The organism is Acinetobacter terrae, from assembly GCF_002135195.1.
Classification (GTDB): domain Bacteria; phylum Pseudomonadota; class Gammaproteobacteria; order Pseudomonadales; family Moraxellaceae; genus Acinetobacter; species Acinetobacter terrae.
Genome location: NZ_NEGF01000013.1, coordinates 1 through 57,671 on the forward strand (window position 1 = coordinate 1; position 57,671 = coordinate 57,671).

Annotated in this window: 52 protein-coding genes (1 of these 52 running past the window's edge); 33 read left to right on the forward strand and 19 right to left on the reverse strand. The window is 40.6% G+C overall.

Features of this window, described 5'->3' with window-relative positions; genetic code table 11:
• Positions 1-320 precede the first annotated feature (320 nt).
• On the forward strand, positions 321-1,073 hold the full coding sequence (gene carO, locus B9T23_RS13195) for an ornithine uptake porin CarO (protein WP_086194442.1): 753 nt from the start codon (positions 321-323) through the stop codon (positions 1,071-1,073).
• 83 nt (positions 1,074-1,156) lie between these two features.
• On the opposite strand, the gene B9T23_RS13200 is transcribed toward carO, so the two are convergent.
• From B9T23_RS13200 to B9T23_RS13235, 8 genes are all read right to left on the reverse strand, one after another.
• Positions 1,157-2,353, reverse strand: a complete 1,197-nt coding sequence (locus B9T23_RS13200) for an outer membrane protein transport protein (RefSeq protein WP_086194443.1) — start codon at positions 2,351-2,353, stop codon at positions 1,157-1,159.
• Positions 2,354-2,622: 269 nt separating this feature from the next.
• Positions 2,623-3,546, reverse strand: a complete 924-nt coding sequence (locus tag B9T23_RS13205) for a CysB family HTH-type transcriptional regulator (RefSeq protein ID WP_086194444.1) — start codon at positions 3,544-3,546, stop codon at positions 2,623-2,625.
• Between the two features lie 60 nt (positions 3,547-3,606).
• Complete coding sequence (locus tag B9T23_RS13210; protein ID WP_086194445.1) at positions 3,607-4,668, reverse strand: sulfate/molybdate ABC transporter ATP-binding protein; 1,062 nt, start codon at positions 4,666-4,668, stop codon at positions 3,607-3,609.
• Positions 4,669-4,679: 11 nt separating this feature from the next.
• A complete protein-coding gene (gene cysW, locus B9T23_RS13215) occupies positions 4,680-5,573 on the reverse strand; it encodes a sulfate ABC transporter permease subunit CysW (protein ID WP_067724987.1) in 894 nt (297 codons plus the stop codon).
• Positions 5,570-6,403, reverse strand: a complete 834-nt coding sequence (gene cysT, locus B9T23_RS13220) for a sulfate ABC transporter permease subunit CysT (protein WP_067724989.1) — start codon at positions 6,401-6,403, stop codon at positions 5,570-5,572. The genes cysW and cysT overlap by 4 nt, the downstream gene beginning before the upstream one ends.
• An 84-nt stretch (positions 6,404-6,487) precedes the next feature.
• Positions 6,488-7,093, reverse strand: a complete 606-nt coding sequence (locus B9T23_RS13225; protein ID WP_086194446.1) for an alpha/beta hydrolase — start codon at positions 7,091-7,093, stop codon at positions 6,488-6,490.
• 27 nt (positions 7,094-7,120) lie between these two features.
• Positions 7,121-8,134 (reverse strand): sulfate ABC transporter substrate-binding protein, encoded by a 1,014-nt coding sequence (locus tag B9T23_RS13230; RefSeq protein ID WP_086194447.1) that lies wholly within the window; start codon positions 8,132-8,134, stop codon positions 7,121-7,123.
• A 177-nt stretch (positions 8,135-8,311) separates the two neighbouring features.
• Positions 8,312-9,316, reverse strand: a complete 1,005-nt coding sequence (locus tag B9T23_RS13235) for a sulfate ABC transporter substrate-binding protein (RefSeq protein WP_086194448.1) — start codon at positions 9,314-9,316, stop codon at positions 8,312-8,314.
• Positions 9,317-9,484: 168 nt separating this feature from the next.
• Between B9T23_RS13235 and pabC the strand changes: the two genes are divergently transcribed.
• The 4 genes from pabC to B9T23_RS13255 all read left to right on the forward strand — a co-directional run bounded on the left by pabC (position 9,485) and on the right by B9T23_RS13255 (position 12,462).
• Complete coding sequence (gene pabC, locus B9T23_RS13240; RefSeq protein WP_086194449.1) at positions 9,485-10,297, forward strand: aminodeoxychorismate lyase; 813 nt, start codon at positions 9,485-9,487, stop codon at positions 10,295-10,297.
• A 1-nt stretch (position 10,298) separates the two neighbouring features.
• Positions 10,299-11,348 (forward strand): endolytic transglycosylase MltG, encoded by a 1,050-nt coding sequence (mltG, locus tag B9T23_RS13245; RefSeq protein ID WP_086194450.1) that lies wholly within the window; start codon positions 10,299-10,301, stop codon positions 11,346-11,348.
• 3 nt (positions 11,349-11,351) lie between these two features.
• Positions 11,352-11,951 (forward strand): dTMP kinase, encoded by a 600-nt coding sequence (tmk, locus tag B9T23_RS13250; protein WP_086194451.1) that lies wholly within the window; start codon positions 11,352-11,354, stop codon positions 11,949-11,951.
• Positions 11,952-12,045: 94 nt separating this feature from the next.
• A complete protein-coding gene (locus tag B9T23_RS13255; RefSeq protein ID WP_086194452.1) occupies positions 12,046-12,462 on the forward strand; it encodes a PaaI family thioesterase in 417 nt (138 codons plus the stop codon).
• A gap of 73 nt (positions 12,463-12,535) precedes the next feature.
• Here B9T23_RS13255 and nadB read toward each other — a convergent pair whose 3' ends face one another.
• Complete coding sequence (nadB, locus tag B9T23_RS13260) at positions 12,536-14,179, reverse strand: L-aspartate oxidase (RefSeq protein ID WP_171263108.1); 1,644 nt, start codon at positions 14,177-14,179, stop codon at positions 12,536-12,538.
• 228 nt (positions 14,180-14,407) lie between these two features.
• On the opposite strand from nadB, the gene B9T23_RS13265 reads away from it, so the two are divergent.
• The 11 genes from B9T23_RS13265 (at position 14,408) to miaE (ending at position 23,773) form a co-directional block, all read left to right on the forward strand.
• A complete protein-coding gene (locus B9T23_RS13265; RefSeq protein WP_086194551.1) occupies positions 14,408-15,790 on the forward strand; it encodes a Do family serine endopeptidase in 1,383 nt (460 codons plus the stop codon).
• A gap of 136 nt (positions 15,791-15,926) precedes the next feature.
• Positions 15,927-16,382 carry an acyl-CoA thioesterase gene (locus tag B9T23_RS13270; protein ID WP_086194454.1) on the forward strand — a complete coding sequence of 152 codons (456 nt, stop codon included), beginning with the start codon at positions 15,927-15,929 and terminating at the stop codon, positions 16,380-16,382.
• A 259-nt stretch (positions 16,383-16,641) separates the two neighbouring features.
• Positions 16,642-18,459 (forward strand): translation elongation factor 4, encoded by a 1,818-nt coding sequence (gene lepA / locus B9T23_RS13275; protein ID WP_067725007.1) that lies wholly within the window; start codon positions 16,642-16,644, stop codon positions 18,457-18,459.
• Between the two features lie 21 nt (positions 18,460-18,480).
• On the forward strand, positions 18,481-19,308 hold the full coding sequence (gene lepB / locus B9T23_RS13280) for a signal peptidase I (RefSeq protein ID WP_086194455.1): 828 nt from the start codon (positions 18,481-18,483) through the stop codon (positions 19,306-19,308).
• A gap of 23 nt (positions 19,309-19,331) precedes the next feature.
• Entirely contained in the window at positions 19,332-19,706 is a 375-nt protein-coding gene (locus B9T23_RS13285) for a DUF4845 domain-containing protein (protein ID WP_086194456.1), read from the forward strand.
• Positions 19,678-20,370, forward strand: a complete 693-nt coding sequence (gene rnc / locus B9T23_RS13290; RefSeq protein ID WP_067725013.1) for a ribonuclease III — start codon at positions 19,678-19,680, stop codon at positions 20,368-20,370. Before B9T23_RS13285 ends, rnc begins: the two co-directional genes overlap by 29 nt.
• Positions 20,371-20,375: 5 nt before the next feature.
• Positions 20,376-21,404, forward strand: coding sequence for a GTPase Era (gene era / locus B9T23_RS13295; protein ID WP_086194457.1), 1,029 nt, complete (start codon positions 20,376-20,378; stop codon positions 21,402-21,404).
• A 37-nt stretch (positions 21,405-21,441) separates the two neighbouring features.
• On the forward strand, positions 21,442-21,633 hold the full coding sequence (locus B9T23_RS13300; RefSeq protein ID WP_086194458.1) for an NF038104 family lipoprotein: 192 nt from the start codon (positions 21,442-21,444) through the stop codon (positions 21,631-21,633).
• Between the two features lie 11 nt (positions 21,634-21,644).
• On the forward strand, positions 21,645-22,355 hold the full coding sequence (gene recO, locus B9T23_RS13305; RefSeq protein ID WP_086194459.1) for a DNA repair protein RecO: 711 nt from the start codon (positions 21,645-21,647) through the stop codon (positions 22,353-22,355).
• A gap of 26 nt (positions 22,356-22,381) precedes the next feature.
• A complete protein-coding gene (pdxJ, locus tag B9T23_RS13310) occupies positions 22,382-23,107 on the forward strand; it encodes a pyridoxine 5'-phosphate synthase (protein WP_086194460.1) in 726 nt (241 codons plus the stop codon).
• Between the two features lie 12 nt (positions 23,108-23,119).
• Positions 23,120-23,773, forward strand: coding sequence for a tRNA-(ms[2]io[6]A)-hydroxylase (miaE, locus tag B9T23_RS13315; protein WP_086194461.1), 654 nt, complete (start codon positions 23,120-23,122; stop codon positions 23,771-23,773).
• A 155-nt stretch (positions 23,774-23,928) separates the two neighbouring features.
• Here miaE and lipA read toward each other — a convergent pair whose 3' ends face one another.
• Complete coding sequence (lipA, locus tag B9T23_RS13320) at positions 23,929-24,942, reverse strand: lipoyl synthase (RefSeq protein ID WP_067725025.1); 1,014 nt, start codon at positions 24,940-24,942, stop codon at positions 23,929-23,931.
• Between the two features lie 215 nt (positions 24,943-25,157).
• Here lipA and sthA point away from each other — a divergent pair, with 215 nt between their 5' ends.
• Complete coding sequence (sthA, locus tag B9T23_RS13325; protein WP_067725027.1) at positions 25,158-26,570, forward strand: Si-specific NAD(P)(+) transhydrogenase; 1,413 nt, start codon at positions 25,158-25,160, stop codon at positions 26,568-26,570.
• A gap of 227 nt (positions 26,571-26,797) precedes the next feature.
• Here the strand turns inward: sthA and B9T23_RS13330 are convergent, their stop codons facing one another.
• From B9T23_RS13330 to B9T23_RS13345, 4 genes are all read right to left on the reverse strand, one after another.
• Complete coding sequence (locus B9T23_RS13330) at positions 26,798-27,499, reverse strand: DUF1003 domain-containing protein (protein ID WP_067725029.1); 702 nt, start codon at positions 27,497-27,499, stop codon at positions 26,798-26,800.
• A 565-nt stretch (positions 27,500-28,064) separates the two neighbouring features.
• Positions 28,065-29,027 (reverse strand): TauD/TfdA dioxygenase family protein, encoded by a 963-nt coding sequence (locus B9T23_RS13335; protein WP_067725031.1) that lies wholly within the window; start codon positions 29,025-29,027, stop codon positions 28,065-28,067.
• 311 nt (positions 29,028-29,338) lie between these two features.
• Positions 29,339-30,553, reverse strand: coding sequence for an MFS transporter (locus B9T23_RS13340; protein WP_086194462.1), 1,215 nt, complete (start codon positions 30,551-30,553; stop codon positions 29,339-29,341).
• A gap of 158 nt (positions 30,554-30,711) precedes the next feature.
• Positions 30,712-31,794, reverse strand: a complete 1,083-nt coding sequence (locus B9T23_RS13345) for an OmpW/AlkL family protein (RefSeq protein WP_086194463.1) — start codon at positions 31,792-31,794, stop codon at positions 30,712-30,714.
• A 418-nt stretch (positions 31,795-32,212) separates the two neighbouring features.
• On the opposite strand from B9T23_RS13345, the gene B9T23_RS13350 reads away from it, so the two are divergent.
• A complete protein-coding gene (locus B9T23_RS13350) occupies positions 32,213-32,392 on the forward strand; it encodes a hypothetical protein (RefSeq protein ID WP_067725036.1) in 180 nt (59 codons plus the stop codon).
• A 70-nt stretch (positions 32,393-32,462) separates the two neighbouring features.
• Here the strand turns inward: B9T23_RS13350 and B9T23_RS13355 are convergent, their stop codons facing one another.
• Both B9T23_RS13355 and B9T23_RS13360 read right to left on the reverse strand, forming a co-directional pair.
• Positions 32,463-33,920, reverse strand: coding sequence for a sensor domain-containing diguanylate cyclase (locus tag B9T23_RS13355; RefSeq protein WP_086194464.1), 1,458 nt, complete (start codon positions 33,918-33,920; stop codon positions 32,463-32,465).
• Positions 33,921-34,103: 183 nt separating this feature from the next.
• Positions 34,104-34,892 carry an A1S_2505 family phage non-structural protein gene (locus B9T23_RS13360; RefSeq protein WP_086194465.1) on the reverse strand — a complete coding sequence of 263 codons (789 nt, stop codon included), beginning with the start codon at positions 34,890-34,892 and terminating at the stop codon, positions 34,104-34,106.
• Between the two features lie 313 nt (positions 34,893-35,205).
• Between B9T23_RS13360 and uvrB the strand changes: the two genes are divergently transcribed.
• The 4 genes from uvrB (at position 35,206) to B9T23_RS13380 (ending at position 40,723) form a co-directional block, all read left to right on the forward strand.
• Positions 35,206-37,230, forward strand: a complete 2,025-nt coding sequence (uvrB, locus tag B9T23_RS13365) for an excinuclease ABC subunit UvrB (RefSeq protein WP_086194466.1) — start codon at positions 35,206-35,208, stop codon at positions 37,228-37,230.
• 125 nt (positions 37,231-37,355) lie between these two features.
• On the forward strand, positions 37,356-37,943 hold the full coding sequence (locus B9T23_RS13370; protein ID WP_086194467.1) for a lipocalin family protein: 588 nt from the start codon (positions 37,356-37,358) through the stop codon (positions 37,941-37,943).
• 134 nt (positions 37,944-38,077) lie between these two features.
• The gene (gene rarD / locus B9T23_RS13375) at positions 38,078-39,007 is read left to right on the forward strand and encodes an EamA family transporter RarD (RefSeq protein WP_086194468.1); all 930 of its coding nucleotides are present in this window, start codon (positions 38,078-38,080) and stop codon (positions 39,005-39,007) included.
• 258 nt (positions 39,008-39,265) lie between these two features.
• On the forward strand, positions 39,266-40,723 hold the full coding sequence (locus B9T23_RS13380) for a glyceraldehyde-3-phosphate dehydrogenase (RefSeq protein ID WP_067725048.1): 1,458 nt from the start codon (positions 39,266-39,268) through the stop codon (positions 40,721-40,723).
• A gap of 127 nt (positions 40,724-40,850) precedes the next feature.
• Here the strand turns inward: B9T23_RS13380 and B9T23_RS13385 are convergent, their stop codons facing one another.
• Positions 40,851-41,693 carry an SDR family oxidoreductase gene (locus B9T23_RS13385; RefSeq protein ID WP_086194469.1) on the reverse strand — a complete coding sequence of 281 codons (843 nt, stop codon included), beginning with the start codon at positions 41,691-41,693 and terminating at the stop codon, positions 40,851-40,853.
• 116 nt (positions 41,694-41,809) lie between these two features.
• On the opposite strand from B9T23_RS13385, the gene B9T23_RS13390 reads away from it, so the two are divergent.
• The 3 genes from B9T23_RS13390 (at position 41,810) to proB (ending at position 45,107) form a co-directional block, all read left to right on the forward strand.
• The gene (locus B9T23_RS13390; RefSeq protein ID WP_086194470.1) at positions 41,810-42,184 is read left to right on the forward strand and encodes a winged helix-turn-helix transcriptional regulator; all 375 of its coding nucleotides are present in this window, start codon (positions 41,810-41,812) and stop codon (positions 42,182-42,184) included.
• Positions 42,185-42,724: 540 nt separating this feature from the next.
• A complete protein-coding gene (gene cgtA, locus B9T23_RS13395; protein WP_086194471.1) occupies positions 42,725-43,945 on the forward strand; it encodes an Obg family GTPase CgtA in 1,221 nt (406 codons plus the stop codon).
• A 28-nt stretch (positions 43,946-43,973) separates the two neighbouring features.
• A complete protein-coding gene (proB, locus tag B9T23_RS13400; RefSeq protein ID WP_086194472.1) occupies positions 43,974-45,107 on the forward strand; it encodes a glutamate 5-kinase in 1,134 nt (377 codons plus the stop codon).
• Positions 45,108-45,357: 250 nt separating this feature from the next.
• Here proB and B9T23_RS13405 read toward each other — a convergent pair whose 3' ends face one another.
• Positions 45,358-46,062, reverse strand: coding sequence for an SIMPL domain-containing protein (locus B9T23_RS13405; protein ID WP_086194473.1), 705 nt, complete (start codon positions 46,060-46,062; stop codon positions 45,358-45,360).
• A 472-nt stretch (positions 46,063-46,534) separates the two neighbouring features.
• On the opposite strand from B9T23_RS13405, the gene B9T23_RS13410 reads away from it, so the two are divergent.
• The gene (locus tag B9T23_RS13410; RefSeq protein ID WP_086194474.1) at positions 46,535-47,908 is read left to right on the forward strand and encodes a diaminobutyrate--2-oxoglutarate transaminase; all 1,374 of its coding nucleotides are present in this window, start codon (positions 46,535-46,537) and stop codon (positions 47,906-47,908) included.
• A 3-nt stretch (positions 47,909-47,911) separates the two neighbouring features.
• On the forward strand, positions 47,912-49,444 hold the full coding sequence (locus B9T23_RS13415; protein ID WP_086194475.1) for a pyridoxal phosphate-dependent decarboxylase family protein: 1,533 nt from the start codon (positions 47,912-47,914) through the stop codon (positions 49,442-49,444).
• A 318-nt stretch (positions 49,445-49,762) separates the two neighbouring features.
• Here the strand turns inward: B9T23_RS13415 and B9T23_RS13420 are convergent, their stop codons facing one another.
• Positions 49,763-50,815: an aromatic ring-hydroxylating oxygenase subunit alpha gene (locus B9T23_RS13420; RefSeq protein WP_086194476.1), complete on the reverse strand. Its 1,053-nt coding sequence runs from the start codon at positions 50,813-50,815 to the stop codon at positions 49,763-49,765.
• Between the two features lie 606 nt (positions 50,816-51,421).
• Between B9T23_RS13420 and B9T23_RS13425 the strand changes: the two genes are divergently transcribed.
• The 6 genes from B9T23_RS13425 to B9T23_RS13450 all read left to right on the forward strand — a co-directional run.
• The gene (locus B9T23_RS13425) at positions 51,422-52,447 is read left to right on the forward strand and encodes a substrate-binding domain-containing protein (RefSeq protein WP_086194477.1); all 1,026 of its coding nucleotides are present in this window, start codon (positions 51,422-51,424) and stop codon (positions 52,445-52,447) included.
• Between the two features lie 101 nt (positions 52,448-52,548).
• Positions 52,549-53,928: a phosphate ABC transporter permease subunit PstC gene (gene pstC / locus B9T23_RS13430; protein ID WP_086194478.1), complete on the forward strand. Its 1,380-nt coding sequence runs from the start codon at positions 52,549-52,551 to the stop codon at positions 53,926-53,928.
• Positions 53,925-55,316: a phosphate ABC transporter permease PstA gene (pstA, locus tag B9T23_RS13435; protein WP_086194479.1), complete on the forward strand. Its 1,392-nt coding sequence runs from the start codon at positions 53,925-53,927 to the stop codon at positions 55,314-55,316. The genes pstC and pstA overlap by 4 nt, the downstream gene beginning before the upstream one ends.
• Before the next feature lie 13 nt (positions 55,317-55,329).
• On the forward strand, positions 55,330-56,256 hold the full coding sequence (gene pstB, locus B9T23_RS13440) for a phosphate ABC transporter ATP-binding protein PstB (RefSeq protein ID WP_067725073.1): 927 nt from the start codon (positions 55,330-55,332) through the stop codon (positions 56,254-56,256).
• 305 nt (positions 56,257-56,561) lie between these two features.
• Positions 56,562-57,524: a protease SohB gene (sohB, locus tag B9T23_RS13445; protein WP_067725075.1), complete on the forward strand. Its 963-nt coding sequence runs from the start codon at positions 56,562-56,564 to the stop codon at positions 57,522-57,524.
• Between the two features lie 125 nt (positions 57,525-57,649).
• On the forward strand, positions 57,650-57,671 hold the beginning of the coding sequence (locus B9T23_RS13450; protein ID WP_086194480.1) for a cytochrome b/b6 domain-containing protein. The gene runs 596 nt beyond the window's last position; only the first 22 of its 618 coding nucleotides appear in the window; it begins with the start codon at positions 57,650-57,652; its stop codon lies off the right edge, out of view.

Sequence of the window (57,671 nt, forward strand, 5' to 3'; positions counted from 1 at the left end):
TTCAATTGCTCAACCATTAAATAGAAGGTTGACCATGAGATGCCGGTGTATCGCTTGAACTGAGGATCAGAAAGCTTGTTTGAATCGATGTATTTCATCCGCAGATTATGCACGACTGTTAAAAAATCTGGGGTACAAATATTAATCAAAAAGAAGGTCATTTTTTGATTTATGAAAGAGATCTAATGTTAAAAAGCATTTGTATCAAAATTTAACAAAAAGTAAGCAAATTTTGAATAAAACAAATGCTACTAATATTTTATAGTTTAAATACGAAAAAAACATTAATGATGAAATAAGCCCTTTTGAGGAGAGACACGATGAAAACTTTAAGTACGATTTTAGCAGCAACTGTATTGACAGCTATTGCCGGTACAGCAATGGCTGACGATGCAGTAGTACAAGATGGTTATGCATTTGATCGCAATCAACTTATCCCAACAGGCGTTCGTGCTGAAGTAGGTACAACTGGTTATGGTGGTGCATTACTTTGGACTGCAAACCCATACGTGGGATTAGCATTGGGTTATAATGGTGGTGAAATTTCATGGACTGATGATGTATCAGTAAATGGTACGAAATATGACTTAGATATGGACAATAAGCTAGCTTATTTAAATGCTGAGATTCGTCCTTGGGGTGCCAGTGAAAATCGTTGGGCACAAGCTTTATATATGGCGGCTGGTGTAGGTTATCTTGACAATCAATATGATTTACAAAAACGTATTGGAAATGGTGAAACCTTAAGTATTGACGGTAAAAACTATCAATTAGCTGTCCCTGGTCAAGAAGGAAATGTACGTGGGCAAATGTCTTACGAAAATGATATTGCTCCTTACCTAGGATTGGGTTTTGCACCAAAAATTAATAAGAACTGGGGCGTATTTGGTGAAGTCGGTGCTTATTATACAGGCAATCCAGATGTGAAATTAACACAAAATAATTTAGTTCCAGTAGCAGGTAATACTGTATCAGCTCAGGATGCGGTAGATAAAGAAGCGTATGAAATAGCGAATGATGATAAATTCGCGTGGTTACCAGTAGCTAAAGTAGGTGTTAGCTACCACTGGTAATTTAAAAATTATCATTCTTTAAAAAACGAGCTCCGGCTCGTTTTTTTTTTGAAGATTGAGTTTTGAAAATTAAACACTTTTAGTTAAAAACGATAACCTACTTTGCCCCCATAAGCGACAGCATTATTATTGTTTACCGAAGATAAAGGTCCAAATAAACTGCCTGGACCATTTTGTTCTTGCTGAATTTTTGCTTTATTAAACTTTAAGTATTTTATGCCACCGGCAATAAATAAATCAGAGTGAATATTATAAAAACCACCTACACCAAAACTATAAAAACCATCTGAAGGACTTAAGGTAGAAGCCGGATTACCACTACCCGAATCTAGTCCTATATCCACCGTAGAGGTGAATTTGTCATTAAATACATGAGCGAGACCTAAAGTTGTACTCCACTGATCTGTTTGATAATCCACTAAAGCGATTGGTGTATCACTATCTGAACTGATCAAGGGGGAAGTAATTTTAAAACTCTGCCAATTGACCCAACGCACTGATCCATAAATTAAATGATTGGCTGTTATGCCTGTTTGAAACTCAAGGTTGACTGATTGGGGCGTTTCTATCGTCGTGTTTTGGTCGGATGCTAAATTGAGTAAAGGGATGGCGGGAACTGTGCTTACTTGTTCATTAAATTGTTGCTTATGTCGAATTTTAGAACGATAAGTCAGTGAGCTTTGAAGGGCATATTCAGGCCGTTGATAGCTGACACCTGTAAGCCAACCACTCGCGGAATCTTTCTTTATATCCCCGATATAATCGACCAGTAAGCCCATCGATTGTCCTGAAATTTTCAAATGCGTTTTTAAGCTTTGATAACTTAAACCTGTATATATGTTCCAAGATTGATTCGGCTGGTAGCCGACTAGAGCCGTGAGATTGTTGCTATCCACTTTAAAGCGTACAGCATTGACTAAATCATCGGGACTCGTGGCAACGGGAGCTAAAGCGTAACTGACATCTGTACCAAAAGGTTGGTCATAAATCAGAGCTACAGACCAATTGGAATCGAGTTGTAATTTTAAGGCCGCATTGGACAGATAAAAGTGATTAACGAAATCTTGTGTAGAGGTTTCTTTATATACCGATGGATTACTAGCTTCAGGGCGGTAAGTATTCCCAGAAATATTCGCATCAACAAATGCGATTGAAAATCCAGCGTAATTCTTTGGTTCTAAAAATATAGCAATACTTTGGTTTGAAGTTTCAAGTGCTGCGGAAAATACTTGGGTAGGTAAAAAAATGCACATACTTATGCCAAATGCCGTAGCTTTCATAAATAACCTCAAATTAAATAATGATTTCGCTTATATATTTTGTGCGTAAAACTTGATAACACACCATGTAATTGAATTTTTTTTATGCAGCGTGTGTACTTTATGTCGTTTTATTTAGAATGAGCAAGCCTAATTTTAAGATTATTTATATTTTGATTTTTGAATGGATAATTTTTTTTATATTGCTGATAAGTAAAACAATAGAAACGGTTAGTTAAAATTAAAAAAGGGATATTCGGATATCCCTAATTTAAATAATTATGTGATTTTTAATCTTCTGGGTAAGCCACTCGTTTCAGTGCTTTGATGTCAGCTTCTGGAGAGCATAGTGAAATAAACTCATAACCATAGCCGCGTAGTAAATGACCTTTACGTACCGCAATCCAGGTGGTATTCACACCAAAAATATCGGTTGGGATCTGCTTTAAACGGTAGTCACGTTCTGCGTCATAAGCGACATTATTGACAATACCGACACCCATATTCAGTTCAACATAGGTCTTGATGACATCGGCATCAAGTGCTGACATTACAATATCCACATCAAGTCCTGCCTCATCAAAGGCTTTGTCAATTTTTGAACGGCCGGTGAAACCGCCATGATAAGTAATCAGCGGATATTGCGCCAAGTCTTCTAAAGTAATATCGGTTTTGCTGGCTAGTGGATGATTTTGTGGGGTGATAATACTGTGTTGCCAAGTATAAAAAGGCACACTTGCAAGGTTGTCTTCAGTGGTTAAAGATTCGGTTGCAATACCGATATCGGCTTCACCTTGAAGCAACATTTCAGTAATTTCAACCGGACTTGCCTGTTGCAAAATCAAATGTACTTTTGGAAATTCTTTTTTAAATTGATTCACAATCGGCGGTAACACATAGCGTGCTTGCGTATGTGTGGTTGCAATCGTGAGCGTGCCTTCATCGACGCGATTAAAGTCATCTGCAAGACGTTTAATATTGTCTGCATCGACCAGCATGCGTTCAACAATACCCAGCAAAGACTGACCCGGCTCAGTTAAACCCAATAAACGTTTACCTTTACGGATAAACAGTTGCACACCCAGTTCATCTTCTAAATCTTTAATGTGTTTACTCACACCCGATTGGGATGTGTAAAGTGCGGCTGAAGCTTCAGTTAAATTAAAGTTTTGTCTAACGGTTTCTCGAATAATTCTTAATTGTTGAAAATTCATAATTCTTTGTACCTTAACCCTAAAAGAGGATGGGGCTTTTTTTGCCCCATCTATTTGTTATTAAGCGACGTCATTGGCAAATAAATGCAATGCAGTTGGGCTTAACCACACAGTTTGATTCGGTTTGAATTGATGTAATTTCGCTTCTTCAGAGTTAAGCGAAATTTCAATTAAATTACCTTGGCGATCCTGAAGTTCTGCAAGCACTTTACCGGCAATCCAGATTTCACGTAAGAAAGTGGCTTGAATGGCATTTTCTTGCGGAGCAGCATGAATGCTGAGTTCATTTGGACGCGCAAATGCAATAATTTCACCTTGTGGAGCATCATTCACCTGTGGCAATTGAATGCGGTCTTCACCAAGATGAATGATGCCTTGCTGATTTTGACCTTCGAAACGATTTGCCTGACCAAGGAAATCGAAAACAAACGGCGTTGCCGGTTTTTCATAAACTTCACGCGGTGAGCCAATCTGCTCTACATTACCTTTGTTCATCACGACAATTTGATCCGCCACTTCCAATGCTTCTTCTTGATCGTGCGTTACAAAAATAGAAGTGATATGCAATTCATCATGCAAGGTACGTAACCAGCGACGCAGTTCTTTACGTACCTTGGCATCGAGTGCACCAAACGGTTCATCCAGTAACAGTACACGAGGTTCAACAGCGAGTGCACGCGCCAAGGCAATACGTTGACGTTGACCACCCGATAACTGAGCCGGAAAACGATCCGCCAAGAAGCCGAGTTGAACCAAATCAAGTAAACGGGTAACACGTTTTTTGATTTCCGCTTCAGAAGGGCGTGTCGAGCGCGGACGAACACGCAAACCAAAAGCAATGTTTTCAAATACAGTCATATGACGGAACAAAGCATAGTGCTGGAAAACGAAGCCCACTTGACGTTCACGAACGTGAACATCGGTGGCATCTTCACCTTCAAGAATCACTTGACCACCATCAGCCGATTCTAAGCCTGCAATGATGCGGAGCAGAGTGGTTTTACCGCAGCCAGATGGACCCAGTAATGCCACCAACTGACCATCTGGAAAATCCAGTGAAATGTTTTTAAGTGCATGGAATGCACCAAAGTTTTTTTCAATATTTTTAACTTGAATACTCATGATGTCATTCCTTAAGAAACTTGTGAATCTTCATTACGTTTGTTTTGCTTTTCTTGGCGAATCTCAACCCATGTTTTTAAAATCAGGGTCACAATGGCAAGTAAAGCCAACAGCGAGGACACCGCAAACGCAGCACTAAAGGTATATTCGTTGTATAGAATTTCTACGTGTAACGGCAAGGTATTGGTTTCACCACGAATGTGACCAGACACCACCGATACCGCTCCGAATTCACCCATCGCACGGGCATTACACAGAATCACACCGTAAATCAGACCCCATTTAATATTCGGTAAGGTCACTTTACAGAAGGTTTGCCAGCCAGAAGCACCGAGTACAATCGCAGCTTCTTCTTCTTCAGTTCCTTGCGCTTCCATTAAAGGAATCAATTCACGCGCAACAAAAGGAACGGTAATAAAGATGGTGGCAAGCACAATGGCAGGCACGGCATATAACACTTTGATGTCGTGATCCATCAGCCAGCTGCCCATCCAGCCTTGAGTACCAAAAATCAGTACTAACATCATACCTGCGATGACAGGCGATACAGAGAAAGGGATGTCAATAATGGTGGTTAAAATGGATTTACCACGGAAGTTGAATTTCGCAACAGACCAGGCCGCAGCGACACCAAACACCACGTTTAACGGCACGGCAATGGCAGCTGTCAATAAAGTCAGTTTTACTGCAGATAAAGTATCTGGATTGATCAAGGCTTGGAAATAAACCGCAACACCTTGTTTAAAGGCTTCAACAAAGACCAGAATTAAAGGCAGAATCAGGCAGCTTAAGAAAAAGATCAGCGCAATGGTAATCAGCAGATTACGTACCCATGTCGGTTCACGGGTGGCATCGCGAGATTGCAGTTTTTCTGCTAAAGCATTGCTATTGGTGATTAAGCTCATGGTGCAGTTCTCCCTGTACGGCGGCTTGCCCACGCTTGTAGCAAGTTAATCAGGAATAAAATCGCAAATGACAGCACCAACATCACCACCGCAATCGTCGTTGCACCTGCATAATCATATTCTTCTAAACGAGAAATAATCATCAGTGGCGCAATTTCAGTTTCATAGGGCTGGTTACCTGCAATAAAGATCACTGAACCGTATTCACCTACACCACGTGCAAATGCCAATGCAAAACCCGTCAGTAATGCAGGGAACAGAATCGGCATAATGATTTTGGTAATAACCTGAAAACGGTTGGCACCGAGTGCAGATGCAGCTTCTTCCAGTTCGGTTTCCAGGTCACTTAAAACAGGTTGTACTGTACGAACCACGAAAGGTAAGCCAATAAAAATCAGCGCAAGCGTGATCCCGATCGGAGTGTAGGCCACTTTAATGCCAATCGGTTCCAGGTACTGACCAATCCAGCCTGTAGGTGCGTATAAAGAAGTCAGTGCAATACCGGCAACTGCAGTTGGCAGGGCAAAGGGTAAATCAACCAAAGCATCAATAATTCGTTTGCCAGGAAAGCTGTAACGAACCAAGCACCATGCCAGTAATAAGCCAAATACCACATTGACTAAGGCTGCAATGAGTGCAGCACTAAAACTTAACTGCAAAGATTTTAGAATACGTTCTGAACTTAAAATTTCCCATAAACCGTCCCAGCCAATGCCCAGTGATTTAATAAACACCGCAGAGAGTGGAATAAGAACAATTAATGACAAATACGCTAGGGTAAAGCCTAGAGAAAGACCAAATCCTGGCAGCACTCGGGATCGCTGCGACATGATTACTCCTCAAAAGAGAAAATGCTGACCAATAAAGTCAGCAAAAATAAAAATTTAATTCGGCACAAGCATAATTTGCAGACTTCAAATTGCAAATTTAAAATAACACTTGCTCTCATCAGAAAAATTGATATGTTGCAGTACATTTTCTGAAATCAAATAATCATAAATTTCAGGAAATGGACCAAAACCAGAAGCAACATTAATATGTCCGACTTGACCCAGATTAATAGGATTGAGCTTCCATGCTTTGGCTAAGCATTTGGCATCTTCAAAATTTAACCAAGGGTCGTTTTCACTAATCAGTAAAGTGGTCGGAACGGCAATTTTAAGTTGGTGAAAATAGCGTTGATAATCTTGCTGGCTATTACGTGCAAAGCCAGATTCACCAAAACGTGCAGGATTCGCTGGAGCAACCAAAATCAAATTTTTAATTTTTTGATTTAATTCCGGGTGCTGAGCCAATGCTGCAACAGTGGTTAGGCAACCAAAACTATGCGCAACAATTTGAATATGACCTTGAATCGGACGAACTGTATTTACAAATTCTGCAATCCAATCTTGTAAGACAGGTTTGTTCCAATCTTTTTGTTGCACACGAGAGCATGACATGAGTTGTCGTTGTAACCAGGATTGCCAGTGAGCAGGTTCACTGCCACCTACGCCTGGAACAATTACGGTATGAATCATGTCGATGCTCCTCTATCTTTCTAGCACTTATTTCGCGCTATTGGCTTTTACGATTTGGTCAAAGATGCCACCACTTTCAAAGTGGGCTTTTTGAACTTTATCCCAGCCACCAAATTCCTGGTCAATGGTGACAAGTTTAAGTGGCTTGAATACATTGCTGTATTTTGCTAACACTTTTGCGTTACGTGGACGGTAGAAGTTACGTGCTGAAATTTCTTGACCCAATGGAGAGTACAAGAAGTTCAAGTAACCTTGCGCTAAGTATTTATTGCCTTTTTTCTCAGCATTTTTTTCTACGATCGCAACGGGTGGCTCAGCAAGAATTGACAAGCTTGGCGTTACGATTTCGAATTTACCGGGTTGTTCACGAATCGCTAAGTGCGCTTCATTTTCCCAAGCCAGTAATACGTCACCAATACCACGCTCAGCATATGTTGTAGTTGCGCCACGTGCGCCAGAATCGAGTACTTTGGTGTTTTTATAAATTTTACGAACGAATTCTTGAGCCGTTTTGTCGTTACCGCCGGCTTGGTGTTTCGCCCATGCCCAAGCAGCTAAATAGTTCCAGCGTGCACCGCCAGAAGTTTTAGGGTTTGGAGTGATAATGCCTACCCCTGGTTTAACCAAGTCGCCCCAGTCTTTTAGACCTTTCGGGTTGCCTTTACGTACCAAGAACACAATTGTAGATGTATAGGGTGTTGAGTTGTGAGGAAGTTTCTTTTGCCAATCAGCAGGAAGCAGTTTTGTTTTTTGTTCAATGACGTCAATATCAGCAGCAAGCGCAAGCGTCACGACATCAGCATCTAAACCATCAATCACCGCACGCGCTTGTTTACCAGAACCACCGTGAGATTGCTTGAAGTTGATTTTTTGACCGGTACGGCTTTCCCAGTATTTACCGAACTGTTTATTGACATCTTCATAAAGTTCACGGGTTGGGTCATAAGAGACATTTAGAAAGTCTTTTGCCAGAGCGCCAAAAGATGTTGCAGAGATAACTGCTGCTAAAACCCCTAACTTTAATTTTGCTGAAATGCTCATGCCAACCTCAATATTCTTAACTGTTTTGTAACATGAATGCAGAATAGCGCCATTCTTTATGCATAAAAAATAATAAAAAATGAATTTTATATGAATAAAAAAGATAAATAAAACCTGTTCTGTATCCAAAGCATTGGCCTTATCATTAAAGCCAATGCTGCTTTTGATCTTCCAAGATTATTTGGTGCTATTTGCTTTCACGATCTGGTCAAAAATGCCGCCATTATCGAAGTGAGCTTTTTGTACTTTAGTCCAGCCACCAAATTCCTTGTCAATTGTTACCAGTTTCAAAGGTTTGAATACTGATTTGTATTTTGCCAATACAGCGGCATTGCGCGGACGATAGAAGTTATTGGCAGCAACGGTTTGACCTGCAGGTGAATACAGGTAGTTTAAGTAAGCTTTAGCGACCGTGAGATTGCCATCTTTCTGTGCATTCTTTTCAACAATCGCCACTGGCGGTTCTGCCAAAATAGACAATGATGGTGTGATAATTTCAAACTTGCCCGGCTGTTCACGAATCGCTAGGTGTGCTTCGTTTTCCCACGCCAGTAATACGTCACCGATACCACGCTCGGCAAATGTTGTTGTTGCACCCCGTGCGCCTGAGTCAAGAACTTTGGTGTTTTTATAGATTTTACGTACAAATTCTTGCGCTTTGGCATCGTTACCACCTGCCTGGTGTTTCGCCCAAGCCCATGCTGCTAAATAGTTCCAGCGGGCACCGCCAGACGTTTTAGGGTTTGGGGTAATGATGCCGACATCTGGTTTAACCAAATCGCCCCAGTCTTTAATGCCTTTCGGGTTGCCTTTATGTACGAGGAATACGATAGTTGATGTATAAGGTGTAGAGTTATTTGGAAACTTTTTCTGCCAGTCTTTTGGAAGAAGATTGGTATTTTCTGCAATGGCATCAATATCTGCTGCTAGTGCTAATGTCACGACGTCTGCATCAAGGCCATCAATGACTGAGCGTGCTTGTTTTCCAGAACCGCCGTGTGATTGTTTGAAAGTGAGATCTTGGCCTGTACTTTTTTTCCAATACGCACCAAACTCTTTATTATAGTTTTCATACAATTCACGGGTTGGATCGTAAGAAACGTTTAAGAAGTCTTTTGCTAAAGCGCCAAAAGACGTTGCCGAAATAAGTGCTGCTAAAACCCCGATTTTTAATGAGCGCATTTTTTACTATCCTTTACATTTAAATTATTTATGTTCTGTACAAGGCGGAGAATAGCGTCATCTTTTTTATTAAAAAAATAATAAGAAACGAATTTGATATGAATAAAACAGCTATCAATTCAGCGTCGCTATTTTTAAACTAAGTCATCATTCACAGGATGTTTGCATATGCCATGTTTTAAAAATGCACAGGAAATAAACGAAATTTCATTATTGGATCGTGCTTTCCATTATGGTGATGGCTGTTTTACGACTGCGCGTGTTCGGCATGGCAAAATTGAGCTTGAAGCATTACATACGGCACGTCTGCATTTAAGTTGTGAACGACTGCTGTTAAAAGCAGATTTGAGTTTGATTCAAAAAAGCTTAGGTTTATTGCGACAGCAATTTCTGGAAGTGAATGGCACACTTAAAGTCATCATTAGTCGTGGTGAAGGGCAGCGCGGATACAGTTTGCCTGATCATCCAGCGGATGTATGGGTATTTTTTTATCCTAAAGTGGTGGAAGATTTTCAAATTGAAAAAATTAAATCGGGTGTGCTGCAACAAGCATTGGGACTGACCATGCCCAGTTTGGTCGGTTTAAAAAGCCTGAATCGTTTGGAACAGGTATTATTAAAAAATGAGGCTGATCAACATGGATGGGCGGAAGCACTAGTGACCGATGTGCAAGGCACTGTTGTTGAAGGAGTAAGCAGTAATTGTTTCATTCGTTTAAACAATGCATGGATTACCCCGGAACTTCGTTATAATGGCATCCATGGCGTGATGCGGGCAGAGATTTTGGCGCGTATGCAGCAGCAAGGTATTCATTGCGAACAGCGTTTTATTGATATGGAAGAAATTTCAAAATTTGAAAGTCTGTTTTTCTGTAATGCCTTAAGTCCAATGAAAGTTGTGACTGAACTTAATCAGCAAGCTTTGAATGTTCAAGCGTGTATTGAACTGTTTAATATCCTTCAATTGACTCAGATTCGTTAATATGTCCAGCACAAACAAAAACTCAAAAAAGAAAGCCACAAAAGTATTTCCATTGAAAGGTTTCGTCGTTCTATTCATAGGTTTCGTGGTCATGGCTTCAGTCATCTTATGGTCAAGCTTGTTTAAGGCTTATCCTGTCGAAGGTGAAAAGCAGCTGCTGGCCATCGGCACAGGTGATACCTATTCAGGCTTTATTAATCGTTTAGCCAAAGAAGATAAAGTCAGTTTCCCGATTATATTAAAGCTTTATCAAAAGTTTATCATTCATGACAGCATGAAAGCCGGTGTGTATGAAGTGCGTCAGGGCATGACGATTCGTCAAGTGATGGATATGGTCGCGAATTCTGAAAATGCACAAATGAATCGCATTCTGGTGATTGAAGGCACGACCTTTAAGCAGTTAATTGAACTTCTAAAGAAAGATAATTTAGTCACCAAAGAAGTGCTGAATCTTCCTCAAGATCAAATGCTGCAAGCGTTGGATATTCCGTTTAATCATCCTGAAGGTCTATTTGCACCGGATACGTATTTCTTTGCCAAAGGCGAAACAGATAAAAAGATTCTGACAGATTTATATAACCGCCAAATGAAATCTTTAGATGCTGCATGGGCAAATCGCGCCTCTGACCTACCTTATAAAGATAAATATGAAGCTTTGATTATGGCTTCAATTGTGGAAAAAGAAACCAGTCTCGATCGTGAATTGGAACAAGTTTCTGGGGTCTTTGTACGCCGTTTAAAAATGGGGATGCGTCTGCAAACTGACCCAACTGTGATTTATGGTATGGGAGATAACTATAAAGGCAATATCACCCGTACAGATTTGCGTACACCGACTGCCTATAATACCTATACTAACAATGGCTTACCGCCAACACCAATTGCCTTGCCAAGTCAAAAAGCGATTGAGGCAGCGATGCATCCGGATGCATCAAACAATATTTATTTTGTCGCAACCGGCAATGGTGGACATAAATTTACCGCAAGTTTAGATGAGCATAATCGTGCAGTGCAGGATTACTTGTCAGTTTTAAAATCGAAGAAGGAGTGATGGATGTTTATTAGTTTTGAAGGCACTGAAGGTGTCGGGAAAACCACACTCATTCGTAAAATTTATGACTATTTAGAACAGCAAGGTCAGCAAGTGGTGCTTACTCGTGAGCCGGGCGGTACACCGATGGCAGAACAAATCCGTTCGCTACTGTTGTCGGTCAATCATGAAGAAAGCATGTCCAATGATACTGAGTTGCTTTTAATGTACGCTGCACGTGCGCAACATTTGCAGCAAGTGATTGTGCCGGCATTGGCTACAAGTAAAACTGTACTCTGTGATCGTTTTACCGATGCCAGTTTTGCCTATCAATGTGCGGGGCGTGGATTAAGTAAAGAAAAATTGCAATTATTGAATGCAAATTTTGTCTCGCATATGCCGAATATCACTTTTTGGCTGGATGCACCGACGGAACTGGGCATGTTACGCGCACGTGAACGTGGAGCACTCGATCGCTTTGAACAGGAGAAAGCCACTTTTTTTGAGAAAGTTCGATCAGGTTATCAAGAGCTGTGGGAACAACAAGGTGAACGGATTAAGCGTTTAGATGCTACTCAAAGTCCTGAACAGGTGTTTGAACAGGCAGTGGCTTATCTGAAATAACTTTTTCAGATTGAAACAAAGATCAAAAAGATCAGTGCTTAAGGTGAGTTATTCTTTTATATTCAGTATCATCAGGGATGAAGATGAAATATAAATGAAAAGTACTAAGGCAGAGATTATTTCTTTTTTACAGGCTGAATTTCCACAAAGTCTGGAAAAATGCGAAATAGAAGCAGTGACTGAAAAAGCTGCATCCATTATTTATCATGTGGCTGCTGCTGATTTAAGACCCGGCGGAACGGTATCAGGACCAACCATGATGACTGCTGCCGATTATGCACTTTATATTGCGATACTAGGCGAGATCGGCATTGTTGCTTTGGCAGTGACCACCAATCTATCCACTAATTTTTTAAGAAGGCCATCCGCAGAACAGGATATTCGTGCAGTTTGCCGATTGATGAAAGTGGGCAAGGCACTGATTGTCGGTGATGTTTGGTTATATTCCCTTGATTCGGATGAACCGATCGCCCATGTTGTGGGTACTTATTCTATTCCACCTCAGCGATAATTCTAGTCTATGGTCGAGTTAAAAAGCCGAACATTTCTGTTCGGCTTTTTACGGGTTTTGCCTGTGCTTAAATTTAACTTTCTGCATTAACCAACGGTGTTTCCACTTTAAAGTTGGGTGGAGTCAGTACAGTTTTACGTAATTCATCCGCCAATTCAGGATAGTCCAAGGTGAAGTGCAGACCGCGTGATTCTTTACGCTCCATGGCACAGCGCACAATCATCTCGGACACGAGCACTAAATTACGCAGTTCAATCAGATTCTTGCTGACTTGATAATCTTGATAATACTCAGTGATTTCCCGTTTCAGCATTTCAATCCGGTGTAGCGCACGTTCTAAACGTTTCGTGGTCCGTACAATGCCGACATAGTTCCACATGGTCTGACGCAGTTCATCCCAGTTTTGCAAAATCACCACATCTTCATCAGGGTTCATGACCTGAGAGTCATCCCAGGCCGGTACATCTGGGGAGATGTAATCGGTATTGAACTGACTTTCGATATGTTTTGCAGCACTCATTCCATAGACAAAACATTCTAAAAGGGAATTACTTGCCATTCGGTTAGCACCATGCAAACCAGTATAAGAGGTTTCACCAATGGCATAGAGTCCTTCAATGTCGGTCTGGCTATTTTCATCGACCATCACTCCGCCACAGGTATAGTGCGCAGCAGGAACCACCGGAATCATTTCTGTAGTGATATCGATGCCCAGTTCTAACAAACGGGCATACAGGGTAGGGAAATGTTCCTTCACAAATTCAGCAGGTTTATGGCTAATGTCGAGCCAGACATGACGAATACCCAAACGCTTAATTTCATAGTCAATGGCACGCGCCACAATATCACGTGGTGCAAGTTCAGCACGTTCGTCAAAACGCAGCATGAAGCGTTCACCATCGGGCAGACGTAAATAAGCGCCTTCACCACGCATGGCTTCAGTAATTAAAAATGAACGCGCTTGAGGATGATAAAGACAAGTTGGATGGAACTGGTTGAATTCCATATTGGCAACGCGGCAACCGGCACGATAAGCCATGGCAATACCATCACCGGTGGCAATATCAGGATTGGATGTATACAGATAGGCTTTCATTGCCCCGCCACATGCCAGAGCAGTAGAAGGTGCTAAGAAGGTATGTACTTTTTCAGTTTTTTCATCGAGCGCGTATAAGCCAAGAGCACGATTGCCTTGATCTTTCAGCCCTAATTTTTGCGAAGTAATTAAATCAATGGCAATATAATTTTCAAAAATAGTGATGTTTTGTTTTTCTTGGGCACGTTCAACCAAAGTAGTTGAAATGGCGCGACCGGTTGCATCTGCGGCATGGATAATTCGTCGCTGTGAATGCCCACCTTCACGGGTTAAATGGAGTTGTTCTTGTTCATCTAAGGTGAATTGCACACCATGCTTTAAAAGAAAATCAACCGAAGGTTTACCACCTTCAACCGTCTGTTTTACCGCCTCAATCTCACATAGCTGTGCACCTGCAATCATGGTGTCATCAATATGCTGTTCAATTGAATCGGTTTCATCTAAAACAGCCGCGACACCGCCTTGCGCATAAAAAGTACTGGCATCAGTTAAAGTCGATTTTGCCAAAACTGCAATATTGAAATGATCGGGTAGCGATAAAGCCAGACTTAGGCCAGCACCGCCACTTCCCACAATGATCACATCAAAATGATGCGTAGTGTTTAAATTAGACATGTCCATCAGCTAATTTGAAAAAAAGTTCGCTAATAACAACGCTTTTTTGATCAAAAAACAAGAGTAAATATGCTAATGTATGATGAGAAAAAGTAATAAACCAACAAACTTTTAAGAAAACTTTAAGCTGTTGTTTATACAAATATAATCAAACATATTATTACCCAAGATAGACAAAGTTTATGCTAGAAACTGTCTACACATATTTATAACGAAATGGAGCGAATGCTTGATATGAAAAATCGCTATGTACAAAAAGGAATTTATGCTGCGGTATTTACGATAGCTGCAGCGCAAACACAAGCAGCATCGTCAGTAGACTTTTCCAATCTGGTAGAACAAGTCAGTCCGGCAGTGGTCAGCGTAAATGTCGTTAAAAAAATGACAGAACAAGAATTGCTGCAGCAGCAAGTTCCTGAAATATTAAAACGTTTCTTTGGTAATCGGGTGATTATTCCCCAGCAACAAGCCCCACAAGAAAAAACCGGTTATGGCAGCGCATTCTTTATCAGTAAAGATGGTTACCTTTTAACGAATCATCATGTGGTAGAAGATGCTTCTAAAGTTACGATCATGCTGAATGATCGCCGTGAAATTGATGCGACTGTTGTTGGAAGTGATGAGCGTACCGATGTTGCGCTTCTAAAAGTCAACGGCTCGAATTTCCCTGAATTACGTACCGGTAATGTCGATCGACTCAGAGTGGGAGAGCCGGTACTGGCGATTGGTTCTCCGTTTGGCTTTGATTATTCTGCATCAGCGGGCATTGTCAGCGCAAAAATGCGCAACATGATGGGCGAAACCTCAGTTCCATTTATTCAAACCGATGTGGCTTTGAATCCCGGGAATTCAGGTGGTCCACTGTTTAACCAAAACGGTGAAGTGGTTGGGGTGAACTCACGAATCTTTAGTGGTACTGGCGGATATATGGGCTTGTCATTCTCTATTCCGATTGATGTGGCCATGGATGTGGCAGAGCAGTTGAAAAAGAATGGCAAGGTGACGCGTTCATACTTAGGCATAATGCTGCAAGATATTGATCGTACCCTTGCAGAATCTTATCACCTGTCTAAACCTGAAGGTGCACTGGTGACACAGGTGGCGCCAAATTCACCTGCAGCCAAAGCCGGCTTTAAGTCGGGCGATGTAATCCTGAAATATAATGGCTCACCCATTTCAAGAACTTCTGATTTGTTGAATTATTTAAACCGGACTACGCCTAATCAAGTGATTCAGTTGCAAGTTTTACGCGATGATAAAACCCGTAATATCTCAGCGACAGTGACGACTGCTCCAGATGACACCCCGGCAAAAGTGGAACAAACTGCTGAGCAAAAAGGTCCTGTTATAGGCGTTAGCATTCGTAACCTAACCGCTGCTGAACAAGCACAGCTGGATATTAAAGGCGGTATTTTGGTAGAGGAAGTGAAGCGAGGCGGTATTGCTGCACAGGCACGTATGGCTGCAGGGGATATCATTACTCAAATCAATAATAAAACCATTTTGAATAGTAATGATTTTATTAAATCTGTGTCTGAGTTGAAAAAAGGTTCAATTGCTCGGGTTTCGGTTATTCGTCAAGATCAACGCGCAATTTTGGGAATGCGTATTGAATAGTCTCAATAAATGAACAGCCAAACCACTCTGAAAATGAGTGGTTTTTTATATTTTGCAATTCTACTCGATCTTAAAATTACGTAGACTGTGTTTCCTTGAACGAAATTTTTGCAACGAGTAAGGATTTAAAGAATATATGAGCACAGTTTTTGATTTAGAAATGACCGTTCAAGCAGATCATATTGACAGTTTGGGACATGTGAATAATGTGGTGTATATGCAATGGATACAGGAAGTTGCTACTGCACATATTGAGGCCTTGGGTTTGGGACTTAAGGAGTATCTTGAACTGAAACATGCGATGGTAGCGATTGAGCATCATGTGCAATATCGTAAAGCTGCATTTGAAGGCGAAAAAATTATCTTGCGTACTTGGTTGAGCGAGATCAATGCACTCTATTCTTTCCGTCAATACGTTTTCTATCGTCCTCAGGACCACAGTGTTTTATTCACGGGAAATACCAAATGGGCGTGTATCGAAATTGCAACAGGTCGACCAAAACGCATGTCACCGACATTTACCCAAGCCTATCAACCCATAGCAGCAGATATTAATCCGCTGGATTTCACCAATATTAGTTTGAAAGATTAATATTGATCGCTACATTCCTGTCAATTAAAGCTTAAAAGACCTGATTTAATTGCTGTCATTACATTCATATATCAATACTTGGGCGAGGATGGTTTATAGCAAAGTTTTGCAGAAGAAACGGACTATTTTTAAAAGCTCTCTGTATTTTTAACTATCTACTGCTTATACTGTGCAACATCTTCGGAATATCCTTTTTTGCACGTCATAAATACTTTGTTTGTTCGAGTATGTGATTGTGTGTTTTGATTTAGAGTAGTTTATGGCAGTTGCTAAAAAGTCAGTTAATATCAATAATATACGAAATTTTTCGATTATTGCACATATCGATCATGGTAAGTCGACGCTTGCCGATCGATTCATTCAAACCTGTGGTGGTCTGCAAGCTCGCGAAATGCAAGCACAAGTCCTTGATTCAATGGACATTGAGCGCGAACGCGGAATTACCATTAAAGCTACGTCAGTAACCTTGTATTACACCCATCCAAATGGTCAAGAATATCAACTTAACTTTATTGATACTCCAGGACACGTTGACTTTTCCTATGAAGTATCACGCTCGCTAGCAGCCTGTGAAGGAGCTTTATTGGTTGTGGATGCGGCACAAGGTGTAGAAGCTCAATCGGTAGCGAACTGTTATACCGCCCTTGAACAAGGTCTTGAAGTTCTTCCTGTTTTAAACAAGATTGATTTACCTCAAGCTGAACCTGAGCGTGTCGTTCAAGAAATTGAAGATATTATCGGAATTGAGGCGACAGAAGCACCCACATGTTCTGCAAAAACTGGCTTAGGCGTTGAAGGTGTTTTAGAAACACTGGTCAATGTGATTCCACCGCCAGTGGGTGATCGGGATGCTGCTTTACAAGCCTTGATTGTCGATTCTTGGTTCGATAACTATTTAGGCGTTGTCTCGCTGGTTCGTATCAAACATGGTCGTATCCGTAAGGGCGATAAAATGCTGGTCAAATCGACTGGTCAAACCCACATCGTGACCTCAGTGGGTATTTTTAACCCTAAACACACTGAAACAGGTGAGTTAGAAGCCGGTGAAGTGGGTTTTGTGATTGCCGGGATTAAGGATATTTTTGGTGCGCCAGTGGGCGATACCATTACTTTAGCGGCTACACCAGATGTTGCTGTATTGCCGGGCTTTAAAAAGGTTAAACCGCAGGTCTATGCAGGTCTGTTCCCAATTGATGCCAGCGATTTTGAACCGTTCCGTGAAGCGCTACATAAATTACAAATTAATGATTCAGCATTGTTCTTTGAACCAGAAAGCTCCGATGCCTTAGGTTTTGGTTTCCGTTGTGGCTTCTTAGGTATGCTGCACATGGAAATTGTGCAAGAGCGTTTAGAGCGTGAATATGATTTAGACCTCATCAGCTCCGCACCAACGGTAGTTTATGAATCACTAATGAAAAATGGCGAAACCATTTACATCGACAGTCCATCGAAAATGCCCGATGGTTCAACAGTTGAAGATTTACGTGAACCAATTGCTGAATGTCATATCTTGGTTCCTCAAGAATACTTGGGTAACGTCATGACATTATGTGTAGAACGCCGTGGTGTTCAAAAAGAAATGAAGTTCTTGGGTAAGCAAGTCTCATTGACTTTTGAAATTCCTCTAGCTGAAGTGGTGATGGACTTCTTTGATAAATTGAAATCATGTTCACGTGGTTTTGCCTCACTGGATTACAACTTTGTACGTTTTGAAAGCTCATCACTGGTGAAAGTGGATGTGTTGATTAATGGTGAAAAAGTTGATGCTTTGGCGATGATTGTTCATCGTAATGATGCGCGTCACCGTGGTATTGCATTGGTTGAGAAAATGAAAGAGTTGATTCCACGTCAGATGTTTGATGTGGCCATTCAAGCTGCGATTGGTGCACAAATTATTGCGCGCTCAACTGTAAAAGCAATGCGTAAAAACGTATTGGCTAAATGTTATGGTGGTGACGTTTCACGTAAGAAGAAACTTCTATCCAAGCAAAAAGAAGGTAAGAAACGCATGAAGCAAGTGGGTAGTGTTGAAATCCCGCAAGAAGCGTTCCTGGCTGTATTGAAAGTAGAAAGATAATAAGATTGAGGATATAAGCCCATGGATTTTGATTTTAATTTAATCCTTGTACCAGCCACATTAATTTTCTTTTTGGTGTGGTTGTTGGATAAGTTTGTCTTTAAACAAAGACAAACTCTAGGCAAGGATAATGAAAATTTCATTATTACATGGGCTTATGACTTTTGGCCGGTGTTGGCAGTCGTCCTGATCCTGCGTTCATTTTTATATGAACCTTTTAATATTCCATCAGATTCGATGGTACCGACATTAGAAACCGGTGATTTTATTCTGGTGAATAAATTTAACTATGGTATCCGCTTACCTATTGTAAATACCAAAGTGATTGAGGTGGGTAAACCAGAACGTGGGGATGTGATTGTATTCCGTTATCCACCACAACCGACCATTAGCTATATTAAACGTGTTGTGGGTTTGCCAGGTGATCATATTGTTTATGATCACGGTCAGCTTTCAATTAACGGTAATAAGGTCGCTAAAGTTCCAGTTGAATTTAGCCGTGAAAAAGACATTTTAGATACACCAACGTCGATTTATCATCAAGAAACACTGGGTAAACATACTTTTAAAATGCGTGAGCTTGACGGTGTAAATGTTGCACGCCAAGCACCGTTTATTAATTATGTTGAAAATGGTAAATACTCGGCTGAAAATGGTTTATATTGGGAAGTCAAAGTTCCACAAGGTCATTACTTCGCGATGGGGGATAATCGTGATCAAAGTGCTGACAGTCGTTTTTGGGGCTTTGTACCAGAGGAAAACTTAACAGGTCGTGCATTCTATATCTGGATGCATAAAGAGCCTGGTTTTAAATTGCCGTCATTTAGTCGTAACGGTAAAATTGATTAAGCATGATTGTGGAAAAATAAAAAATGCGTAAAAATCAACAAGGAGCATCCTATATTGCAATTTTAATTGCAATTATTGGTTTTGCTTTTTTAGTGAAAATTGTTATTGCTGTTTGGGGACCGTATGTAGATGATCGACTGATCGATAATCAGATTACGGAGTTAATGCAAAGTAGTCCAAAAAACATTGCACCTTCTGAATTTGAGAAACAGATGGGGCAGCGTTTCGATATGAATGGCATTCGTGATATCAATTTTAAAGATGTTGCTCAAGTCATCAATACCGATGGTCTGCAAGTGAAAAAAGATTATGAGATAAGAAAGCCGTTCTTACTCAATATAGATTTAGTGTTAAAGTTCGAGAAAAGTTTTGATCAAAGGTCAGTCCAAACTAAGTGATATGCACTTAGTCAGCCGTATCGGTTATCAGTTCAAACAGCCTGAATTATTGCAGCTTGCACTGACACACCGCTCGGTAAGTCATAAATCTAACTATGAGCGTCTAGAGTTTTTAGGCGATTCATTGTTAGGGATGATCATTGCCCATTATTTGTATCAAGCCTACCCTCATGAAAATGAAGGGCGTTTAACGCGTATGCGTGCCACATTGGTTCGTCAAGAAGCATTAGGCAAAATTGCAAACGATTTGAAACTTGGTCCGTGTTTAATCTTAAGCACAGGTGAGTTGAAATCGGGTGGACATCATCGAGAATCTATTCTTGCTGATACTGTAGAAGCGATTATTGGTGCAATTTATGTCGACTGCAATGATTTAAAAGTCTTGCAAGAAATCGTACTGAAATGGTATTTACCATATTTAGACCATATTGAGCCTACAGACCAACTCAAAGATCCCAAATCACGTTTACAGGAATATTTACAAGCCCGTAAAAAGCCTCTTCCTATTTACGATGTTGTGGATATTCAAGGCGATGCCCCGAATCAGCATTTCAAAGTGGAATGTATTATCGAGGGTTTGCCTGTATTGTATGGTGAAGGATCCAGCCGTCGCTTTGCTGAGCAAGCAGTAGCGGCAGATATTTTAAAACAATTGGAGCAGTAATCTGCATGACTACACATTCTGATCACATCGATGCTGATCACGAGCCGAAAAGCAACGGCAACGACCTGATTAATGATTTTTTCAGTTCACAAGGCACAACTATTCCTGCAGATTTTAAAAGTGGATTTGTAGCCATTGTTGGACGTCCAAACGTGGGTAAATCTACGTTAATGAACCATATTTTAGGTCAAAAACTTTCCATTACTTCACGTAAGCCGCAAACGACTCGTCATAAGATTGTCGGTATTGATACGCGTGAAAAGTCTCAGGCGGTCTTTGTGGATACGCCAGGGATGCACAAAAAAGAAGTCCGTGCCATCAATAAAATGATGAACCGTGCGGCATCTTCTGCACTACGTGACGTGAACTTGGTGTTATTTGTGGTTGATGCTCAAAAGTGGACTCAAAACGATGAACTGGTTTTGGAAAAACTTAAAAATGCAGAAATGCCGGTTATTCTCGTGATCAATAAAATTGACACTTTTGAAAATAAAAACAGTGCCTTGCCATTGATTCAAGAACGAGCGAAGTTGATGAATTTCGCAGAAATTGTTCCTGTTTCAGCTTTGCGTGCTTCAAATCTTGATCATTTGCGTGACACGATTGAACACTATTTACCGTTTCAGCCACCCTTGTATGCATTGGATCAAATTACTGACCGTTCAGAGCGCTTCCTTGCGTCTGAAGTAATTCGTGAAAAGATCATGCGTCAGTTGGGTGAGGAACTGCCGTATGATTTAACGGTGCAGATTGAGTCGTTCAAGACTGAAGAAGCGACTGTTCATGAAAAAACCGGTCGTCCAAAACCAGCATGTACCTATATCGATGCGACTATTTTTGTTGATCGCCAAGGCCAAAAAGCCATTGTGATTGGTGAAAAAGGCGCGAAGCTGAAAAAAATCGGTATGGATGCGCGCGCTGATATGGAAAAAATGTTTGAACAAAAGATCATGCTGACACTTTGGGTTAAAGTGAAAGGCGGTTGGTCTGATGATGAACGTGCATTGAAAAGTTTGGGTTATAGCGATATCTAAACCGTTTTGATAAGTAACGCTTTTATAGGGAATAGTGATGATCAAGGTATTGGCAGTTGTAGCATGTGTTTTTTTTCTGCAAGGCTGTATTCATAAACTTGTTACTGTCCCTGTAAAAGTGGCTTATAAAACCACGAAGGGCGTGGTTAAAGGAACTGCTGCCGTTGTGGGTGCGGTCATTCCTGATGGGGATGATGAAGAAACAGACTCTAAAAAGAAAAAAGACTAGATTTATTATTCATGCGAAATGAAGAATTGCATGGCTATTTAATCCATCATCGTAAATACCGTGAGCGTAGTCATATCGTGCATCTGTTTACGCAGGAGCATGGTCGCGTTGATGGAATCTTAAGACAAACGCCGCCTCCGCAATATCAACCGATTTGCTTACAAGCTTCTGGAAAATCGGATCTTAAAAATTTTACTAAACTGGAAATTGTCAATCAGCCGGTTTTTTTCTTTGGCGATGCCTTCTTTTCCGGCTTTTATTTGAATGAACTTATTCTTCGTTTGTGTCCAGTTGAAGTCGAAATGCCACAGACCTTCGTGCAATATCATCAGACCTTGCAACAACTACAGCAATTGGCACAACACGAAAATCCTCATCTTTTTCTAAGACAAATTTTGCGTCAGTTTGAACATGCACTTTTAGAAGAGCTTGGCTATGCACTCGACTTTAGCACGGATGCTCAGCAGCACGAGATTCAAGCAACACAGCACTATTTTTTTCAGCTCAATGAAGGTTTTATTCCCACCGCTCAACAGTCACGTTCAACTTTATCGGGACAGCAAATTCTGTCGATGCGTGATTATGAAAAAGGTAGGGATTTCAACCCAGAGCAGTTACAATTGTTGGCGCAACTGTATCGGCAGATGATCACCTCTCTTTTGGGAGACCGACCGCTTAAAAGCCGTCAATTGTGGGTTCAAAATACTCAATTTAAATCTTAATTTTTAATCATGGTTAGGAAATTGTTATGGCTGCATTGCTTGGTGTAAATATTGACCATGTGGCGACTTTGCGACAGGCGCGCGGAACCACATATCCAGATCCAGTCAATGCTGCATTGATTTGTGAACAAGCCGGTGCAGAAGGGATTACCCTGCATTTACGTGAAGACCGTCGTCATATTCAGGATGATGATGTGCGTCGTATGCGTCCGTTATTGAAAACGCATATGAATCTTGAAATGGCTGTGACCGCTGAAATGGTTGAATTTGCCAAAGAAATCAAGCCGCATCATGTTTGCTTCGTTCCAGAAAAACGTCAGGAAGTCACCACTGAAGGTGGCTTGGATGTTTTAGGTCATTTTGAAGAGGTTAAAGCAGCCACCAAAGCCTTGACTGCTATTGGTTGTGAAGTGTCTTTGTTTATTGATGCCGATATCGCACAAATTGATGCCGCAATTGCCTGTGGTGCGCCGACCATTGAAATTCATACCGGTGCTTATGCAGATGCAAAAACAGCAGAAGCACAACAGCACGAACTTGAGCGTATTGTTCAAGGTGCAGAATATGCCGCCTCTAAAGGTTTATTGGTGAATGCAGGGCATGGTTTAAACCTTGAAAATGTCACGCCAATTGCTCAAATTCCGCAAATTCATGAACTCAATATTGGTCATTCCATTATTGCCGATGCTGTGTTTGTGGGTTTAGCCCAAGCCGTTCAACAAATGAAAGCTGTCATTAAATCAGCAAGATAAGTTTTTAGAATTATGTCATTAATAAATTATGATGATCTGATGAAGCCAGTTCTTGGCTTCTTGGGATGTGAAACGCCTAAAGCATGGTTAGATGAAGCAATGAATAACTTGGAGTTACTCATGCAAGACCATGCCAATTGTGAAAAGAAAGCAGCAGGTACGGCCATGAACCTGATGTTTCGCTACACGTTCTTTACCGATTTGCAGGTTAAGCTGGCACAGTTGGTGCGTGAAGAAATGTTGCACTACGAACAAGTGCTTGAACTAATGACCAAACGCGGGCAGGAATGGCAATCGATTAGTGCAGGTCGTTATGCAGGTGGATTGCGCAAAGAAGTGCGGACTTATGAGCCTGAAGCTTTAATTGACATTATGGTGATTGGTGCTTTTGTAGAAGCGCGTTCATGTGAGCGTTTCTATGCGCTAGCACCGCTTGTAGATGAAGACTTGGGTCGATACTACCGTTATCTTCTCAAGTCTGAATCTCGTCACTTTGAGGATTATTTGGCATTGGCATTGGATGTCGCTCAAACGTCAAAGTTAAAAAATCCTAAAGAAGATATTCAGCAGCGTATTGCCCATTTTCGTGAAGTTGAAAAAAACCTGATTTTAACTCCGGATGATTTATTCCGTTTCCATAGCGGTGTGCCGAGTAAAGTGGCTTAATCTATAGCTTTTTATCTATAATTCTTTAAAAAATCCTCTATTTGAATAGGGGATTTTTTATATCTCAATATTTTCAGAATCTTAAAAACAAAAATGCCAACCTAAATGGATTAGATTGGCATCATTAAATCAGGCTGATTTTTATTTAGAATAAATTAAGCTTCAATGGTTTGTACGGCAATTTTCTTGGCAGGATCGGCTTTACGACGTACTGCTGGAACAGGTTCGCCATAATATTGACGGTCAGCAAAGTAGCTTGAACGAACCATCGGTGCAGCCCAAATGTTTCTGAAACCGAGCTTTTGACCATGTGCAGTGTAGCGTTCAAATTCTTCCGGTGTTACGAAGCGGTCAATCGGTGCGTGCTGCTTAGAAGGCTGTAAATACTGACCGATGGTGATGTAATCCACGTCATGTGCGCGAAGATCATCAAGCAATGCCAGTACTTCTTCTTCAGTTTCACCCAAACCAACCATCAATCCACATTTGGTCGGAATGTCAGGGCAGTACTCTTTAAACATTTTAAGCAGGTCTAATGAGTGCTGATAATCAGAACCCGGACGCATTGCTTTATACAAGCGCGGCACTGTTTCAATGTTGTGGTTGAATACGTCTGGCGGGCATTCCGTCATAATACGTAAAGCCACATCCATACGACCACGGAAATCTGGAACTAGAATTTCAAGTAATGTTTTTGGACTTAAATCACGTGCTTCTTTAATACAGTCTACAAAGTGCTGCGCACCACCATCTCGAAGGTCATCACGGTCAACCGAGGTGATGACTGCATATTTCAAACCAAGATTGGCAATGGTTTCTGCCATATGACGGGGTTCATCTGGATCAAGTGCATTTGGGCGACCATGTGCAACATCACAGAATGGGCAGCGACGGGTACAGATATCGCCCATAATCATAAAGGTTGCTGTACCGCCACCGAAACATTCCGGCAGGTTAGGACAAGCTGCTTCTTCACAAACTGTATGTAATTTTTGTGCGCGTAATGTGGTTTTAATCCGTTGAACTTCATCAGGAGCCGCCATTTTGACGCGAATCCAATCCGGTTTGCGTGGCGTTTCAACCGTAGGTACAACTTTTACAGGAATACGAGCGACCTTCTCTGCGCCACGAAGTTTGACACCCTGTTCTGGTTTACGGTTTTCAGACATATTCAACTTTTCCACTGTTTTTGACGGGGGAGATGCGAGACATAATAGCCCCTGTATTATAGCGAACTTAGGCTCAAATAGGGCAAAAACGATATTCATTTAAAAAATGTTGTTATCACTCAATATATGTCAGCTAAATACACCAAATGCATGGGAATTACGTCATAATATAACTTAGATTGATTAAAGATAGATTTTGATTAAAGGAGCGTTGAATGCCACGTAAAAAAGAGGTCGTTAGTGGAACTTTCGTTAAATACGACGCGGTAGTTCTCGGTTCAGGCCCAGCTGGTGAAGGCGCAGCAATGAAACTTGCCAAATCAGGCAAGCGTGTTGCAATCATTGATATGCGTGAGCAGTTAGGCGGTAACTGTACTCATGTAGGTACTATTCCAAGTAAAGCATTACGTCAAACAGTATCGAGCATTTTACGTTACCAACGTGACCCAATGTTCCAGAAAGTGGGCGACTGGAAACAGTTCACCATGAAACAAGTATTGCGTAATGCACATAAAGTGATTCAGCAACAGGTTGAAACGCATTCGCGTTTTTACGATCGCAATAAAATTGATATTTATCATGGTCGTGCATACATCCAGGATAAAAATACAGTACTGATTTTCAGTGATGATGGTATTAAAGAAACTATTGTTTTCCAACAGTTGGTGATTGCGACAGGTTCGCGTCCGTACCGTCCAGCAGCGCTTGATTTTAATCATCCACGTGTATTTGATTCAGACAAAATTTTGGATCTTGATTTTTCAATCCAGAAAATCATCATTTATGGTGCAGGTGTCATTGGTTGTGAATATGCGTCAATCTTCATTGGTCTGGACCATAAAGTTGATTTGATCAATACACAGCACAAATTACTCAGCTATTTAGATGACGAAATTTCTGATGCCTTGTCTTACCGTTTGCGTGAACAGGGGGTATTGATCCGTCATAACGAACAACTGGATCATCTTGAAACCTTCGATGATCACGTGGTGATGCATTTACAAAGTGGTAAGAAAATTAAAGCGGATGCCATTTTATGGTGTAACGGCCGTTCGGGTAATACTGATGGTTTAGGCCTTGAGAATGTGGGTATTCAACCCAACAGTCGTGGTCAGTTAACCGTAAATGATCAATACCAGACTGAAGTAGAAAACATCTACGCTGCCGGTGACGTGATTGGCTGGCCATCACTTGCTTCTGCTGCTTATGACCAAGGTCGTTGTGCAGGTTCAAACATGAGCGGTGAACATGTTGCACCGGTTAAGGATATTCCGACAGGTATTTATACCATTCCGGAAATTTCATCGATTGGTAAGACTGAACAAGAATTGACTGAAGATAAAATTCCTTACGAAGTAGGGCAAGCATCTTTCCGTCATTTGGCGCGTGCACAAATTACCGGTGACACCGTGGGTGAATTGAAGATTCTATTCCATCGTGACACGCTGGAAATTTTGGGTGTCCATTGTTTCGGTAACAATGCTTCAGAAATTATTCACATTGGTCAAGCGGTGATGAATAGTGGTCACAACACGATTAAATACTTTGTTGAAACCACCTTTAACTATCCGACCATGGCGGAAGCGTACCGCGTAGCAACATTGAATGGTATGAACCGTTTATTCTAAGCTTGATTTAAGTCTTAGATTGAAAAACCCGTAAGCGAAGGCTTACGGGTTTTTTATGCACAGAATAATGTGAAATTTTGACAAGGATAAAATGAGCATTCTGAAGTAGAGTTCATCTTTAGATTTCATCAAATCTGTAGGCTGTATTTTTTGCGATAACCATTTGGGCAATTAACTCATTCCAGTTTTCTGAGTTGTTGAATGTGAATGAGAACATCCATAAATTTTTAATGTTTTTTACTCATTTCAGAGAGTAACTCGAGTTGTATTTCTTGTATTTCAGCCAGTCTATCCCACTGATGCATTAAAAGATGATCTAATTTTTCATGCAAATGTTGAATTTCCAGCTCGGCTTTTAAGTTAATTTGATAATCATTTTGTGAACGCAATCTATCTTTTGCTTCTTGTCTATTTTGGCTCATCATAATCACCGGTGCTTGAATAGCCGCTATACAGGACAGGATTAAATTTAACAGGATAAAAGGATAAGGATCAGCAGGATGTGAGATCATAACCACAGTATTCACAATAATCCAGATGGCTAAAAAAATAGCAAAACAAATCAGAAAGGCCCAACTTCCACCAAAAGATGCAATTTTATCTGCCAGTCTTTCGCCAAAAGTCCAGTTTTGGTCTAGTTTGGTTTCAACATTTTTTGTGATGAGTTCATGCTGTTGCATGCTGTTAATCACTTCATACTCAAGATCAGTCACTTCACCTTTTTCAGACTTTAACAATGAATGAACATACTGAATTCGATACTTGGTTAAATCTGCCTGACAAATATAACTATGAGGTGACCATTCTGGAAAATCCTGTGAAATGGCTTCTGTAATGACTTTGCGTACTGTACCCATCGGGATGAGACTTTTTATCGGGAAATGTTTTCCACAAACTATACATTTATAAGATGCATTTTTTTCATTCATGATCGTGCTCTTTTCTAATAATTCTGAAATTATTGGATAAATACCATCGACTATATTTTAACCGTATTTGGGGTTTTTCACTGCTTATATTATTAATTTTCTTTACGCTTAATATTGGATTCAGCAAGTTGCCGATAAGACGGTTTAGTCATTTTTGCAGCAGGGAGATAAATTCATTCAAAAATGAAATCATATCCAGTGAAGCTTTAATTTTGGCAAAATTTTTGGAATGATGTTTTTATGTAAAATATCTCTAATAGCAGTCATTTATTGCACTTCATTTCCACCAATTTTTATCGTGATTACCTTTGGACTGATTGTGGTCTAACTCACCATCCATAAATAATGGTTACAGTTTCAAAACTAAGGTATAGATGCACCACTAAGCAACCAGACAAGTGAGAGTTACGATGCGAAGTTTGCTGGAATATTGAATTGAGCAATTTAAATTGTGAGATGGGCAGAACAAAAAATTTGAACATCTTGAATCTTAGTTATTGTTATTTCAAGATGTTCAAAACTGGGTATTTTTATTATTTTTTTATTGTTTTTATTTAAGCAATCCTTAGAAAGGACGACCTCCTGCAAGACTGATGCGTTTCAATAAACGGCGTTGATCGGAAGGGAAAGGGCGTCGTGAATGTAGCGTGACTTGATTGTCCCAGAATACGATATCACCTTGTTCCCATTGATGTTCATAGCGGAATTCAGGTTTTAAGATATGTTCACGTAATGAAGCGATTAATTCACTCCCTGCTTGATCATCATAATTCACCAATTCCACTTCACTTCGTGTATTCAGCCAAAGTGCTTTGCGACCACTTTCCGGATGCGTGCGTACCAAAGGATGTGGATAAGCATGCCCAATAATCGGTTGATCTTTAAAACGGTATAAAGGACTTGTGCCATAGCCATTGGTGTCATTGTCTTGAACCTGTTGTCGACGGACAAATGGGTTGTAGGTGATCAGTTGCAACTCATCAATATGTTTTTGAGTATCACGGTCTAAAGCCTCATAAGCCTTAATGGTATTGAACCATGAGGTTTGACCGCCACCTTCCGGAAGTTCAATGGCATAGAGTAATGAACCGAAAGAGGGTTGCGGTGTCCATTGGTGATCGGCATGTGGTGAAAGTTCACCATGACCGGTGTAATCACCTTGACCGACGGCATTAGATACAGGAACGACATCGGGTGGCGTGCCAGTATCCGATTGTGTTGCAAGTACTGGATTGTCTGCACTTGGGCGGAAAATAGAGCCAAAATAACTGGTGAAAGCCAAGTACTGTAAATCATCTAAACTTTGTTTTTTGAAAATTAAAATCAAGTGTTCAGCCAAAGCTTGTTTTAAACGATAAATCGTTTCACCGGCTTGCGCTTTACGGGCATCTAAACCAAAAACGACTGCACCTAATGCTTCACCTTGTAAGGGGATAATGCTGATTTCTTCTGGATTTTGAAATTGTTCTGCTTGATGCCAACGCGGTGCATCATGAATGGCTTGTGATAGTTGGGTGAGGCTGGTCATTTTGTTCTCAAATTATTTTGCTGTGAGAAAAATTTAATCAAAAATGACCAGAATACAAAATCAAAAGAAATGCTAAACTTATGAAATAACAACGAAAAATTATTAAATTTATGATTATTAAACTTTTAATATAAACAGCAAAATAAAGCAGTTTTTTTGCTGTTTAAGTGCTGATTTTTAAGCATTAATGTGGGCAGAACGCTTGATTGAAATATTCAAACAGTTGCGGTGTTTTGAACTACAATAGAATCGCTAAACTAAGTAATCCAATCACAGCCAAGGCAATCATGGTTTTTAATCCAAGTAGAGAATCAGTCATGAATCACAGCCTCCTCATTGACGAAGAAATGCACCACTATACCCAATACACTCAGTAGGATCGAAAACATCCACACCATATTGTAGTTGCCAGTCATGTCGTGATTGACACCACCGAGCCATCCGCCAAAAAATGAACCGACTTGATGGGTAAAAAATACGATGCCACTGAGCATGGAGAGATATTTAACCCCAAACATATTGGCCACAATGCCATTGGTGAGGGGTACGGTAGAGAGCCACAGTAATCCCATAATCACACCAAAGGCATAAATTGTCCATGTGGTTAAAGGCAGTGCTAAAAAGCCAATAATCGCTATACCACGCAGGCCATATAAACCCATCAATAATCGGGGCTTGGAATATTTTCCACCCAGCCAGCCTGCGCTATATGTTCCGACAATATTAAATAAACCGACTAAAGCGAGGAAAATGGTGCCTGTGGTGGCATTGAATCCGTGATCAATCAGATAACCCGGTAAATGAATCCCAATAAATACCACTTGGAAGCCACAGACAAGAAAGCCTAAGGCTAAGAACCAAAACGGGGTATGGTTTTTGGCAATCACCAAGATTTGTTTAAAGCTTAAAGCGGGCTTGTCGGCAAGGGAAGATGCGTTGGGAGCGGCATACATCGGTGCTTTTAACATCCATGCCAATGGAATAATCAGTGCAATGAAAATGGCACTGACCACCAAGGCTGCTGACCAACCAATGTTTTGTAAAAGCAGCAAGGTAGATGGCAACATGATGAATTGCCCAAAAGAGCCTGCGGCACTGGCAATCCCCATTGCAAGGCTGCGCTTTTCAGGATGTGCGGCACGTCCCACAGCAGAAAGTAATACCGGGAACGAGGTCGCAGATAGGGCTAAACCTAAGATTAAACCCACGCTTAAATTTAGCATTAAGCCTGTGGAGCTGACTGCCATAAGCAATAAACCGATGCTGTATAAAGCACCTCCGACAGCAACCACAATTTTACTGCCATATTTATCTGCAAACGCACCCGTGATGGGTTGTACGGCACCCCAGATTAGGTTTTGCATTGCAATAGCAAGACTAAAGACATTATGTCCCCAACCAAACTCATGACTCATGGGTACAAGATATAAACCAAAGGCATGACGCACACCCAGAGACAACGCCAGAATCAGCGCACTTCCAATTAACATGTATATAAGAGGTTTGGAAAAACGTGTATCTGACATAATTCATCCATGTTGCGATTGCGATGTCGCTATGTTATTCGATTTTGAAAAGGGAAACGATTCAATAAAACTTAAACAAACGATAAAATTAAGTTATAGAAATTTTTATGAAATCAAAAAAAGACGACTTTAAGCCGTCATTTTTTCTCACTAAAAACTTAGAAGCGAATACCCACACCTGCATAAGCCAATAATGGGTTGATTTCAATATCGGCTTTAGAGCGGATTAATTCACCATGGGTCGCATCTGTCACGGTAATCGTGGTTTCATTTTTCATGTGAGCATAGGAGACTGAACCGACCGCAAACCACTTGTCATTAAAGTCATAAGTAAAACCAAGCGTTGCGATAGGAGCAAGCGCATCGGTTGCTTCTAGCTTAACTTGAGGATTGGCTTTGCTCAGTTTTCCCTCTAGAGAAGCGCCGGCATTGCCTTCCTTAATATTGGTAATCATATGACCCGCCGCAATTAAATCTTGTTCGGTGCGTGGATTGATTTCCAACTCGTTAAAATAAGCATACATGACACCTAAGCCTACATAAGGGCGGAATTTATTCACACCCGTTTTACCAAAGTGATATTGAAATTCAAAGGCAGGTGTCCAGGCACGTGCTGTAGCAGCAGGACCATTGGCTTCTAAATCAGTAATAAAAATATCGTTTTGCAGATCAATATTCAGAAACTCTAACGGTAACTTGCCAATTTGTGGTGTTGCTATAGCAGAGAAGGGTGCATAAATTTTGCCTTTACCTTGTAAGTCGACTTTAGGGGGAATGCCCGCTTTCATTTCAAAGGAAACATGATCGGTAAAGAAATAATTGGTCATAATGCCGAGTGTAGTGACATCATCTGCTTCTAAACCGGTTCCCGGATTATTCCATTCCTCTAAACCTTGAATCTTTGAGCTACCACTGAGTCCACTGCCTAGTTTTCCATCCGTAAAAAATCCTAATCCTTCCAATGCTACTGCAAGAGCTTTTTGATTCACATTCGGATTGAGATTGTTCAATACGGTATCGACTTGAATATCACCATTTTTGGAAACTTCACCATTTTTAACAGCAGTATTGACTTGGAAGGGTTGAGCTTTACCTTGAGGCATGACATGTAGTGCACCAACAGAAACAGAAAAGCGTTTAAATCCATCACCATCTTTTAGACTAAAATAGGGTGAATCGGCATGACTGATTGCAGGTAGAGCAGCAAGAGACGACATAATACAAAGTAGCGACTTTTTCATTCAGGGACTCCATGTCCATTTTACGTTTATAAGTTTTTTTCTAATTTTAATTATATGGTTGAAAAATCACCTGACTGTTACTTAAAAATATAAATCTAGTTGTGTTCCTGTAATAATTTTGATTATTTGTTATCAATAACATAGAGAAAAATAATTTTTTGTAAGTTGGTTTTTTTTGCTCATTGGGAAAGTTGTTAGGAGTTTATATGAAAAATAATGAAGCAAATATTTATATATTTTTAACGTATTTTGATCCGTTGTTTAAATCTGATGTAGTGATATAAACCACGATACAGGTGCTATTGAAGTGTTGGGCATACACTGAATAGAAGCGATGATATGAACGATCTGAAATCCGATCTCGCACTCGAGTGCATTTTTCCGTACAATATGTCTCAGAAATCCTTGAGTGAATCACATGAGCACCCAAAATACTCCCAAGAAAAAACCATTGGTTAATTTGCCGTTCCCGATTAAAAAAGAGAATGAGCAAAATGCGGATGAAGTGTTAGAAGAGCTGCGTCCACGTCCACAGCGTTATGCTGATCGTACCTGGATGCCACCTCGCGGTACACGCCGTTCGATGGGAAAGCGCTAAGCTTGCAAAGAAAAAACCATGGTCATACCATGGTTTTTTTTATTTAAGTAATGCGATACATGTTGCTTGATTAAATATTATTAAACGTTGGTTTTCTTCTATTGTGGTTCAGATAATAATTTCTTTTATCCTGATACATGGCCATGTCAGCCCGTTTTAGCATGTCTTCCATGCGTTCATCGAGATGATTGGTTGCATAACCAATGGACAGGCTAATCGGTTGATTGGAATAAAACTGATTATCTACTAATAAAAGTTCTTGCAGACTTTGTAAACAGTTTTGTAGCGCTGCTTCATCAGCACCCGGCAACAATATGACAAACTCGTCGCCACCAATCCGGCAGGCAGAATACAGGGTTTGCTGAACCACCTGGTTTAATACATTGCCCATACGTTGTAATAAACTATCACCTGCATCATGACCTAACTGATCATTGAGTTCTTTTAATCCATTTATATCGATAAAAATACAGGATACAGGACGCTGCCTATTGCGTTGTAAGCGATTTAATTCAGTTGTATAAAAAGAACGGTTATACAGTTTGGTCAGCACGTCGTGCTTGCCTAAATATTCCAGATACTTTTCAGCTTTTTTACGCGCGGTGATATCCGTGAGTGCAACCTGAACCATTCCCCAATTATCCAGGTAATCGGGGAAGACTGTAAATTGCAGGAGTACGTGGCGGATGCTGCCGTCAAGGGCATAATTCACGGCTTCACGCTGATGATGAATATTGCCATTCCAAAGCTCGATTAATTGCTCTCGAAAGGTTTGAGTCATTTCTTGGGCAAAAACTTTATGCATATTTTTAAATAAAACGTCTTTATTCGGTGCCCCAAATAATTCCAGTGTTGCCTGATTGACATCAATAATCAAAATCTCTTTGATGCACTCATACACGAAATCATTATGTACATCTAAAAAGGTGCTGAAATCTTCAATACCTAAATCACGTAATTGATCTAATTTAATTTTGATCCGGCTAAAATCTTCCACCCAAAGTGAGGTTGGTGAATAAATAAAGCGTGCTTCCGCGAGATGTCGGCTTCTTTCTTCAAGACGGCAGGCTTCGGTATAAGAAGTAATATCTTCAGTCGTAATTAAAAGTAAGGATAAATCGTGTTCATGTTGTGGCAGTACAATGCCTTTGAGCTGGATATCCAGACGTTTACCACTCAGGGTATAGTTCACCGCGGAATTGGAAAACTGGGTTTCGCCATGCCATAAGGCAAGCAGTTCCTTGACATGGGTTTTGCTCATGTCTTCTTTAAAGACTAAATCAAGATTTTGATATAAATGTTCAAAGTCCTTGGCTTGATACAGTTCCAGAGTTTTAGAATTTACTTTTAATAATTTAATTTTTCTTGCACATTCAAGTATTCGAGCTTCATCTTGTTGTAGAAAATCTAACAGATCTTGGACACCCTGTTCACGCCAAATATCAAATTGTTTTTTGACTTCACTATAGTCTTCAAGCCACATTGCAATGGGAGATAGTTCAAAAAAGGGAGAATCCAACATTTCCATTCCAGAAGCTCAGCATTTTTATTTAAATTTAAGAATGCAGTATAGAATGAAAAAAATGATTTTAAAATAACGTGATAGGTAAAATAATATTTTTTATTAATAACGATTGAATCACAAAAATATAAAATCCTAGTATTAAAAAAGCCAATTCAAGAATTGGCTTTTATTAGCTGGAATTAAAAATTAGCGATTTTTTCTGCGGGCTTTATTTTCAGGCTTGGGTGCAGGAATCTCTCGTTCGCCTAGCCAAACGTCAATAAAATCTTTTTCATTAATATTGTACAGTTCAAGTAAAGCTAAGATCACGCCGCCAAACATCATCGGGCCTTCAGAGTTACTTTGCCATTCAAATATTTTGCCATTTAGAACATGTAAAATATCTGAAATTTCAAAACTACGATCACGGCCATTGCTATCGGTTGGGTAGATTTGCGTATTTAAAATAATTCTTGCGGCACTTTTTTCATTTTCAGATAAATCTAGGCCGGTAACAACATCATCGTCACGTGTTGAAAAAATCACATCATCATTAAAAACTGTTCTTAAGAAATGACGGGTCAGCTTGGGTAAGGCTCTTTCTACAAAAGGACGGAATGAACTTGGGAAAATCACATTATGTGAAATACCCTTAAACATGGGCGCAATTTCTTCGGTTTTGTAGCCTGCAATCCCACAACCAATTGAGGTGATGAAATAGGTCATCTTGGGATGATTTTTGGTGTAAATCTTGAAATCATCAATATAGTGCTGAATTTGTGACAAGGGCATTTGTTGCAAATGCTCATTCATGGTCGGAATGGCATAGCTTTGACCTGACCAGCCGCGACCGACACCTGTCATCGCACCAAAGTGCTCAAGCGCAGTACGTGCAGCTCCACCTGCGTGCTGTCCTGCCATATTGCTGCCAAAAACAAACACAGTATCTTCAGGTAAGCTTTTTATAATATTTTCATCGTGATAGTGATATGACATAGGCGAATACAATCGTGATGGTCTTTCATTCATGTTGCAATTGAAATAGCAGATGGTCAAGTGAAAGATCAGGATTTTTAAAATTAGAATAAAAGATAGCGTCTTTACTGAGTACAAAGATGATTTTGCAAGAAAAGAGGCTTTGCAAAAATTTTATCTAAACTGATGTGATTTGATAAATGCATTTAAATAAGAAGATCAACCTATAGTAAATTTACTGAATCAGCAAAATATAGAAATATAGGGGTGCTGATGTTGCATGTTGGTTTTTAGCCCTCATACTATGGATGTTATGTCGTTGAAGATGGATACTATGCAGGATAGTCAGCAACCTTTTGAATTAGTGACCAGCTATCAACCCGCTGGTGATCAGCCGCAAGCCATTGAAAAACTGGTCAGTGGGATTGAAAAAGGCTATCACGATCAGTTGCTATTAGGGGTAACAGGTTCGGGGAAAACCTATACCATGGCCAATGTGATTGCTCGGACACAACGTCCAACGATTGTCATGGCGCACAATAAAACCTTGGCTGCACAGCTGTATGGCGAATTTAAGTCATTTTTCCCGAATAATGCAGTTGAATATTTTGTCAGTTATTACGACTACTATCAGCCAGAAGCATATGTTCCATCTTCCGATACCTTTATCGAAAAAGATTCTGCCATTAATGATCATATTGACCAGATGCGCCTTTCAGCAACGCGCTCATTATTAGAACGTCGCGATGCCATTATTGTGGCTTCAGTGTCAGCCATTTATGGTCTGGGTGACCCGAATGCCTATATGAGCATGTTGCTGCATATTGTGCAGGGCGATCGAATCAGTCGAGATGACATTATCCGTCGTCTGGTCGAGATGCAATATAGCCGAAATGAACTTGAATTCTTGCGCGGGACCTATCGTATTCGCGGTGAAATTATGGATATTTTCCCGGCCGAATCCGATCAAGATGCAATTCGTATCGAACTGTTTGACGATGAAGTCGATTCCATTCGCTGGTTTGATCCATTAACCGGGAAGATGGTGCGCAAAGTACCGCGTGTCACGATTTATCCAAAAAGTCACTATGTCACACCAAAAGACAACTTGCAGCGTGCCATCGGCACCATTCGTGAAGAACTGAAAGAGCGTTTAGTCTTCTTTCGCGAGCATGACAAATTGCTTGAAGCGCAACGTATCGAACAGCGTACCCGTTATGACTTGGAAATGATGCAGCAGTTGGGCTATACCAACGGTATTGAAAACTATTCACGTCATTTGTCAGGTCGTCCATCGGGTGAAGCACCGCCGACATTATTCGACTATATTCCTGATGATGCTTTATTGATTATTGATGAATCGCATGTCACCGTTCCGCAAATTGGTGCGATGTATAAAGGTGACCGTTCACGTAAAGAAAACCTGGTCAATTATGGTTTCCGTTTACCGAGTGCTCTGGATAACCGTCCAATGCAATTTGAAGAATGGCAGCGCATTGTTCCGACCACCATTTATGTCAGTGCAACACCGGCAAAATATGAGCTGGAAAGATCAGAGCAAATTGCCGAGCAGGTGGTTCGTCCAACTGGTCTGATCGATCCTGAAATTGAAGTTCGTCCAGTATTAACGCAAGTTGATGACGTGCTTTCAGAAATCAATCTGCGTAAAGATATAGATGAACGTGTCTTGGTCACCACACTCACCAAGCGTATGGCGGAAGATTTAACTTCTTATTTAAAAGAATACGGGATAAAAGTCGCTTATTTGCATTCGGATATCGATACCGTAGAACGGGTCAAGATTATTCATGACTTGCGTTCGGGTGTGCATGATGTACTCGTCGGCATTAACCTGTTACGTGAAGGTCTGGATATGCCAGAAGTATCTTTGGTGGCGATTTTAGATGCAGATAAAGAGGGCTTCTTGCGTTCTGAACGCTCACTGATTCAGACTATTGGTCGTGCAGCACGTAATGTGAAAGGTAAAGCGATTTTGTATGCTGACCGTATCACCGATTCCATGCGAAAAGCCATTGATGAAACTGACCGACGTCGTGCCAAGCAGATCGAGTTTAATACACTACATGGCATTACACCGCGCAGTACCAAACGTCAAAACAATAAAGATATTGATACCGGCGAAGTACTGACTGATGATCAAATTGATGAAAATATCTCGGATCAAGCACGTGCTTTAAGTGCAGATGAACGCCATATTCTGGCCGATCCTAAGTTGCTGGCCAAGCACATGTCCAAACTGGAAAAAGAGATGTTGAAAGCATCGAAAGAATTACAGTTTGAACAAGCGGCACGACTGCGTGATGAGATTGTTCGTTTAAAAGCACAGATGCTAAGTTAGCTAGATAAGTAATTTTTTACTGCAAAATCATTACATAACACTACAGTATCACTCAGTTGGAATGGTTATTTTTAAATGGATATTCATTTTTATAAATCTTAAATTTTGACTGAAAAGGTAGCTTTATGACAACGAATGATCTTCCTAAAGCCGGCTTTAAACTGGCTAAGATTGCTGTCGGTGGAGTCGTGCTCATTGGCTTGGGTATGGCCACCATGGCTTATGCAAAAAACAAGCCCTTACACACCGTTGAAAAAGTTGAATTGGATAAGTATCTCGGTGTTTGGTATGAAGTTGCCCGTAAGCCGATGTACTTCCAAAATAAGTGTGATCGTGATGTCTCTGCCACTTATACCTTGAATGAAAATGGCAATATTGGGGTGGATAACCGTTGCTATACTAAAGATGGACAATTAAACCAGTCTGTCGGTGAGGCGTTTATTCAAAATGCGCCATTTAATACCAAGTTGAAAGTCAGCTTTTTACCGGAATCTGTTCGCTGGTTGCCGGTAGGCCGTGGAGATTACTGGGTTCTAAAAATTGACGATGCTTATCAAACGGTATTGGTTGGTGAGCCACGTCGCAGATATCTTTGGGTGCTGTCTCGTTCAGCACAACCGGATCAAGCTGTAGTAAAAGAATATCTGGATTATGCCCAATCGATAGGTTATGACATTGGTGATGTGATTCATACTAAACAAACCCAAAAATAATCTTAAATGATTGATGGATAAAACCATGCTTCGGCATGGTTTTTTTATTGGATGGTCAATTTGAAGGATGAATGATCAAGTTTTATTGGTGTGTAATGTTTATAATACCGGCGAGATTAATCCAGAGATGAAAGATGTATAAAGGCGTAGCTTTGTCTGTATTGGCATCGGTCACTTTTGGGGTTTTGTATTTCTACACCCAATTCTTAAAGCCTTTAGATAGCGAGCAGACGTTTGCTTGGCGTATGTTAGCCACACTGCCATTTTTAACTTTATTTATGTGGTGGACCGGTGATTTAAAACATATCACGGAAATTTTTAAACGCATTTTCAAGCAACCGACTTTTTTAATCTGGCTGATCATTAGTTCACTTTTATGTACGACCCAGCTTTGGTTGTTCTTGTGGGGACCGATTAATGGGCGTGGTTTGGAAGTCTCTTTGGGGTATTTCTTGTTACCGTTGGTGATGGTGCTCATCGGTTGCGTACTTTACAAAGAAAAACTGTCCAAATGGCAAATTGCTGCGGTGATTTTTGCCAGCATCGGTGTTGGGCATGAACTGTGGCGCATTGGCAGTATTGCCTGGGAAACGGTATACGTTGCCGTTGCCTATCCTATTTATTTCTTTTTAAGACGTGCTTTTAAAACCGACCACTTGGGTGGTTTTTGGTGGGATTTATTTTTAATCCTTCCGGTCACTATTTATTTGGCGACTGTGTATAGCGATTCTTTTACTTTAATTGGGCAATTTCTCCACTTAATCTGGGCCGTTTTAGGATTAGGTTTTTTTAGTGCTTTGGGACTGGGAAGTTATATTCTGGCCAGTCGTTATTTACCCTTTGTTATATTTGGATTGTTAAGCTATTTAGAACCAGTATTACTTGCCTTTGCATCCATTGCTTTAGGTGAAAGGGTGGAAGCGGCAGAATGGTTTACTTATATTCCAATTTGGGTTGCAGTGTTACTTCTGGTTGTCGAAGGTTCAATTCATTTGGTCAAGCAACAGCGGAAGCAAAAGGCTTTAGTTCAAAATCTGGAAAATTATCAAGATCGTTTAAAGTAAGCGGTCTCTACTTTTGTAGTGTTGTTTGATTAAACAACATTTAACAATTTTTTTTTAAAAGCCGCTGAAATAGCGGTTTTAAAATTTTAAAAGCAAAATCATTATAATAATTACAACTATTTTGCCTATTTATAATGAATATAGAGCAAAATATTGCAGTCTGAATCAGCTTTTGATTCAAACTTCCCGACAATTCCTTTACAATTGCGGGGTTTTGAAATTTATGCCTAGATATACAATTAATTAGAGGACGTATCTGTGAGCAAAGACACTATCATCGCCCTACATGCAGAGCACCAAGGTCGCTGGAAAAACCGTGAAGAAATCGCGGAGCATATGATTGCCTTAATTGGTCAGTTATATCGTGAAAAAAACATCGTGACTTCTGTATTCGGTCGTTCTTTAGTTAACCGTTCAGTAATCCAAATTTTAAAAGCGCATCGTCGTACTCGTGTGATGGATGTTGAACTTTCTGTGGTTAACACATTCCCAATTTTAGAAGCATTGGCTAAAATTGAGAAAATCGGTTCTGCTGAAATCGATCTAGGTAAACTAGCTGTTGAATTTAAAGAAAAAGGCGGCGACATCGATGCATTTGTTGCAAATGCAGTAGCATCTTTAAAAGGCAATGCTGAAGTTGTTGCACCTAAAGATGTTGTTCTTTACGGTTTCGGTCGTATCGGTCGTATCCTTGCACGTTTGATCATTGGTCAATCAGGTCTGGGTCGTGGTTTAAGCCTTAAAGCAATCGTTGTTCGTAAATCATCTGATGGTGATTTGGAAAAACGTGCATCTTTACTTCGTCGTGACTCAATTCACGGCCCATTTGCAGGCACAATTTCTGTAGATGAAGAAAACGAAGCAATCATCGCCAACGGTAACTTCATTAAAGTGATTTACGCTTCAAGCCCAAGCGAAGTGGATTACACAGCTTTTGGTATCAATAACGCTTTAGTCATTGATAACACAGGTAAATGGCGTGATGCTGAAGGTCTTGCTGAACACTTGAAATGCCCAGGCGTTGCTCGTGTGGTATTGACTGCTCCAAGTAAAGGCGAAATGAAAAATGTGGTGTATGGCGTAAACCATACTGACATTTTAGATGAAGACAAAATCATTTCTGCTGCTAGCTGCACCACAAATGCAATTACACCAGTATTAAAAGTGTTAGATGACAAATACAAAGTGCTTAATGGGCACGTTGAAACAGTTCACTCTTTCACAAATGACCAGAACTTGATCGACAACTACCACAAGGCAGATCGCCGTGGTCGTGCTGCGACTTTGAACATGGTTATTACTGAAACTGGTGCTGCGAAAGCGGTTGCTAAAGCACTTCCTGCACTTAAAGGCAAGTTGACTGGTAACTCTGTACGTGTTCCTACTCCAAACGTATCACTTGCTATTCTTAACTTAACACTTGAGAAAGAAGTTGATCGTGAAGAAGTGAACGAATATATTCGTCAAATCTCAATCAACTCAAGCCTACAAGGTCAAATTGGTTATACAAATTCGACTGAAGTTGTATCTTCTGACTTTATCGGTTCACGTACTGCAGGTGTATTTGATGCGCAAGCAACAATCACTTCAGGTACTCGCTTAACAGCGTATGTTTGGTACGATAACGAAGTGGGTTATAGCTGCCAAGTATTGCGTATCGCTGAACAAATGTGTGGCGTAAGCTATCCAAAAGTTCCTGCTGAAACAAATGCATAATTTGTAAAGTAGTAAAAAAGAGCTTCATTTGAAGCTCTTTTTTTTGCACTGTAGATGCACTTTCACTCTTCAATATTTAAATTGAACTGATCAGCATACAAATGGGTATAAAGATAGACTTCATTTATTAAGTTAAGATTGCTTTCACTTGATCTTTAATGGGTGTGGTTTTGTGGCCAATGATATTTTCTAAATCTTTGCTCTCACTATACATCGCACCTTTTTCAGTCTGTATATCTGCATCGACAATCACATCTACTAAACCGACAGGTAATCCAGCTTGACTGTAATCTTCAGCAGTTAGGTTTTGATAAGTCACAGCTTTGCCTGAAATTTCAGCAATGTCCTTTGCTAGATCCACCAGGGTAAAACTGGTAGAGCCTGCAAGTTCATACGTTTTATTGCCATGACCTTCAGAGGTTAAAACTTTAGCTGCAGCTTCTGCATAATCTTGACGTGAAGCTGAGCTAATTTTTCCTAAACCCGCAGCACCATATAAAGTGCCGATTTCAACAGTATGAGCAACCGAACCTAAATAGTTTTCGCTATACCAGTTGTTACGTAAGAATGTGTATTTTAATCCACTGTCTTTAATTAAGCGTTCTGTTTCACGATGTTCTTGAGCTAAACCTAAAGGTGATGTGTCTGCATTGAGTAAGCTGGTATAAGCAATATAAGGAACGCCTGCCTGTTTAGCGGCATCGATCACGGCTTTATGCTGTGGGGTGCGACGGCCGACTTCGTTGGCTGAAATAAGTAACAATTTATCAATACCAGACAATGCTGAAGCTAGAGTTTCCGGGGCATCATAATCAAAATGGCGCAGTTCAATGCCTTTTGCTTTTAAATCGGCTTCTTTAGATTCATTTCGAACCAATGCCACTATATTTTCTGCAGCGGTATTTTTTAATAGTGAATGAATAACCAATTGACCGAGTTGACCTGTTGCACCAGTGATTGCAATTTTCATTCTAAGAACCTCTCAATTGTTGGTTTTTTATACTTGATGTTCTGATTTTATTATAGTAGCTTACTTAATGTAAGTACGTACCTGAAAGTAAGTTTATTGCAGTTTGGAGAGAATTGATGAGTAACTATGCAACGAGTCATTTACTTGGACAGGTTTTATCCAATGAGTGTCCTTCACGTGAAATATTTGAACACTTAACCACTAAATGGTCTGTGTTAGTTTTACGCTGTTTAAGTGATGGTGTACATCGTTTTAGCGAGTTAAAACAGCGCATAGAAGGGGTGAGTGAGAAAATGCTGGCGCAAACCTTAAAAGTATTGGAAAAAGATGGTTTTCTGATTCGTACGGTTTATCCTGTTGTGCCGCCTAAAGTGGAATATCAGCTGACTATTTTAGGTGCTCAGGCTGCTGAAAAAATGACAATGCTCATTGGTTGGATTGAACGAAATTTACCTGAGATTTTGGAAAATAAACAACGTGTTGCTAAATAATAAGAGTGAGTTACTTAAATGCCGCATGCAATATTTAGGTGAAGGAATGTTTATTTAAAAGTGCTTGTATATTCAGATAAGTCCAAAAAAATGAATTTTTATAAAATGAGAAAAAGGGCGTTATTTTTCATTAAACCTTTTGTGAGCATAAACTGTAATTTGATATTTCACAAAATGCAAAAATGCAATCTTAGAGGAAGAGGGAATACATTTAAGGAAATCATTTAAATGAAGATATCCCTGCATTATTTTTATCAATTCTGAAATATGTAAGCGTAAATTTTGGATTGAAGTTTATTTAAATGATTAAAATATAAAGTAAGTGAAATTTAACCTAAAAGTAGATTTATATAGCTAAGTAGATGGTTCTTTTTAATTTTTTGATTAGTTCATTCAACGAAGCCAAGTAATATCCTCTCAGTTCAAGCCAAATTCATCTTAACAATACTAAAAATCATGTAATGCTGAATAATTCTATTCGAGAAATTTTGTAAAATATGGCAGAATATGCGGTTTTAAAGTATTTAGAGGATTGGCAATATGCGCTTTGTTGATGAAGCAGTCATTACCGTAGAGGCTGGCGACGGTGGCAATGGCGTAGCCAGTTTTCGCCGTGAAAAATTTGTACCATTTGGTGGTCCAGATGGTGGTGATGGTGGTCGTGGCGGTAACATCTATGTTGAAGCCGGTAACGACACCACTACCCTTGTAGATTATCGTTATACACGTAAATTCCGTGCAGAACGTGCTAAAAATGGTCGTGGTGCGAACTGCTCAGGCCGTGGCGGTGAAGACACCGTATTAAAGGTTCCAGTAGGAACAACAATTGTCGATACAGAATCAGGCGATATCATTGGCGATTTAGTGGCTGATGGTCAGCGTGTATTGGTGGCAGCAGGCGGTGAAGGTGGTTTGGGTAATACTCACTTTAAATCATCTACAAATCGCTCGCCACGGAAGTGCACAACGGGTACCAAAGGCGAATACCGTGAAATTCGTTTAGAGCTTAAAGTTCTTGCGGATGTTGGTTTGCTCGGTATGCCAAATGCAGGTAAATCGACCTTTATTCGTGCAGTATCGGCAGCAAAACCTAAAGTTGCAGATTATCCATTTACCACGATGGTTCCAAACCTTGGTGTGGTCGATGCGGACAGTCATCGTTCATTTGTGATGGCAGATATTCCAGGATTAATCGAAGGTGCGTCAGAAGGTGCGGGACTGGGTATTCGTTTCCTTAAACATTTGGCACGTACCCGTATTTTGTTGCATATTGTTGATGTTCAACCGATTGATGGTTCAGATCCTGTTCATAATGCACATGCAATTTTACAAGAGTTGAAGAACTTCTCTCCAACTTTGGCAAAATTGCCAGTCGTGTTAGTGCTGAATAAAGTTGACCAACTCGATCAGGACACCAAAGAAGAATGGTGTAAACATCTTCTGGAAGAAATGCATTGGGAAGGTCCGGTATTCCAAACTTCTGGCTTAATGTCGGAAGGAACGAAAGAAGTTGTTTATTACCTGATGGATCAAATTGAACAACAACGTGAACGCGAAGTTGAAGATCCTGAATACGCAGCAGAAATGAAAGCATTCCGTGATCAGCTTGAAGCTGAAACACGTGAACAGACCATCGCAGCGAAAGAAGCTTATCGTGAAATGCGTCGTCAACAACGTCTTGCTGGTCTATTGGCTGAAGAAGAAGACGATGAAGATGATGAAGACGACGATAACGATGTGGAAGTGTTTTACGTACGTTAAGCTCTTGGGATAGAGTACTGAGGACAAGATGATAGAAGTGGTAGATGGGCAACGTCAGCTCAAGGGTTGTAAACGAATCGTTGTTAAAATCGGATCATCTTTACTCACGGCAAATGGGCAAGGTTTAGATTTGGATGCAATTTCGCATTGGGCGGAACAAATTGCGGATCTACACAATGCAGGACACGAGATCATTCTCGTGTCTTCAGGTGCTGTGGCTGAAGGTATGGTTCGGATGAAATTGTCGAATCGACCCACTGATTTACCGAGTCTTCAGGCATGTGCTGCTATTGGTCAAATGGGCTTGATTCAAACTTGGTCCAGTGTATTAGAAAATCATTCTATTCAAACAGCTCAAGTTTTATTGACTCATGATGATTTGGCAGACCGTCGTCGTTATTTGAACTCTTGCGATGCTTTGCAACATTTAATTGATTGGCATGTGATTCCTGTCATTAATGAAAATGACACGGTATCGACTGACGAAATTCGCTTTGGTGATAACGACACCTTGGCCGCTATGGTCGCAGGTCAGGTTCATGCAGATTTGTTGATTATCTTAACCGATCAGCAAGGCATGTTTGATTCTGACCCGCGTTCTAATCCAAATGCAAAACTGTTCCATACGGTTCGTGCTTTGGATGAAAGCCTGTTCGATATGGCCGGTGGCGGTGGAAAATTTGGTCGTGGCGGTATGTTGACCAAAGTTCGTGCAGCACGCTTGGCAGCCAAATCAGGTTGTCCAACCCTGATCGCCAGTGGTGAAAGTGACAATGTGCTTGCACGCTTAATGTCTGGTGAATTGCTTGGAACATTGTTTATTACCGATAATGACCGTATTACTGCACATCAGCAATGGTTGGCTGCGCATCTGCAAACTGCAGGCCGTTTAGTCTTGGACGATGGCGCAGTGAAAGCGATTAAAGAAAACCATCGCAGTTTATTGCCTGTTGGGGTAAAAGCGGTGGAAGGTCATTTTGAGCGTGGCGATGTGGTTGAATGTGTTGATTCACATGGTGGTCGTGTTGCTGTGGGTCGTGTCAACTTTAGTTCGCGTTCGGCTGAAATTGTGAAGGGTTTATCTTCAGATAAAGTACATCAGGTTTTAGGTGAAGCGCGTTCACTGGAAATGATTCATCGCAATCATATGGCGATTTATTAAGAGTTTATGTATTAAAAAAATCCCGCTTAAGAGCGGGATTTTTTTATGTGTGAATTTTCTGAAATTTAAAAAGGGAAGTCTTTTCCCTTGTGAACTCAGTATATATTCTGAGGATTCTTATCTCCTAAAAGGAGAGGGGGGAATGCTTTAAAGCTTCCTCTCCCTGAGGGAGAGGGAACTTCCCTCAAGAAAATAAATACTTCATAGAAAAACTGTTCTCTTGTTGAAAAAGAGAGGAAGCTATAAAGTCTTATTTAAACTGAATCGTACCATTCGCATTGACAGTAATTTTAGATTCACCCGCTGCTACGTCTTGAGCATCGGCAGCTTCAGCACCTGAAAATTTCGCCATATTGGCACGCATCATGACCGGTTGCGGGTACTGACCGCTGGTATTTAAATTGAGATTAACCAGATTATAACCCGATTTACTCCATGCCTGACTCAGCATTTGTGCACGTTGCTGGAAGTTTTTTGAAGCTTCAACCATCAGCTCATTTTCAACTTTTTTACGTTGCGCATCTGAAACGTTAAAGTTAATTGATTGAGTCTGGAAGTTTTGTTGAAGTTCACCGATTAATTGGCTCGCGGCTTTAAAGTCAGTACTTTCAATTTGAATTTCTGCACGACCACGCCATTCTTTCAACTTGCGGCTATCATTGTCATAAATTGGATAAGTGGTTTGAGAGCCTGTTTCTACTTTAACTTGTGGATATTTTTTTGCTAAAGCCATGGCTTGATTCATTAATTGCGTGATTTGTGATGCAAGTTCAGCAGGTTGTTTGTTGCTTTTTTCAATGTATAAAACAGCATGCATTTCATCATTCGACACTTGGCGTGCAGCTTCTGCTTGTACATTGACGACGTTGTAATTAAGTTGTTCATTTTGTTGAGCAAAGGCAGTTGCACTGAAAGCAGAAGCTAAAACCAGAGTGGAGAGAGTTAAGTAACGCATTTTTTTAGCCTATTTTTGTAAGTAAAATTTGAATCTATATGAGTGATATTAAACGGTGTTTATGGTGAATTTTAGTAGAGTTTGTGGTGGGATTGTAAAAGCAAGCTCAAAAAATAACCTTCATTTTTATTTATGAAATTTAAGAAAAATTATGCACTTATAACTTAATTTGCAAGCAGTTTTACTTTACTACACGACTTTATCAATAAAAGCATAAGAAAATGAGGTTTTCTTTCCCCTGTCACAATGTAAGATGATAATTCAACCTCTAGATTAGCTTGATATTTTTTTTGATGAATTAGGACGGATAAAGTGCCGAAAGTTGTTTATTTTTTAGAAAAATTCGGTATCATCCGCCCTCTAGTTATGACAAATAAATTGAAGTCTAACTAGAACTATAAAGCACCGAGTCAAAAGACCGCAAGTCACCCGACTTATTTCTTTTAACCCATATCAGAGATGGTAATTCGATATGAGCGTTTCTTCTGTAAATCCTGCCCCTAAGTCTACTAACGAATACTATTTGACTCGCCAAAGCCAGATGGAATCCAATGTTCGTAGCTATCCACGTAAATTACCGTTAGCGATAGCAAAAGCCTTAGGCTGCTGGGTTACTGATGTTGAAGGTACTGAGTACCTCGATTGTTTAGCTGGGGCAGGGACATTGGCTTTAGGCCATAATCACCCTGCGGTCATCCAAAGTATTCAAGACACTTTAGCAAGTGGCTTGCCATTACATACTTTAGATTTAACAACGCCTTTAAAAGATGCTTTTACTGAAGCACTACTTGAGCAATTACCAGGTGGTAAAGCTGAGTATTGTCTACAGTTCTGTGGCCCGTCTGGTGCAGATGGTACAGAAGCAGCAATTAAATTAGCAAAAACCTACACAGGTCGTAGTACTGTGATCAGCTTCTCCGGTGGCTATCATGGGATGACGCATGGCGCTTTAGCCATGACAGGTAACTTGTCTGCTAAAAATGCGGTAAATGGCTTGATGCCAGGCGTACAGTTTATGCCATATCCGCATGAATACCGTTGCCCATTAGGTCTTGGCGGTGAAGCAGGGGTAGATGCTTTAACTTACTTCTTCGAAAACTTTATTGAAGATGTAGAAAGTGGTGTAACTAAGCCAGCAGCCGTGATTCTTGAAGCGATTCAAGGTGAAGGCGGTGTGGTTACAGCGCCAACCAAATGGTTGAAGAAAATCCGTGAAGTGACTGAAAAACACAACATCGTGCTTATTCTTGATGAAGTTCAAGCCGGTTTTGCCCGTTCAGGCAAAATGTTTGCTTTTGAGCATGCAGGGATCGAGCCAGATGTGGTTGTGATGTCAAAAGCAGTAGGTGGTAGCTTGCCGCTTGCAGTGCTTGGTATTAAACGTAAGTTTGATGCTTGGCAGCCTGCTGGTCACACCGGTACTTTCCGTGGTAACCAATTGGCGATGGGTACTGGTCTTGCAACAATCAAAACCATTAAAGAACAAAATCTTGCGCAAAATGCACAAGAACGTGGTGATTTCCTGCAAGCTGAATTGAAAAAACTGGCAGTTGAATTCCCATGTATCGGTAACGTGCGTGGTCGTGGTTTGATGATTGGTGTTGAAATCGTGGATGAACGCCAACAAGCAGATCACATGGGTTCATTACCAGGTGATTCTCAATTGGCTGCTGCGATTCAAACTGCATGTTTCGACAACAAATTGTTGCTCGAAAAAGGTGGTCGTAACGGTACAGTGATTCGTTTACTTTGCCCACTCATCATCACGCATGAAGAATGTGTTGAAGCGATTGCTCGCTTTAAGAAAGCAATTGCTGAAGCGCTTATTGCTACTCGAGGCGCATAATACATGGTAGATTTTGCAGAACACCGTAAAGCGTTATTCTGCAATGATGCAGGTTCTATTGCTGACTATCAGTCAGCAATGGACGAAGCGGTAAAAGCCGTTTCAGCATGGTTGCAAAACGACAAAATGTACACTGGCGGCAGCATTAAAGAGCTACGCAGTGCAATTGCATTTCATCCTTCAAAAGAAGGCATGGGGCTACATAAATCTCTTGAGCGTATGGTTGAGCTTTTCTTAAATAAAAGCTTGAAAGTACATCATCCGAATTCACTTGCGCATTTGCATTGCCCGACTATGGTCGCTAGCCAAATTGCAGAAGTGTTGATTAATGCAACCAACCAGTCTATGGACTCATGGGATCAAAGTCCTGCAGGTTCATTGATGGAAGTTCAGCTTATTGACTGGCTACGTCAAAAAGTCGGTTATGGTGCAGGTCAGGCAGGTGTATTCACCTCTGGCGGTACGCAATCGAACTTGATGGGTGTATTGCTTGCGCGTGATGCTTGCATCTCGAAAAACTGGAAAGACGAAAACGGTAATCCGTGGTCTGTACAGCGTGATGGGATTCCTGCGGATGCTATGCGTAATGTCAAAGTGATTTGTTCTGAAAATGCACATTTCTCTGTGCAAAAGAACATGGCGATGATGGGCATGGGTTTCCAGTCTGTGGTGACTGTTCCAGTGAACAAAAACGCACAGATGGATGTTGTTGCTCTCGAGCAAACCATGGCACAGCTACAAGCGGAAGGCAAAATTGTTGCATGTGTGGTTGCGACCGCAGGTACAACTGATGCCGGTGCGATCGATCCATTAAAAGCGATTCGTGACATCACTAACAAGTATGGCGCGTGGATGCACATCGACGCAGCATGGGGTGGGGCACTGATTCTTTCGAATGAGTTTCGTTCAATGCTCGATGGTATCGAGTTGTCTGATTCAGTAACTTTGGACTTCCATAAGCATTATTTCCAAACCATTTCTTGTGGCGCATTCTTGTTGAAAGACGAAGCGAACTACCGTTTCATGCATTATGAAGCTGAGTACTTAAACTCTGCTTATGATGAAGAGCATGGTGTTCCAAACTTGGTGTCTAAATCATTACAAACAACCCGTCGTTTTGATGCGTTGAAATTGTGGATGACGGTTGAGGCACTCGGTGAAGAGCTTTATGGTTCGATGATCGACCATGGTGTGAAGTTGACCCGCGAAGTGGCTGACTACATCAATGCAACTGCTGGTTTAGAGATGCTGGTTGATCCGCAATTTGCTTCTGTATTGTTCCGTGTGATTCCTGAAGGCTACCCAACAGAATTGCTTGATACACTCAACCAGAACGTTGCAGATGAATTGTTTGCACGTGGTGAAGCGAATATTGGGGTAACTAAAGTGGGTGATGTTCAATCATTGAAGATGACTACACTCAGCCCTATTGCAACTTTAGATAACGTGAAGAATCTTTTACGCTTAGTGCTAGAAGAAGCTGATCGTATCAAAGGTCCAATTCAAGCCGGTACATATAAACCTGCCATCGACTAATCGATGTAGTTGTTTATTGTATTAAAGAAAAGGAGATCAATTGATCTCCTTTTCTTATTGTGGGTGTGATTTTTGACTCTACTTAATAAATTCATGTGACGGCACAGTCTCATATTTCAGTAAAAGTTTAAATTGAGTTGCGTAGGCGAATGTTACTTTGAAGGATCAAAGTAACCAAAATCCTTTGTTGCACTGAAGGGATGTCCTTATCCCTCAGTGCAACAGCGACATCCATGTCGCTAATCGCGATAGTAAATACTAAGATAGTGTCGATTTTAAGCATTTTGGAATCATTTTAAGATTGATACTCGTAAAAATTTAGGCCGCAAAGAGTGGACTAAATCCCATTTTCCTAAGTAGTTTTCGGTACATACTCGAACTGCGATCTGCTGGAAAGTGAGCTTCTAATGATAAATCTAGTGGCAAATATTCAGGTTTTTGATTTTCTACAATCAAGCGATCTTCCTCAAAAATTTTTAAATTAAACTCGTAAGCATCTTCAACCGGTAAGTCTTTGTCATAATTTCGGCAAATCGGTGCAAATAGCCGCGTCGAACGCACGGTCATTGGAGATGCAGCATTCATAATGACTTGCTTCGCATCATTCGGGAAATGAATCGTCAGTGTTGCAGTAAAGGGTAGAGTGATTTCAAAATGTCTGAGCCATTTAAAGTCTTGCTGACCACGTTGATCTAGTCCAATCGGATAACGTCCAACACCACTAATATAATCCGCAGAAAAGCCATATTCCGTTTCAGTCGTTGTATAGTCAGGTACTTCTACATTATCCGAATCGCCAAAAGTATCTGGATGCACCCAGGCAAAATGCGCTACATCAATAAAGCCTTCGAGCTGTCTTCCTGCAAAGCAGTTAATGTCTACTTGAGGACAAACCAGTTGCTGATATTCAGCATCTTCCCAAAAGGGCATGACTGGAATATTGGGTTCAGCAGCTTTTGCCGCAGTCAGCGAACACCAAATCAAACCATAACGTTCCACCGCAGCATAAGTTTTTAGATTAAAGCGATCTGAAATTTTGTGTTGAGGATGGGCAGGAATGCGGTTACATTTACCCTCACTGCCAAATCGTAAACCATGATAACGACAGACTACGCCTTGACCATCATTTTTTCCCAAGCTTAACGGGACACCCCGATGAGGACAGGCATCTTTAGCCACAATCAGATCTTCACCCATTTTATAAATCACAAGTGGCATATCTAGCAGCATGGTTCCTGTTGGCTGGTCGGTAATATCAGGGGCAAGGGCAATCGGATACCAATGTTGCGCTAATAAATGCCAGTCATGTTCCTCAAATGTCATATGTACGGGTAAATCAGGATTAAAAGTGGCAATGTTTTTACTATTCATAACTGAATCTTTTTCTTGATCTTGAGTTTGAATATAAAACAGCGCCCCATTCTATGAAATTTCAATTAACTTGATCGGTGATTGCAAAAATTAGAACAGTGAGACGATATTGAAAATAAAATGAGTGAAATGAACATACGTCATCCTGCTTTATTGGGATAGGTATATATACATTTGCAACTGAATAAGGTCATTCTAGTATCATTAAAAGAGCTTTTTTAGACCATTCTTTTGTCAGTAAAAAAATGAATTAGATGCCAGTTTCGAGTTCAAAAAATAAAATAGATATGAAGTAAATCGGTCAAAATGATGAGACACATAAATCAATGATGAAATAATAAGCAATGATTTTTAATGACAGTAAATGAATTATTACAATTGTAATGCTGCAAAAATAAAAAATTAATCAGATTAAATGTGAGGTTATTTATTGATTTATATCAATTTATAATTATAAAAAAAAGGCTGTTTCAATTATCATTAAAACGTCACATAGCTGTAACTTCTTTGTCATATTATAAAATCAAAATGCAACTATCGAAAAAGTACAAAACTTTATAAAAAAGTAGCGTACTTCAAAATTGCATCTAATGAAGAGAGAAAAGAATGCGCTTAAATCACATCGCACTTGCTTTAGCAATTTCAGGGGCAGCTGTAGCAACAACAGCAAATGCAGCTCGTGACACCATCCAGATCGCTGGTTCTTCAACTGTTCTACCTTATGCAAGTATTGTAGCAGAAGAATTTGGTAACACTTTTCCGCAGTTTAAAACACCTGTTGTAGGTTCTGGTGGTACATCTGGCGGTTTGAAGCAATTCTGTCAAGGCGTGGGTGATAACACCATCGACATCGCTAATGCATCTCGTAAAATTAAAGATTCTGAATTAGCTGCATGTAAAAAAGCAGGCGTGAATCAAGTGATTGAAATTAAAGTGGGTTATGACGGTATTGTATTTGCATCTAATTCAAAGAAAGCCTCTTATAAATTACGTCCACAACATGTATTTGCAGCGCTTGCAGCAGAATTACCTTCGAATGGTAAATTGGTTGCAAACCCGTATACACGTTGGAACCAAATTGACAAATCACTTCCAAATGAACCAATTACATTGGTAATTCCAGCATCTAACCACGGTACACGTGAAGTGTTCCAGGAAAAAATGGTTGAAGCAGGTTGTGAATCTTACGCATATTTCAAAAATTTAGATAAAGATGCACAGAAGAAAGCATGTTCTACTTTCCGTAAAGACGGCAAAGTGATTGAAATTGCAGGCGACTATACTGAAACACTGGCACGTTTAAAAACTTCGCCAAGTGCGGTAGGTGTATTTGGTCTAGGTTTCTATGATCAAAACCGTGACAAATTACGCGTAGCGACAGTAAACAATGTTGTGCCATCAGAAAAAACGATTCTGAATGGTTCTTACCCAGTATCACGTCCATTGTACTTCTACGTGAAAGGTGAACACCTTAAATCAATCAAAGGTTTACAACAATATTCTGAATACTTCTTAAGTAAGAAAGTTTCAGGTAAAGGTTCTAAGCTGGAAAAAGCGGGTTTGATTTCAATGTCTGATAAAGAACGCGCAAACACTCTTGCAGCTTTGAAAGCTGGTAAAGCGGTTAAGTAATTAGGATGAACGAGCTGGTGCTAGATAATTTCTAGCATCGGCTTTTTTGCAAAGACAAGGTTTTTTCAAAGCATGAAAATTGAAAAAATGCCGGAGAATACATGAATCTGCTACTCATAGGTGTGTTATTGGCATTGATTGCCGTAGCCTATCAAATCGGGTTATCTAAAAGCCGTAGCCTGGCAGGTAAGGGAAATAACTCTGCGAAGTTGCACTCTCGTCCTGGATATTACGGTGCGTTGGTGGCTTTATGGTGTGGTATCCCTGCTTTTTTAATTTTACTGGTTTGGAATATTGTCGAACCGAATATTTTACGACATGTGATTTTAGATAATGTACCTGCAAATATTGCGGCAACATTAGATCAATCTGGCATGGAAGTTGTGATTGACCGTGTTCAGGCGATTGCCTCTGGCTTTGGCGTGAGTGATCAAGCCGCAGCCTATGAAATTGCGGCAGCACAACAATTATCCAGAATTGAAACGATTAGTTCTTTTGCTAAATTGGCAGTGGTGATCTGTACCGCTTTAGCGGGTCTGGTTTTGGCAAAAAAACGTGTAGCTCAACAATATCGTGCACGTAATCAGGTCGAAAAAACCATTAATATCGCTTTAGCCTTATGTTCTGGTGTAGCAATTTTAACCACCATAGGGATTGTGATGTCGATGTTTAGTGAAGCCATGCGCTTCTTTAACTTCGTCAGTCCACTCGATTTCTTTTTTGGTACAGAATGGAATCCGGGTTTTAGTACATCAGGAAATGCTGAAGGAAGTTATGGCCTGTTGCCGCTGCTGTGGGGCACACTGATGGTCAGTGGTATCGCTTTATTAGTCGCAGTACCAGTCGGTTTGATGATTGCAATCTATTTGGCTGAATATGCATCCTCTGGCTTTCGCTCTTGGGCTAAACCCGCGATTGAGGTTTTAGCCGGCATTCCGACCATTGTGTACGGTGTGTTTGCACTGATGATTATTGGCCCATTCTTTAAAATGCTTGGAGCAAGTATTGGGCTAGAGATTAATGCCACCAGTGCCTTAACCGCAGGTTTCGTGATGGGGATTATGATTATTCCATTCGTCTCTTCACTATCAGATGACATTATTACCCAGGTGCCTCGCGCGCTACGTGATGGCTCTTTAGGACTCGGTGCAACCAAGTCTGAAACGATACGTCAGGTGGTGTTACCTGCAGCCTTGCCGGGTATTATTGGTGCATTTTTACTTGCAGCATCTCGTGCGATTGGTGAAACCATGATCGTGGTTCTGGCCGCAGGGAATAGTCCGTTACTGCATGCCAATCCGCTGGAAGCGATTTCGACCGTGACCATTACTATCGTCAATCAACTTACAGGTGATACCGACTTTGCCAGCCCACAAGCATTGGTGGCATTTGCATTGGGTTTAACCTTGTTTGTGATTACTTTAGGTTTGAACATCGTTGCACTGTTTATCGTGCGTAAATATCGCGAGCAATACGAATGAGTACTTCTAATACATCTTCCATGGATCAGGCACGTGATCCACGCGTTTCTGCTGAATTGCGCGAAAAACGTAAACAAAGAATTAGTAATTCTTTGGCAAAGCGTCATCGCAAAGAAAAAATGTTTCGTATATTCGGCTTCTCTGCAGTCATTACCGGTCTGTTCTTTGTGGTACTGCTATTCGGAAGTATTCTGGCAAAGGGCTTACCGGCATTTTGGCAAACCAGTATGACGGTTCCAGTCTATTTTGACCCGACGGTAATTACTGCTGGCGCGAAGCCTATCAAAAAAGCAGGCGAATCTCCTGCCCATTTTCAAGAGCGCTTTATCGCTTGGCAAACTGAAATGGGGATGGTTGATTGGGATGCTTTAATCGTGAATGGATTAATTGCAAAAGACCCAAGTATTGCGTCTAAACGCGATGAGCTTGGAAGTCTGTATACCAGTTCAGAAGCGTACCGTATACGTGATCTGGTACTTGCAGATCCAGCATTGATTGGTCAAAAGAAAGATTTAAATATTTTGGCTGATGCCAATGTTGATGTATGGTTAGCAGGTAATATTGATCGCTCATTACCTGATGATCAGCAGCAATTAAGCCCAGAAGTTCGTCAACTGGCTGATGATTTAAAAGCCAAAGGTGTGCTTGAAAATACCTTTAATACCAATATTTTCACCAATCCAGACTCGCGAAGTTCTCCGGCAACTTCTGGTTTGGCCGGCGCATTCATGGGCTCATTGTTTATGATGCTGATCGTGATTTTTATCTCGATTCCAATCGGGGTGGCATCTGCCATTTATCTGGAAGAGTTTGCACCGAAAAATTTCATTACTGATGTCGTGGAAGTGAATATCAATAACCTTGCAGCCGTACCATCCATCGTGTTTGGTCTGTTGGGTGCTGCCATTTTTATTGGCTGGATGCAGTTACCCATTTCTGCGCCTTTGGTCGGTGGTTTGGTACTCAGTCTGATGACACTCCCGACTGTGATTATTACGACGCGTGCATCGCTTAAAGCTGTACCGCCATCAATTCGTCAGGCGGCATTGGGTTTAGGTGCTTCTCGAGTACAAACGGTATTTCACCATGTATTGCCACTTGCGATACCGGGTATCTTAACTGGTGCGATTATTGGTGTGGCACAAGCCTTAGGTGAAACAGCACCGCTGCTCCTGATTGGTATGAGTGCCTTTGTTGCGAGTGTTCCAGCTTCCCCCTTGGATCAATCAACAGCATTACCGGTACAAATTTTCTTATGGCAGGGCAATGAATTACGTAACTTCTTCGAAGGACGTACCGCTGCCGCAATTATTGTCTTACTTGCAATGATGGTGGGCTTAAATAGTCTGGCAATCTGGTTACGTAAGAAATTTGAAGTGCGCTGGTAAGAAAGGGCAATATATGAATACTGTAACAGCGATGTCAAAAACAAATTCCTTAGAGCAGGATGAATCCGTGAATCAAGATCAGAAACAATTTACCTCACCCGAAGTAGATAAAAAACGTCAAGGGACTTCATTTGTTTCGCAATTTGATACCCATCCTTCGGCTAAAAAAGAAAATGAAACATCCAATGTTAAAATAAGCACTACGGATGTACATGTTTACTATGGTGAAGCAGAAGCCATTAAAGGTATTGATATCAATATCTACGAAAATGAAGTGATTGCTTTTATTGGTCCATCTGGTTGTGGTAAATCGACTTTTCTACGTACTTTAAACCGTATGAATGACACCATTGATTCGTGTCGCGTGACGGGTAAAGTAATGCTAGATAACCAGGATATCTATGATCCAAACCTGGACGTGGTATTACTTCGCGCTCAAGTCGGCATGGTGTTCCAGAAACCAAATCCATTCCCGAAATCAATTTTCGATAACGTGGCTTATGGTCCAAAACTTCACGGTTTGGCACGTGACAAATACGACCTTGAAGAAATTGTTGAAAACAGCTTGCACAAAGCTGGTCTTTGGGATGAAGTCAAAGACCGTTTAAACCAACCGGGTACGGGTCTTTCCGGCGGTCAGCAACAGCGCTTGTGTATTGCACGTACTATTGCAGTTAGCCCGGAAGTGATTTTGATGGACGAACCATGTTCAGCACTGGATCCAATTGCTACGGCAAAAATTGAAGAGCTGATTTCAGAACTTTCGACGCAATACACCATTGCCATTGTGACACACTCAATGCAACAGGCTGCGCGTGTATCGGATCGTACTGCATACTTTCACTTGGGTGATTTGATTGAAGTGAATGCGACAGAGAAAGTATTCACTCAGCCAGATCATCAATTGACTGAAGCTTATATTACCGGTCGTTTTGGTTAATGAAGTGATGGTATAGAAAAAGAGCCGAAAGGCTCTTTTTTATTGAATCATCAATTTTTTAATCAAATATTTTTGTCTAAAAATGGAATACAACGTGTTCAGCTAGTAATCATTTAACCTTTATTTTTTATCCGATTATTATCTTTAGACATGTGGTTTTATGCTGAGAAAATGACTCAAGGTATGAAGCGCTTAAATGAAAAGAATCTCTGCAATTGGATGATTTATAAAATTCATATTGAATTTTCAATGTTTTGACCTCATGTTAAAGATAACTGCACATACAATTAGAGAAATCATTTTATATGTTATTCCATAACCCTAAATTGCCGGCTGAAATTCGAATTAGCCATTTAAATGCGCGCGTAAATGAACAACGTAAAAAAATTGCGCAAGCCACAGCATCTAGATTTGAACTGTTGCAACTCACTCAACAGCTTTCAAAAGAAGCCAAGTTACGTAAAAAGAATAATCAAAAAATTTATGTGCTCGATTTTAAGGGTGATACCGCTGCATCTGCAGTAGAAAGTTTACGTGAAGAAATTACGCTTATTTTAGCGACAGCAAAAGCAGGGCGTGACCGTGTGGTTGTTCGCCTGGAAAGCCCGGGGGGTATGGTGCATGGCTACGGTCTAGCGGCTGCACAACTGGTGCGTCTGCGTGATGCCGGTTTTAACCTGACGATTTGTGTGGATAAGGTTGCAGCAAGTGGCGGTTATATGATGGCGTGTATTGCCAACGAAATTGTTTCTGCGCCATTTGCCGTTGTGGGTTCAATTGGTGTGGTTGCTCAAGTGCCCAACTTCAACCGTTTATTGAAAGACAAGCATATCGATTTTGAGCTTTATACAGCAGGTGAGTTTAAACGTACCGTAACTATGTTTGGCGAAAATACCGCTGAAGGTAAAGCGAAATTTGAAGAAGAATTGCAACAAACCCATGAGTTGTTCAAGCATTTTGTTGAAAAATACCGTCCACAATTGAATGTTGAAAAAGTCGCAACAGGCGAGCACTGGTATGGAAAAGATGCGCTTGAATTAAACCTAGTCGACAAACTGCAAACTTCAGATGAATATCTACTCGGTTTATTGACACAGCATGATGTGTATGTGCTTGATATGCGTCGTAAACCAACTTTGGGTGAAAAGCTGGGCTTGCAAGCTGCACAAATGGCAGATGGTTTAGTGCCTGCAGTGATGAATAAAGTGATGGAAACATTGTCAAAAGCAAGTGCGAATGTTATTCAACTGCGTGATCCAAAACTTTAATTTAAAGTGATCTTCTGATTTTAAAATGGCGCTCTAATGAGCGCCATTTTTTTGACTGTATCTTAATATTCAGCTCAGCTTGAGCTGCTATGCTGCAACTAAAATACAGTCAACCAAGGTTTTTTATGACCCGGAACCCAACAATAT

What these genes read in the sequence shown, in the direction of transcription:
- carO (WP_086194442.1), top strand. Translation starts at nt 321, where the DNA reads ATGAAAACTTTAAGTACGATTTTAGCAGCAACTGTATTGACAGCTATT.
- B9T23_RS13200 (WP_086194443.1), bottom strand. Translation starts at nt 2,353, where the DNA reads ATGAAAGCTACGGCATTTGGCATAAGTATGTGCATTTTTTTACCTACC.
- B9T23_RS13205 (WP_086194444.1), bottom strand. Translation starts at nt 3,546, where the DNA reads ATGAATTTTCAACAATTAAGAATTATTCGAGAAACCGTTAGACAAAAC.
- B9T23_RS13210 (WP_086194445.1), bottom strand. Translation starts at nt 4,668, where the DNA reads ATGAGTATTCAAGTTAAAAATATTGAAAAAAACTTTGGTGCATTCCAT.
- cysW (WP_067724987.1), bottom strand. Translation starts at nt 5,573, where the DNA reads ATGAGCTTAATCACCAATAGCAATGCTTTAGCAGAAAAACTGCAATCT.
- cysT (WP_067724989.1), bottom strand. Translation starts at nt 6,403, where the DNA reads ATGTCGCAGCGATCCCGAGTGCTGCCAGGATTTGGTCTTTCTCTAGGC.
- B9T23_RS13225 (WP_086194446.1), bottom strand. Translation starts at nt 7,093, where the DNA reads ATGATTCATACCGTAATTGTTCCAGGCGTAGGTGGCAGTGAACCTGCT.
- B9T23_RS13230 (WP_086194447.1), bottom strand. Translation starts at nt 8,134, where the DNA reads ATGAGCATTTCAGCAAAATTAAAGTTAGGGGTTTTAGCAGCAGTTATC.
- B9T23_RS13235 (WP_086194448.1), bottom strand. Translation starts at nt 9,316, where the DNA reads ATGCGCTCATTAAAAATCGGGGTTTTAGCAGCACTTATTTCGGCAACG.
- pabC (WP_086194449.1), top strand. Translation starts at nt 9,485, where the DNA reads ATGCCATGTTTTAAAAATGCACAGGAAATAAACGAAATTTCATTATTG.
- mltG (WP_086194450.1), top strand. Translation starts at nt 10,299, where the DNA reads ATGTCCAGCACAAACAAAAACTCAAAAAAGAAAGCCACAAAAGTATTT.
- tmk (WP_086194451.1), top strand. Translation starts at nt 11,352, where the DNA reads ATGTTTATTAGTTTTGAAGGCACTGAAGGTGTCGGGAAAACCACACTC.
- B9T23_RS13255 (WP_086194452.1), top strand. Translation starts at nt 12,046, where the DNA reads ATGAAAAGTACTAAGGCAGAGATTATTTCTTTTTTACAGGCTGAATTT.
- nadB (WP_171263108.1), bottom strand. Translation starts at nt 14,179, where the DNA reads ATGGACATGTCTAATTTAAACACTACGCATCATTTTGATGTGATCATT.
- B9T23_RS13265 (WP_086194551.1), top strand. Translation starts at nt 14,408, where the DNA reads ATGAAAAATCGCTATGTACAAAAAGGAATTTATGCTGCGGTATTTACG.
- B9T23_RS13270 (WP_086194454.1), top strand. Translation starts at nt 15,927, where the DNA reads ATGAGCACAGTTTTTGATTTAGAAATGACCGTTCAAGCAGATCATATT.
- lepA (WP_067725007.1), top strand. Translation starts at nt 16,642, where the DNA reads ATGGCAGTTGCTAAAAAGTCAGTTAATATCAATAATATACGAAATTTT.
- lepB (WP_086194455.1), top strand. Translation starts at nt 18,481, where the DNA reads ATGGATTTTGATTTTAATTTAATCCTTGTACCAGCCACATTAATTTTC.
- B9T23_RS13285 (WP_086194456.1), top strand. Translation starts at nt 19,332, where the DNA reads ATGCGTAAAAATCAACAAGGAGCATCCTATATTGCAATTTTAATTGCA.
- era (WP_086194457.1), top strand. Translation starts at nt 20,376, where the DNA reads ATGACTACACATTCTGATCACATCGATGCTGATCACGAGCCGAAAAGC.
- B9T23_RS13300 (WP_086194458.1), top strand. Translation starts at nt 21,442, where the DNA reads ATGATCAAGGTATTGGCAGTTGTAGCATGTGTTTTTTTTCTGCAAGGC.
- recO (WP_086194459.1), top strand. Translation starts at nt 21,645, where the DNA reads ATGCGAAATGAAGAATTGCATGGCTATTTAATCCATCATCGTAAATAC.
- pdxJ (WP_086194460.1), top strand. Translation starts at nt 22,382, where the DNA reads ATGGCTGCATTGCTTGGTGTAAATATTGACCATGTGGCGACTTTGCGA.
- miaE (WP_086194461.1), top strand. Translation starts at nt 23,120, where the DNA reads ATGTCATTAATAAATTATGATGATCTGATGAAGCCAGTTCTTGGCTTC.
- lipA (WP_067725025.1), bottom strand. Translation starts at nt 24,942, where the DNA reads ATGTCTGAAAACCGTAAACCAGAACAGGGTGTCAAACTTCGTGGCGCA.
- sthA (WP_067725027.1), top strand. Translation starts at nt 25,158, where the DNA reads ATGCCACGTAAAAAAGAGGTCGTTAGTGGAACTTTCGTTAAATACGAC.
- B9T23_RS13330 (WP_067725029.1), bottom strand. Translation starts at nt 27,499, where the DNA reads ATGAATGAAAAAAATGCATCTTATAAATGTATAGTTTGTGGAAAACAT.
- B9T23_RS13335 (WP_067725031.1), bottom strand. Translation starts at nt 29,027, where the DNA reads ATGACCAGCCTCACCCAACTATCACAAGCCATTCATGATGCACCGCGT.
- B9T23_RS13340 (WP_086194462.1), bottom strand. Translation starts at nt 30,553, where the DNA reads ATGTCAGATACACGTTTTTCCAAACCTCTTATATACATGTTAATTGGA.
- B9T23_RS13345 (WP_086194463.1), bottom strand. Translation starts at nt 31,794, where the DNA reads ATGAAAAAGTCGCTACTTTGTATTATGTCGTCTCTTGCTGCTCTACCT.
- B9T23_RS13350 (WP_067725036.1), top strand. Translation starts at nt 32,213, where the DNA reads ATGAGCACCCAAAATACTCCCAAGAAAAAACCATTGGTTAATTTGCCG.
- B9T23_RS13355 (WP_086194464.1), bottom strand. Translation starts at nt 33,920, where the DNA reads ATGGAAATGTTGGATTCTCCCTTTTTTGAACTATCTCCCATTGCAATG.
- B9T23_RS13360 (WP_086194465.1), bottom strand. Translation starts at nt 34,892, where the DNA reads ATGTCATATCACTATCACGATGAAAATATTATAAAAAGCTTACCTGAA.
- uvrB (WP_086194466.1), top strand. Translation starts at nt 35,206, where the DNA reads ATGCAGGATAGTCAGCAACCTTTTGAATTAGTGACCAGCTATCAACCC.
- B9T23_RS13370 (WP_086194467.1), top strand. Translation starts at nt 37,356, where the DNA reads ATGACAACGAATGATCTTCCTAAAGCCGGCTTTAAACTGGCTAAGATT.
- rarD (WP_086194468.1), top strand. Translation starts at nt 38,078, where the DNA reads ATGTATAAAGGCGTAGCTTTGTCTGTATTGGCATCGGTCACTTTTGGG.
- B9T23_RS13385 (WP_086194469.1), bottom strand. Translation starts at nt 41,693, where the DNA reads ATGAAAATTGCAATCACTGGTGCAACAGGTCAACTCGGTCAATTGGTT.
- B9T23_RS13390 (WP_086194470.1), top strand. Translation starts at nt 41,810, where the DNA reads ATGAGTAACTATGCAACGAGTCATTTACTTGGACAGGTTTTATCCAAT.
- cgtA (WP_086194471.1), top strand. Translation starts at nt 42,725, where the DNA reads ATGCGCTTTGTTGATGAAGCAGTCATTACCGTAGAGGCTGGCGACGGT.
- proB (WP_086194472.1), top strand. Translation starts at nt 43,974, where the DNA reads ATGATAGAAGTGGTAGATGGGCAACGTCAGCTCAAGGGTTGTAAACGA.
- B9T23_RS13405 (WP_086194473.1), bottom strand. Translation starts at nt 46,062, where the DNA reads ATGCGTTACTTAACTCTCTCCACTCTGGTTTTAGCTTCTGCTTTCAGT.
- B9T23_RS13410 (WP_086194474.1), top strand. Translation starts at nt 46,535, where the DNA reads ATGAGCGTTTCTTCTGTAAATCCTGCCCCTAAGTCTACTAACGAATAC.
- B9T23_RS13415 (WP_086194475.1), top strand. Translation starts at nt 47,912, where the DNA reads ATGGTAGATTTTGCAGAACACCGTAAAGCGTTATTCTGCAATGATGCA.
- B9T23_RS13420 (WP_086194476.1), bottom strand. Translation starts at nt 50,815, where the DNA reads ATGAATAGTAAAAACATTGCCACTTTTAATCCTGATTTACCCGTACAT.
- B9T23_RS13425 (WP_086194477.1), top strand. Translation starts at nt 51,422, where the DNA reads ATGCGCTTAAATCACATCGCACTTGCTTTAGCAATTTCAGGGGCAGCT.
- pstC (WP_086194478.1), top strand. Translation starts at nt 52,549, where the DNA reads ATGAATCTGCTACTCATAGGTGTGTTATTGGCATTGATTGCCGTAGCC.
- pstA (WP_086194479.1), top strand. Translation starts at nt 53,925, where the DNA reads ATGAGTACTTCTAATACATCTTCCATGGATCAGGCACGTGATCCACGC.
- pstB (WP_067725073.1), top strand. Translation starts at nt 55,330, where the DNA reads ATGAATACTGTAACAGCGATGTCAAAAACAAATTCCTTAGAGCAGGAT.
- sohB (WP_067725075.1), top strand. Translation starts at nt 56,562, where the DNA reads ATGTTATTCCATAACCCTAAATTGCCGGCTGAAATTCGAATTAGCCAT.